This is a genomic window from Lysobacter sp. (assembly GCA_013141175.1).
Lineage (GTDB): Bacteria > Pseudomonadota > Gammaproteobacteria > Xanthomonadales > Xanthomonadaceae > Lysobacter_I.
In genome coordinates, this window is the sequence record JABFRN010000001.1 from 738,500 (window position 1) to 794,765 (window position 56,266).

Genomic DNA, 56,266 nt, shown 5'->3' on the forward strand with positions numbered 1-56,266 from the left:
CGTTCGGCCGGTTATGTCGAAGAGCCGGTCGCCGGCAGTCACCGCGCCGCTGCCTGAGTTCTTCGCAGATCGCCATGCAACATCGCGAACGGCGGGTTTTCCCGCCGTTCGCGTATCCGGAACCGACACGATGGCCAACAAGACGCTCGCCTTTTACCACCGCATGCAACGCTGGCCCGCTGGCGGCTGGCTGTTCACCCGCGCGATCTGCTTCAAGGCGCCCTATTTCGCCAGCATTTCGCCGCACATCGAGAGGTTGGAACCGAATCGCTGCGAAGTGACCCTGCGCCACCGCCGCAAGGTCACCAACCATCTCGGCACCGTGCATGCGATCGCGCTATGCAACATGGCCGAACTCGCCGGTGGCATGGTGACCGAAGTGTCCTTGCCCGATTCCATGCGCTGGATCCCGAAAGGCATGACCGTCGAGTACGTGAAAAAGGCGACCGGAACGATGCGCGCGGTCGCGATACCTTCGATCCCGGTGGTCGAAGCGAGCGAAGGCTACGCGCTGCCGGTGGAGGTGATCGTCACCGATCCGAAAGAGGAAACGGTGTTCCGCGCCACGATCTCCATGTGGTTGTCGCCGAAACGATCATCCTGAGCAGCCGGCCGCGCGCATGACCGACGACACCATCCTGTTGCTTTGCGGCTTGCACAGCCTCGGTTTCGCGGCGTTCCACATTGCGTTCTGGGCATTGTTCCGTTGGCCGAAGACGCTGGCGTCGACCAATGTGGCCAATCGCGCGATCCTGCAGATCGCCAATGTCCAATTGATCTGGATATTCCTGTGCATCGGCGGTCTGTGCCTGCGCTTTCCCTATGCGCTGATCCACACCGCGCTCGGCCGTGCCGTCATGCTGGGCATGTCCGGGTTCTGGGTCTTACGCCTGATCCAGCAGTTCGTATTCCTGCGCGTCAACCATCCGCTGGTGCACGTGCTGTCGGTTCTGTTCGCGCTGGGCGCGGTCCTGTTCGCACTGCCGATCGTGCGCTGATCGCAGCGCAACGCCGGTTCATTGCGAGAACATCACCGCCGCGATCGCCGCCAGCGCCGGCAGACCCTGCACATAAAAGATCCGCTTGCTGACGCTGTAGGCGCCGTAGAGCGCGGCGACCACCACGCAGCCGAGGAAGAACAGCGCGACATCGTGCTTGCCCGCGAACGCGGCCCAGAGCAGGCCGGCGGCGAGGAAGCCGTTGTACAAGCCCTGGTTCGCGGCAAGCACCCGGGTCATCTCGGCCTTTTCGGGCGAATTGCGGAACACCTTCATGCCCAGCGGCTTCGTCCACAGGAACATTTCGAGGACGAGGAAATAGACGTGCAACAACGCAACCAGCACGATCAGCGCAATGGCGATCATCGACATGGAGAGCTCCTTTCAGATTGGGCCAGCTTAACGCCTGACCGGTTGCGATAGTCAGGTTGCGGAAGCCGCCGGCAGCGCGGCGGGCGGGGCATCATCGCGTTCGATCCGACGGGCAAGACGCCAGCCGAGCACGCCGGAGGCGGTCGCTGCGACCACATTCAGCGCCGCAAAGCCCACCGCGACCGTGCCGACGGCGCGCAGGCCGTTCATCGCCAACGCCACGGACATGTCGCCGAAACGCCACACCGCGGTATCGACCGCATTCTTGCCCTTGTAGCGCAGGCTGCGCGGCACGTGCGCGAACAGGCTCTCGCGCGCGGGGCCGAGTGCGCCGTAAGCGAGGCCACGACTGACGATCAGCGCGACCGCAACCCACGGCATGCCGCCGATCACCAGACCGTGCGGATCCCCGGACAGGATCACCGCCAGCATCACCAGCACCGTGCAACCGGCATGCAGCAGGATCGCCGAACCCGCGCCGTAGCGCGTGAGCAGCCAGCGGGTGATGCTGACCTGGACGATGATCTGCAGCAGATTGGTGGTGAGGTCGAGATTGGCCGCGAACTTGGTGCGCGCCACCGCATCGGTGAATGTCGCACCGGAATAATCGACGACCATCGCGTAATTGACGGTCCCGATGCAGTCGCCCAGCAGCATCAGGATCGCCATGGTCCGCATGATCGGATTGGCGAAGATCTGCTTCAGGCCATCGAACATGCCGCCGCCCATCGCGGCGCCGTGCCCGGCTTCATGGCGACGCTGGCCGTGCCGGGTCGCCCAGCGCCCGAGCACCATCGCGCAGACGATCGCGAGGCCGAGCAGACTCGCCGACACCAGCAGCAACGGCGCGACGCCGATGACATCGACCAGGCTGCGTGCAGTCAACGGTCCGGCAAGGGCCCCGACCGCGCCGCCGAGGCCGATGATCGGGAACAACCGCCGTGCCTGCGCGTCGCTCCAGATATCGGCCATGAAGCTCCAGAACACCGACACCACGAACAGATTGAAGACGCTGATCCATACGAAGAACACGATGCCCAGCGCTTTCGGCGAGACCAGCCCCTGATGGTTGAACAGCGGCACGAACCCGAACAGGCAGGCAATGAAGAACAGATACACCGTGGGGATCACCACCCGGCGCGGGTAGCGCCCGACCAGCCAGGCGAAGACGGGCGTCAGCAACAGTGTCGCCACGAACACCGCCGCGTAGAACCAGAACAACTGCGTGGACCCGACCGCTGCCGACAACTGGTCGCGCACCGGACGGACGACGTAATACGCCGACAGCACGCAGAAGAAGTAGAAGAAGGACCAGGCGACTGCGGTCCACTCGCCGGCATGGATACGACGCCCCGTAACGGAGTCGGTGTGGGTCGGTCGGTCCGCGTCTGAGGCTTGCACAGGGCGCACGGTAGCGGATCGCGCTGGTCGCCGCCAGAGCGCGCGTCCGGCGCGGATCGAGAGCCGGAAACCAGCCCGCACTTTCCGCAGAGTATTTGCTCTAGGCTGCGGGCATAGTGTCGCCTGCACACGATTTCACGGGGTGCGCGCGTGTTCGACTACATCATCATCGGCGCCGGTTCGGCGGGTTGCGTATTGGCCAACCGCTTGAGCGAAGACCCTTCCGTCAAAGTGCTTCTGCTGGAAGCCGGCCCCCGCGATTGGCATCCCTTCATCCACATGCCCGCCGGGCTTGCGAAGCTGGTCAACCAGAAGGGCGTGAACTGGGACTACAACACCGCCGCCGAACCGCATCTCAACCAGCGCGCCCTGTGGTGGCCGCGCGGCAAGGTGCTCGGCGGTTCCAGTTCGATCAACGCGATGTGCTACATCCGCGGCGTTGCCGACGACTACAACGGCTGGGCCGCGCAGGGCGCCGCCGGCTGGGATTGGGACAGCGTCCTGCCGTATTTCAAGAAATCCGAAGCCAACAGCCGCGGCGCCGATGCCTTCCACGGCGCCGAAGGCCCGCTCGGGGTCTCCGATCTGCGCTATACCAACCCGCTGTCGCAGGCCTTCATCGATGCCGGCCAGCAGATCGGACTGGCCCACAACCGCGACTTCAACGGTGCCGAACAGAGCGGTGTCGGCTTCTACCAGGTCACCCAGCGCAACGGCGCACGGTGCTCGACCGCAGTCGGCTACCTCAATCCGGCCCGCCAACGCCCGAATCTGACCGTCCATACCGGCGCTGCCGTCAGCCGCATCACCTTCGACAACCTGCGCGCGAACGGCGTGGCCTACGTCATGAACGGCCAGGCCTACCACCAGCCGGCCGCGCGCGAAGTCATCGTCAGCGGCGGTGCGATCAACTCGCCGCAGTTGCTGATGCTGTCGGGCATCGGCCCTGCCGACGACCTGCGCAAACAGGGCATCGATGTGGTCGCCGACCGCGCCAGCGTCGGTGCCAATCTGCAGGATCACCTCGACGTCTGCACCTTGTTCCACTCGACCGAACGCGTGACCTACGACCGCGTCGGCGACCTCAAGATCGCCTTCGATTATTACCTGCGTGGCCACCGCGGCCCGGGCACCAGCAACGTCGCCGAAGCCGGCGGCTTCGCACGCTCGCCGCTGGCGCCGGACGACCGCGCCGACATCCAACTCCATTTCGTGCCGGCGATGCTGGACGATCACGGCCGCAACCGCCTGCCGGGCGACGGCTACACCCTGCACGCCTGCTTCCTGCGCCCGCGCAGCCGTGGCCGCGTAGCGCTGGCCAGCAACCGCGCCGGCGACAAGGCGCGGATCGAAGCGAACTACCTTGGCGATGCCGAAGGCTTCGATCTGAAGATGATGGTCGAGTGCGCGAAGATTTCGCGCGAGATCCTCGCCCAGAAGGCCTTCGACCGGTATCGCGGCGCCCCGATCTTCCCGACCCGCACCGATCTGGACGATGCCGGGCTGATCGAATTCATCCGCGCGAAGGCCGAAAGCGTGTACCACCCGATCGGCACCTGCCGGATGGGCAGCGACATCGACGCCGTGGTCGACCCTTCGCTGCGGGTCAATGGGGTCGAGGGCCTGCGCGTGATCGACGCCTCGGTCATGCCCTGCCTGATCGGCGGCAACACCAATGCACCCACGATCATGATCGCGGAGCGCGCGGCCGACCTGATCAAGGCCGCATGATCCAGGATGCCGGCGGGGCGACGCGACTCGCGGCGGCCCCTCCGAACAGATAAAATTCCGGGTTCTGGCCCACCGGTAAGATCAACGGGCCCTTCTTCCGCTCCCAGGACATTCCGAACGATGAAGATCCTCGTCGGTTACAAGCGCGTGGTGGACTACAACGTCCGCATCCAGGTCAAGCCGGACGGCTCCGGCGTGGTCACCGATGGCGTCAAGCTGTCGCCCAATCCCTTCGACGATATCGCGCTGGAAGAAGCCCTGCGTCTGCGCGACAAGGGCATCGCCACCGAAGTGGTGGTCGTGACCATCGCCCCGGCCGATGCCCAGCCGCATCTGCGCAACGGCCTGGCGATGGGCGCGAACCGCGCCGTGCACATCGTCAGCGATGCCGGCATGCAGCCGCTCACCGCCGCCCGCGCGCTGCTGAAGCTGATCGAGAAGGAGCAGCCCGACCTGGTCCTGCTCGGCAAGCAGGCGATCGATGACGACGCCAACCAGACCGGCCAGATGCTGGCCACGCTGTGGGGCCGTCCGCAGGCGACCTTCGCCGGCAAGCTCGACATCGCCGATGGCAAGGCCACGGTGGTGCGCGAAGTCGACGCAGGCCTCGAAACGCTGGAAATCGATCTGCCCGCCGTGGTCACCACCGACCTGCGCCTCAACGAGCCGCGCTTCATCAAGCTGCCGGACATCATGAAGGCCAAGAGCAAGCCGCTGGAAACCATTCCGTTCGCAGACCTGGGCGTCGAATCGGGCGACACGCTCAAGACCACCCACTACGCCCCACCGGCCAAGCGCAGCAAGGGCGTGATGGTGAAGGACGCGGCCGAACTGGTCGCGGCGCTCAAAGCGAAGGGATTGCTCTAACCGCTCGTCATCCCCGCGAACGCGGGGATCCAGCGACGTTCTCTCTTCAAATCCGCATCAAGACACTGGATTCCCGCGTTCGCGGGAATGACGGAACCAGAGGAATCACGTATGTCCAAAGTTCTCATCGTTGCCGAACATCTCGACGGCAAGCTCAATGCCTCCACCGCCAAGTGTGTCTCGGCTGCGAAAGCGCTGAATCCCGACACCATCGATGTGCTGGTGCTCGCCGCCGATCCGGCCGGCGTTGCCGCCGAAGCCGCAACACTGGCCGGCGTGTCGAAGGTGCGCACCATCGCCGACGCCGCCAACGCGAACGCCATCGCCCAGGTGCTGGCACCGCAGATCGCACACGCCGCCGCTGGCTACAGCCATGTGTTCGGCCCCAGCACCACCTTCGGCAAGGACCTGATGCCCTGCGTCGCCGCCCTGCTGGGCGTGTCGCAGGTGTCCGACATCATGGCCGTCGATGGCAGCCACACCTTCAAGCGCCCGATCTACGCCGGCAACGCCATCATCACCGTCGAAGCCGCCGCCGACCGCGTCGTGGTCGCCACCGTGCGCACCGCGTCGTGGCCGGAAACTTCGCGCGATGGCACCGCCTCCGTCGAAGCGCTGTCGGTAGAAGCGACGCTGCCAGGCCACACCCGCTACATCGGCCTCGCCGCCGGCAAATCGGACCGCCCGGATCTGCAGAGCGCCCGTCGCGTCGTCTCCGGCGGTCGCGGCGTGGGCTCGGCCGAGAACTTCAAGATCATCTACGACCTCGCCGACAAGCTCGGCGCCGGCGTGGGCGCCTCGCGCGCAGCGGTCGACGCCGGCTACGTACCCAACGAAATGCAGGTCGGCCAGACCGGCAAGATCATCGCCCCGGAACTGTACGTCGCGGTCGGCATCAGCGGCGCGATCCAGCACCTCACCGGCATCAAGGACGCCGGCACCATCGTCGCGATCAACAAGGACGGCGAAGCGCCGATCTTCGAGATCGCCGACATCGGCCTGGTCGGCGATCTGTTCAAGCTGCTGCCGGAGTTGCAGGCGGCGTTGTAATCGCGCCGGATGACGCAAGAAAAGAGCCGGGTTTACCCGGCTCTTTGCGTTTGCGCGCAAGCAAGCCGATCAGCGACCCGGCACTCGGCAGCAGTGGACCCAAGGCGTCACCATCTGCGCATTGCTGTCCAGGTTGTAGACGAAGAAATTGCCGGACGTCGGGCCCATGTAACCATCCGCCATCACCACCTTCTGCGCCGCCTGGAAGCCCGCATTGGTGGAGCCGTAGCCTACAGGACAGCTCACGCCGAATCCGTAGCCATACGTGTTGGCCGGCACGCTGGCCGCTGAGCCGCTGACCGTGATGCAATCCAGCGCGGTCGCCAGCGGCGGCGCGAAGTAGCCGACGATGTCCGCGACGTAATGCGTGGTCGATGTCGTGTAAACCGTGAAATCGAATGACGCCACCGGGTTGGGGATCTGGGCGATGATCGCGTTGTTGATCGGCTGGGTCGCCGGATAGTTGACGCTCGCTGCATTGGGCTGTGTCGTACCGAACGGGTACACCGTCGCGTGACCAGCTGCGCCAATCGGTACCGCGGTGAAGTTCAAAGCCACCGCAGTCGCGCTCAAGCCCAGTGTGCCGCAGTCCGTGGCACTGCCACCTTGGCTTGTGAAGTTGCTCGCATTCTTGGCGACGAAGCTCCGGGTCGTACCTGCCGGAATCGCTCCGGCGGCGGTGCTGCGGGTATCGAGGATCCGGCAGGGTTGGACCGGGGTATAGACCAGATCCCGGTTCAGATCGCCGAACTTGGCGGCGACGGCTTTGGCGTCGCTTCCGCCCGGAGCGAGCCGGGCCAGACGATCAATCGCCTGGCTGTCGCTCAGTCGATGCCCGGTGCCGGCCAGTTCGGCCATCGCCCCTTCGAACGTGTCGCGCTTGAGCGCGTTGCGGAAGTTGGTCGAATCGGCCGACACGAAATTGGAGACCATGCGTTGCGCCCATGTGCTGACCGGTACACGGTAGACGCGCTGCACGTAGGCACCCCACTTGAGCACGAACTGACGCGTCATCCGACCGCGCTCCTTCGGCGACAACTTCGCAGCGGAAACGGCCGTGGGAATGAGCGCCTGTTGCTTGTCCGCGCGCGCGGATGCCTGCGCACTCGCGCCAGCGGCCAAAAGGAGGCTTGCAAGCGCCAATCCGCCGCAAACGAAACGAACTTCTCTTGCCATGTCATATCCTCGGAATATGCCTCAACAGGCGGGCTTACGCTCAGAGATGCTCCGCACATGGAGAGAGCCGGGACGCCCCGGCTCTCTCACAGGCGATAGTGTCGAAGCTATCAGCGGCCCGGCACGCGGCAGCAGGTCCTCGAAGAACGGAGAGTGGCGCTCCCGCTGGAATTGTTCTGGGCTGAACAAGTACCGCTCTGGAAAAACACGAACGGCATCTGCCAGGTCGACGACTCGCAGTTGGTCGAGGTCTGGGTATAACCGGTTGCACAGGCCGGTGCGACCGCATTTCCAGTGCCGCCCGCAGGAATGGAGAGGTCCGTGTTGGCGGTTTCCACGCATTGCAGTGCGGTGGCCAGCGGCGGCGCGAAATAGCCGACGATGTCTGCGACGTAGTGCGTGGCCACGGTCGAGTAAACGGTGAAATCGAACGACGACAGCGGATTCGGGATCTGCGCGATGATCGCGTTGTTGATCGGCTGGGTCGCCGGATAGTTGACGCTCGCGGTGTTGGGACGTGCCGTACCGAACGGGTACACCGTCGCGTGACCAGCTGCGCCAATCGGTACCGCGGTGAAGTTCAAAGCCACCGCAGTCGCGCTCAAGCCCAGCGTGCCGCAATTCGTAGCACTACCGCCTTGAGCGGTGAAGCTGCTGACATTGATGGCGACGAAGCTCCGGGTCCCGCCTGCCGGAATCGTACCAGCGGCGGTAATACGGGTATCGACGATCCGGCAGGGTTGTACCGGGGTATAGACCAGATCCTGGTTCAGATCGCCAAACTTGGCCACAACGATATCGGCCCTGGAAGCGCTTGCGCCGGGTGCGATCTTGGCCAGCCGATCAATCGCCTGGCTGTCGCTCAGTCGATGTCCTATACCGGCCAGTTCGGCCATCGCTCCTTCGAACGTGTCGCGCTTGAGCGCGTTGCGGAAATTGCCTGCATCGGCGGAGACGAAATTCGGCACCATGCGTTTCGACCAGACGCCTACGGGCACATCGTAGACCCGTTGTACGTAAGCGCCCCATTTGGTCACGAATTGACGGGTCAGAATACCGCGCTCTTGGGGCGATGCCTTGCCTGTGGAAATCGTGGCGCGGCCCTGTTGCGCACCCACGGTGCCGGGAGGCTGTGCGGACGCAGTCGCAGCGAATGCAGCGAGCGCAAGCGACAGCATGCAGGCGGAATTATGGAATCGTGTTGACATCTTCAATCTCCGGAAGTCTACGCGGGCCGATAGTATTTGCCCGCAGCTATTGGTACGCGAAAGCCCAGAGGGAGAGGCCATCCGTGGCGAAGGGGTCTCGCGACCCGCAGCCTGATGCCTCCTGAACCCAAAGAGACTGGACGATCCACGCCGGTCGGCGCTTCGGGCATCCAAGGGGGAGACAACCGCCCGCCTCCACCGCCGGCAACGCACTGGAATTCATGGGGAAAGCCGGGCTAGAATCAGCGGCCATCCACTGAATTGGCGAGAGTGTGACCCCGGTCCAGTTCGGGTGCGCGCTCTCTCTCACAGCCGAATGCTGGGGATATGTCTGCAGGATGCGGCGGCCCTGCGCTTGGGCGTATGCTAGCCCCTCACGCTCCGAAGTCGGGGCACGATGCCGAGACCCTCCTCCTATGCGCAAGCTTGCCCTCACTCTCACCGTAGCGCTCATCGTCGGCGGTTGTTCGTCCGAATCGGAGGTTGCGCAGAATACCGCGCAGGCCAGCGCGAATTCGAAGAACATCACTTCCCTGGCGCAAACGCCCCGCCTCCCAACGGGTCGCAAGATCTCGTTCGCAGCCATGCCCGATCACGGCACTCTACTGGCCTACGACCGCAGTCAGCAGCCACGTCATCGCGGCGCGCAGATCTACCATGCGGTACAGCTCAGCGAAGCGCATGCAATGAACGCGGCTGCGCCCGGCAAATCGATCGAGCTGCCGATGCCCTCGGGCGGCACGGTGCATATCGACTATCTCCGGCATGAGGAAGGTCTCGATGGCAACTGGTCCTGGGTTGGCAAGACTGCGGACGGCCTGGACGCGGTCATCACCTTCGGCGAGAGCGCCGTGTTCGGCCGCATCGCACAGCGCGATACCGAAGCACTGCGCCTGACGATGTCGGCGGGCCGTTCCTGGCTGGTCGAAAGCGACCCGAGCAAAATGCTCGACGGCAACCTCCGTCGCGACTCCGATGAATCCGACGTGCTGATCCCGCATAGCGTGGTGGCTGCCGCCAGCGCCAAGAAGCGCAGCACTGCCGCCATGACCGCAGCTGGCGATGAAGCCGCCAGCCCCGCCAGCACCGTCGACGTCGTGCTCGGCTTCACCAACGGCATGGTTACCAAGTACGGCAGCGCCGCGAATGCAAACACCCGCTTGGCCAATCTCGTGGCCATCACCAATCAGGGCTATCTGAACAGCCTGGTGACCCCGCGCATTCGCCTGGTACGTACCGTGCAGGTCAGCTACACCGACACCAACAGCAACGACACTGCGCTGGAAGCCGTCACCGGTTTCACCTGTACCACCACAGGATGTACTGCCCAGACGGTTCCGGCTGAACTTGTACCGCTGCGTACGGCACGCGACACCTACGGCGGCGATCTCGTTTCGCTGGTCCGCCCATTCCAGGCACCGCAGCATCAGGGCTGCGGCATCGCGTGGCTGCTCGGGGGCAGCGGTTTCACCATCGACAACACCGACGCGCCGTTCGGCTACTCGGTCGTCAGCGACGGCACCGACATCGATGAAACCGATGGCCGCACGTACTTCTGCCGCGAAGAGACCCTTGCCCACGAGCTCGGCCACAACATGGGCCAGCAGCACAACATCGAAGATGCCGGCACGCCTCCGGATACCGGCACTCACAGCTATTCCTACGGCTACCGCGAAACGACGACCACCGGCTTTTACACCGTGATGGCCTACCGTTTGCCCAACAGCAGTCAATTCTCGATCAACTATTTCGGCAACCCGAGCGTCAATTATGCCGACACGGCTCGCCCGACAGGCACGGCTACCGCGGACAATGCGCGCAGCCTGAATCTGTCGATGCCATTGGTGGTGCAGTTCCGAAATGCGGTCGTGCCGTTCGGAACCTCAGTCGCCAACGATTTCGATGGCGATGGGTTGTCCGACATCTACTGGCGGAACATCTCGACTGGCAACAACGACCTGTGGAAGATGAATGGAACCGCCCTGTCGAGCAGCACCGCCGTCTACAGAGAAGCAAACCTGAGTTGGACCATCGTGGGTTCGGGTGATTTCAACGGCGACAGCCGCTCGGACATCCTCTGGCGCAATACCTCAACTGGTCAAATCTATATTCAACACATGCAGGGCAGCACGATACTTTCGTCCTCTGGCTATGCTCCAACAGTATCGAATGCGGCATGGCAGATCGTCGCTCTTGCCGACTTCGATGGCGACGGCAAATGCGATGTGTATTGGCGCAATACCAGCACCGGACAGAACGATCTCTGGCTGATGGGGACGGGGACGTCACCAACAACGGTAGCGACCGTTTACAACGAACCCAACCAAGCCTGGAAAGTGCGTGGCGCCGGTGATTTCAACGGTGACGGCAAAGCGGACCTTTTCTGGCGGAACGACACCACAGGGCGCAACTTCCTTCAGTTCATGAATGGCACGAGCGCACTAGCCAGTTCGGGCTATACGACGGATGTCGCAGACCAAGCATGGCAAGTCGTGGCTATTCGCGACTTTGATGCCGATGGCCGTGCGGATCTATACTGGCGAAACAGCAGCACAGGCGCCAATCACCTGTGGACAATGAACGGACTGCTGATCAAATCATTCTTCCCCGTCTATAACGAGCCCAACCAGGCTTGGCAGATCGTCAACAGCGGCGACTACAACGGGGACGGTTTCGCCGACGTGTTGTGGCGGAACAGCAGCACCGGTCAAAACCACATGCATCTGATGCAGGGCGGCACGATACTGGCTACCTCAGGGTCTCTCCTGACCGTTGCGGATTCAAACTGGCGCATGATCGGTTTGCGCGGATCGAACTGATTCATCCATGCCCAAGCGGATTAAGCAATAAGCGCCGCAAGTGGTGAACAGTGGCTTGAATGGCCCGGGGATTTCCCGGGCCATCTTCTCTTGATATGCATGCGGCAGAGTTCACTACCCTGCCACGGAAAGGGCACCACGATCCAGCTGGCCAATCCGTTAATGCGAAAGCGTTATGGAAAATGCGTTGCGTATAATGCGCGCATCATTTGCCAAAAATATGGTCTGCATTTTTTCGCCAAGATCGACGATTGAACACCTTATTTCTTTGTGGACTGCGCTCCAGACAACATGACCATCTCCGCGCTTCCAACTCTGTCCGTAGTTTCGCCTGTATACGGCTGCAAAATCTGTTTGGAAGACCTTGTAGATCGTGTATTCGACTCTGTGCGCGGCATATGCTCTTCGATTGAGGTAATCCTTGTGGACGATGGCGGGCCCGACCCGGCCTGGCCGAGGATCCTCGAACTGGCGGCCAGCCGCCCTTGGCTCAAAGGCATGAAGCTGGCGAGGAATTTCGGGCAGCATTATGCGATCTCCGCCGGGATCGAGCGTGCCACAGGCGACGTCGTAGTGGTCATGGATTGCGATCTGCAAGATGTCCCTGAGGAGATTCCGAAGCTGGTGACCGCACTCAACAGCGATGTACATGTCGCATTGGGGCAACGCATCGAACGACAGGACAGCATTCTCAAACGACTCGGGTCATGGGCGTTTTTCCGTATTCTGTCGTGGATGACTGGCGTGTCGCAGCAGCACTCCACTGCCAATTTCGGCGCGTACAGCCGCAAGGTCATCGACACCATCAACGCGATGCCCGAACGCGATCGCTGCTTTCCATTGATGGTTCGATGGGCAGGATTCCCGACCGCGCTCGTGCCGGTGGAACACACAAGCAGAGCTGAAGGGAAAAGTTCTTACACTTTCAGCAAGTTGTTCAGACTGGCGGTCAGCATCATCTTGTCCTATTCGGACAAACCCCTTCGACTGGTCGTGCGTACGGGCCTTGTCTTCTCCATCATCGCTTTTGCCATGTCGGGCTTCAGCGTCTTCCGGTATCTCTATGGAGATATCCAAGTGGCTGGCTTTACAAGCATCATCGCTTCGATCTGGCTCGTGGGCGGCATGTCGATCTTCTGCCTCGGCATCATCGGTCTCTACTTGGCACAATTGTTCAGGGAGGCCAAGGGGCGCCCTTACTATATCGTCGTGGACAATACCGGATGAGCGCAGCCATACCGTCACCTTCGCTCGTGCACTCTGATCTCGATAGCCGCAGATTCGGCATCGATATAGCGCGCGCCCGACTCGATGCCATGACACCAAAAGCACTCGCAACAGAAGTGCTGTCGTCTGGCATCGACGTAGCCATAGTCCGTTTACCGGCCGGGCAATCAAGCGGCATCAATGAACTGCGCAACTGGGCATTGCCTGTGTTGCATGCAGACACACTCGTCTACTACAAGTGTGATCTGACGCGGCACGAACCGACGGCGCTGCGGAATATCGACCTGGATTTCTCCATCGCATCCCATTCGGACATGGGAGAGCTCGAATCACTGATTCTTTCCACGTTCGAGAACTATGTCAGTCATTACCACGCCAACCCACTATTCCCGCCCGGAAGCATACTTGCCGGCTACTTGGAGTGGGCACTTGGTCATCTGCAAGGAAGCGGTCGAACATTATGGGTAGCGCGACGCGGCGGCCGAATCGCTGCGTTCGCTGCATGCCACCGCATCGACATGGACACTGCAGAAGGCATTCTCTACGGTGTGCGGCCTGAAGAAGCAGGTGGCGGACTGTATGGCGACCTGATCCGCCATACGCAAGCAGTTGCCAAGGCTGAAGGGGCGAAGACCATGATCGTATCAACCCAGGTGGACAATTTCGCCGTGCAAAAAGTATGGGCGCGCGAGGGATTCCATCTTTTCGAAGCTTGGAACACATACCATATCAGCGCACTCATGTCGTGCGGCGAGATGATAAAACACAAGGAACTACGATTCACAGCAGAGGAAATCCGCCGGTTCGCCGAAGCAACGGGAGACATGAACCCGCTGCATTTGGATGCTTTGGCAGCAGCTGCTTCAGGCCTGCCAGCGCCTATCGCGCACGGGGTGATGACACTCGGTGAAATGTCGCGCGTGCTGGGGATGGAAACGCCCGGCCATGGCACAGTCATTCTGCATATGGATGTCGCTTATCTGCGCCCAGTAATTGCAGACAGGACCTATACGATGAACATGCGTGAAGTGCGCGCAGACCATTCCACACGCCCATTCAAAGTGATCACCACCGTGCGTGATGCGGAAAATTCGGTCTGCATTGTCGCTCGCGCGGATGTGGTCGTGAAACGCTAAACCTCTCCAGTCGAGCGAAAAAATGATCCGCTTTTTCCCTTGGGCGATGGTTGCCGCCACCATCATATTGACCGCTTATGGCCAACTCATGCTCAAGTGGGAAGTTGGGCGCCAAGTGGAGCCGCTATTCCCATGGATGCGCGAATGGCCGCAAGTACTGCAATTGCTGTCGAGACCGGGAGTGATATCGGCGCTAGTCGCTGCATTCGCTGCATCGTTGTGCTGGATGCTCGCGCTTAAAAGTCTCGATTTGAGCCAGGCTTATCCGTTCATGGCCCTCACATTCCTGGTCGTATCCCTCGCGGCAGTACCACTGTTCGGCGAATCGATAACTCCATTGAAAAGTGTCGGACTCGTGATGATCGTACTTGGCATTGTCTTCATCACTCAAGGTTAACTGCATGATTCCCTTCAATCGACCATACATGACCGGACGGGAGCTTGTTCATATTCAAGAAGCGCATGCGAATGGCCATCTGTCCGGTGATGGCCCATTCACAAAACGCTGTCATGCCTGGATGGAAAAACAGACCGGCGCATCGCGCGCACTGCTCACCCACAGCTGCACTGCAGCACTGGAAATGGCTGCGCTGTTATTGGACCTGGAAGTCGGCGACGAAATCATCATGCCGTCATTCACCTTCGTTTCAACAGCAAACGCATTCGCACTGCGCGGCGCCGTGCCGGTTTTCATCGACGTACGAGCCGACACGCTGAATATGGACGAGCGTTTGATCGAGGGCGCCATCACAGCGAAGACCAGAGCAATCTGCGTGGTTCACTATGCAGGCGTTGCCTGTGAAATGGATGCCATCCTTGAAATTGCCGCCCGCCACGGTTTGAAGGTCATAGAGGATGCAGCACAAGGCATCATGTCGAATTATCGTGGCCGGCCACTGGGCACGATCGGCGATTTGGGCGCCTTCAGCTTTCACGAAACCAAGAACATCATCTCTGGCGAGGGCGGGGCGCTCTTGTGCAGAGACGAAATTTCGGCGGAGCGCGCGGAGATAATCCGTGAAAAAGGCACGAATCGCAGTAGGTTTTTCCGTGGGCAAGTCGATAAATACACTTGGGTCGATATCGGTTCGTCTTATCTGCCCGGCGAAATCACGGCAGCGTTTCTGGCGGCGCAGATGGACGAGGCCGAGGACATCACGAACCGTCGGCTCGCGATATGGGATCGTTATCACGACGCCTTTTCGGCAGTCGAGGCCAAGGGCCTCGTACGACGCCCTGTGGTTCCATCGCACTGTGCCCACAACGCGCATATGTACTACTTGCTGCTACCTTCACTTCAGTCGCGCATGCAATTCATACTGAAGATGAAGGAGCGCGGCATCCAGACCGTATTCCATTACATCCCGCTGCATACCGCCCCGGCTGGCGCCCGATATGGCAAGGTATCCGGTGAACTTGCTGTGACGGATGACATCAGCGACCGCCTTGTCCGTATGCCCCTTTGGATTGGCGTCGAAGAACACCTGGACAATATCCAAGCTGCGGCAATCGACGTGCTGGATATGCTGTGACGATGCCACCAAAACAAGCTGCCGGCTTTCTGGCGGCCCACCACTACTGAATATGCTTAATGAGCCGTCCCATCATCACGCTCACGCGGATACAACCGATGACGCATCTGGAATGAAGGGTTGAATACGTTGAGCTGATGTCGCTCCAGAATGGATACGATGCGTTTTTTGCGCACGGGGTCAATATCGCAGATCGTGATGATGTCGGCGCAGGCGGACTTCGATTGTGGATCGTCACTCAGCCGACCAATCTGCAGAGCAGTATTCCGGGTGTATTCCGAAATGTACTTGTAGCGCTCCCACGAATTGAGCGCCATCAACGGCTGCACCATGCAAAGTCCAATCGCCAGCAATGCGGCTGAAGCGCCATAGACCCAGTTCAATTTTTTCATGAAGGTGCTATCGCCGGCTTCGTTGGTTACGAACAACCAGGCACCCGACAAAAGTATCGGCAGCAATCCCAAGAGATAGCTCACGTAATACCTGGGTTGCATCAGGTATTCAAAGCCGTCGATCTGGATGCGCAACACCATCAACGCCATGATCACGCCATAAAAAGACACCACCATCCCGGCTGCGGCAATGGCGTGTGGCTGTTTTTTGCCAGCCAATGCAGGAAACGTTCTGAGCCAAAACAAAATGTGCGCAACGATCAGCAAGCCAGCAAGGACTGGCGCCGCCATTTCAAGCATGGATCCGGGCAGCTGAACCTGCTCCGATGAAACAGTCATCAACCTGGCCGGATACCAGACGAGCTTCCATGTCTCGTTCAAGCTGCCCAGGACGAATTCCAACCCACTGCGCTCGTTTCCACCCGCCATGATCTCGGGGGTCAGTATCGGCTGCAGCAGCAGATCGTAGGACGCACATCCCATTGCCGCATACAGCGCCGGGAATGCACAACGCTTCCAATCGCGGGAAAGCAATGCCGCCAACGCGCATACAAAGATGAAACCGCTGAGAAAAACCAATGCCAGATTGTCGAGGACGACCGCTGAGATGAATGCGACAAGAGAAAGAATCCAGCCCGGCCTCTTCCCGACCAGAACCCCGGCACCCACATGAAAGAAAAGCAAGGCCAGCGGCACAAGCATGTACCCCAGCGTGACAAGCGACCAGCTGAATACCTGCGATACCCCAATAGAGAGAATGGTCGCCGGCAATGCAATGACACAGCACAAGTAACCCAACGCAGGCCCGATTCGGGGTTTGTCGCCAAGCATTGCCACCCTCGGCGCATACGCAAAAGCCGCCAGAGTCGCGCATAGCGCGAAGGCAACCCCGACCAGGGCCTCAACCGTGAAATCCAAGCCGAACAAACGCAGATTCCACAAAAAGAAAAGTTTCTGCACAGGCTGCGCATGATCGCTGACCGAGCGCTTCGCGAAGAAATCCGTGATATCGAGTTGATAGGCGTAATACCTTTCAACGAAGGTCTCGAGCACATACCAGCTGTCGTTGGCCACCAGCGGCGAAGCAACTGAATATGCAAACAAGATGGCGTTCACCGCACTGACGAAAAAAACCGACCAGAAGACAGCTCGGATCACGTCTTTCGAATCATATCGCCTCATGCCCGGATCACTTCCAATTGCCATTGTGGTCATAGTATCTTAGGCCCGCCCGCGTCGATGACGCCTCCAACAAACAACATGCAAATGCAGCCCCTGCGCTTAATCGTATTGTCGACCATTCTCGTCTCGCTGATGGCGTGCACCCCGGACGGCCCTTCACCTGCAGACGCTGGCGCTCCCCATATCGCGTCCGATGGGAAGCCCATCATATCCGACAACGGAATGCTTACGATCACTCCGGGGGTCATTGACCTTTGTACAGCCGCCGAAGGACTGGTCGCATCCAAGGTCGAGTGGGATGCCACCTCTGCCGGAACAAATGGCATAGAAATCTGGCTGGAATCACCAGGTGAAGGTAGAAAGCTGTGGTCTGCGGCAGGTCCTGTCGGGAACTCAGTCACAGGCAAGTGGCTCCGGGACGGCTCTGTCGTTAGCCTGGTCAACGGCGAAACCAAAGCTGAGCTCGCAACGCTCCGATTGACAGCGGCCCCCTGTACACGGTGAGGTCGCTGCTGATTTCGTGAAAGACCATCGCGCATTCAGGATCAATACGTTTCAAGTGCCAACACGGCTCAGCGACGATCGCGGCGCACCCTGTTGGCTCCGCATGATAGCTTCGGCTTCAAATCCTATCAACAAGGTTCCCACCAGCAATAACCTGCTGGTGGAATAGTGGTGCAATCGAGTTCAAGACTACTTGATGAAACCGAGTGACTTGGACCAGAACAGTTTTCACTGGCTCAACCTGCACTGAATTTTTCGCGCGATCAAATACTGGGACCAGCCAGTCATCAGCCAGAATGCTGCTTGGCGTGGAAAACGATCAGTATTGTCCCGCTGTGTCGCCATGAGTTGCTCTTCGATCCAAGGCATGCGGATTACACCTTCCTGCTCGATCTCAAAACCGTTCTCGCGGAACGCGCTGCACATCGCAGCACGATCAGGCAACCCTGCACGATGCGTATCATCATCATCGAAACGCGAAATGATCAATTCGACACCAGCATCGATCAATGCATGTCTGGAAGGCAAATCGATCGAATTCGGCGAGGGCCATTCGACGTAAGCACGTCCTCCATCAACCAGATGCAGTTTCAACCAATCCACGATCGACTCTGGCTCGCGGATATGCTCGATGAAATGCGCTGAGACAGCAGCATCGAAGCGGACGCCATCGAACACTGGCATTTCCTTATTCCAATCGCTGAGTCGGTAGTCCTCGAACTGATCGAAATGACTGCCCTTTTCAATGGAATAAGCGTACATCTTGAGGTCTGCCCGCTTCGGACGCGGCCACGAACGGAACACCGACAGGGATCCATCGCCTGCACCGATATCCACTACTTTCGCATCCTGCGCGAGCATTTTCAGGAACGACGTTCTTGGATGATGCTGAAAGTAGATTTCAAGCACCTCACCTTCACTGGCAGCCGCGCGGCGCTTGCGGTGGAACCAGTCGACGATGGAATTCAAATCAGTCATGTTGTCCTGTCCAATTGTTGTCCAAGCCAAGAAAAGGCACTGGAGAGATCGTGCTCGGCGGCTTGGTGAGCATGGCCAATGCCAGCCGCAACAGCCGCTTCGATATCGCCCGGCTTGTCACCGATCATGAGCGAGCGCGCGGGATCGATGTCGAAATCGCGGAGGGCCGCCAGCAGCATGCCCGGCGCAGGCTTGCGGCAGGCGCATATCGTCGCATGCGGGCCGGCTTCGGGATGATGCGGGCAATGATAAGTGGCCAGCAGCGGTACGCCGTGGTCGCGGAACTCGCCGTGCATCCATTCGGTATAGGAACGAAACTGCGTTTCATCATAATAGCCTCGGGCGATACCGGCCTGATTGGTCACCACCACGCAGATCAGGCCTGCGGAAGCAGCGGCTCCGACGAGCTCGAAGATGCCCGGCACCCATTCCGTCTGTTCCTTTGAATGGACGTAGCCATGATTGACATTGATCACGCCGTCACGATCGAGGAAGAGCGCCCGGCGAGGCACCAGCGGCAGCACGGCGATGCTGGCCGGGTCGACGACGGGCGCGGCAATGGGCGGGAGCGTCACGCGAAGCCTGCGATGAAGGTCTGCGCCTTCAGGTAATCATCAGGAACCCCGATGTCGATGAAACCATCGGTTTGAGTGAAACCGAACACGTCGTCTGCAGCAACACGTTCGGACAATACGGTCTGCTCGAACGAGAAGGATCCCGACTGCGGGAACCTCGCAATCGCGTCCGCGCGAAGGAAATAGCTGCCGGCGTTGATGTGCCCGGGCCCGTGTTCACCTTTCTCGAGGAATGCCGAGACGCGACCTTCGTCCAGCACCACCGCACCGTAACGCGCCACGTCAGGGACGTGGGCCAGCGCCATGCCGATCGCGCGTCCGGAGGCGCACGTGGCCGCTTCGAGCGCCTGCGGCCGATACGCCAAGAAGGTGTCTCCATTGAGTACGTGCATCGCATCGCCCGATCGCAGTTTCAGTGCTTGGGCGATTGCCCCGCCCGTTCCCAGCGGTTCGTCCTCGATGGAATACGCGATGCTCAGGCCTTGCCACTCATCGCCAAAGGCCTGCTGCACTTTCCCGGCGAGATAGCCGGCGGCAAGGATCACGCGGCAGATCCCCTGATCGCCGAGACGGCCGAGCAACCAGGCGAGGAACGGACGACCAGCGACGGACGCAAGTGGTTTCGGCACATCGCTCACCAACGGCCGCAAGCGGGTGCCGAGCCCGCCGACCAGGACGATGGCCTCGTCGCAGCTCACGGCTTCGGGAACATCCGCGCTTCGATGAGCGCGCAGATCATATGCCCGAGGAATTCGTGCCCTTCCTGAATCCGCGGCGTTTCGCGGGACGGCACCTGCAGGCAGATGTCGCACAGCGGATCCATTTCCCCGCCGCCATCGCCGGTGAAGCCGATCACGGCGATGCCCCGCGATTTCGCCGCAGCGATCGCGCGCAGGATGTTTTTCGATCGACCGGAGGTGGAAATCGCGAAGAACACATCGCCGGTACGGCCGAGGGCTTCCAGCTGTCTGGCGAAGACATAGTCGTAGCCGTAATCGTTGCCGATGGCGGTGAGGATGCTGGTGTCGGTCGTCAACGCGACTGCAGCCAACCCTGGCCTGTCGTAATAGAACCGGCTCACAAGTTCGCCCGCCCAATGCTGGGCATCGGCCGCGCTACCGCCATTGCCGGCGAAGTAAAGCACTCGGCCGGCTTCAAGCGCGGTGACCGAGAGGTCCACCGCAGCAGCGATCTTCGCCGACAACGAATCGTCGCGCGACATCGCCTCGAAATTGTCGAGCGTCTTCCTGAATTCCGACGCGATGGCTACCTTGACCGGCATTTCCATGCAACAGCTCCGCCTGAATGAAAGTGGAAATCGAGTAACGAGCCGCCCTGTTCGACCAAAGCCCGGGACAGTCGGATCCGATCTGCAGGATCGCACATGAACATCATGAAGCCACCGCCACCGGCACCTGACACTTTCGCCGCGACCGCGCCATTGCGCATCGCCACTTCTTCGACCGCGTCTATGGCGGGGTTGGCAATACTGCGGGCCATCATTTTCTTCAGCTGCCAGCTGGACTGCATGACCTCGGCGAAACGGCCGAGATCGCAGCGCAGAAGCGCTTCTTTCATCTGTACCGCCTCTTCCTTGAGCCGCAACATCGCGTCGACCGACTGTCGATTGCCCTCGACCACATTCCGCGACTGCTCTTCGATGATGCGGGCGGAAGAGCGGGAAACACCCGTGAAATAGAGAACCAGACTCGCTTCCAGCTCGGCGCAGAGCCAATCCTTGATCCTGAGTGGGTTCACGATCACCCGGTCGCTGTCGTAGAACTCCATGAAATTGAAACCGCCGAACGCCGCTGCATACTGATCCTGTTTACCACCAGCGAGATTGAGATCGACACGCTCGATCGAATGAGCGAGATGCGCGATCTCGTATTCGCCCAGCGGCAAGCCGAAATATTCCACGAAGGCGGTGACAAGCGCGACGACCATCGTCGACGATGATCCGAGGCCCGAACCCGGTGGCGCGTCAGAGTGCGATCGTATCCGGATCGGCGCGAGAAATATCTCCGGATACTCGCGGCCCATTCGCCAATAGACACCGCTCATCAGTTGCAATGCACCGGGGCCGAGATCGACATCGCCCAGCGCTCGCGAATCCTGCGCATCGCCATCCAGCGAATGCAATTCGAGCCGGCCGGATGGCGAACGGTCGATCGTCGCGTAGGCGAATCGATCGATGGTCGCATTCATGACGAAACCGCCGTGCTGGTCGCTGAAGGGCGGTACATCGGTGCCGCCACCAGCGAAACCGAGACGCAACGGCGCCCGCGCTCGCACGATCATTGGCGTTCTCCCACGGATACTTCGGATCCGGTCATCGCACGGTCGATTTGTTCGCGGAGATTCGAGCGCGAGAAGCGCATGCGTGCATATGCGCCACCATTCGCGGATTTTTCCAACCAGACTGCGTCGTCTTCCAGTAGTCGAAGAATGTTCTCTGCCATTTCCATCGGCTCGTCATGGATGGATGCCACATCCGACAAACCCGGAAGTCCTTGCGCCCCGGTGGAGGTCGTCACCAGCGGCAAACCTTGCTGCAAAGACTCGACGACCTTGCTCTTGATGCCCGCACCATACCGCAACGGAATCACGGATACCCGACTCCTGAGATAGAATTTCTCGAGCATCTCGTCGTCGACATAGCCGGTCACGATCACACGCTCGCCCTGCAAGGCTTTGACTGCAGAGGACGGATTTGCGCCCACGAGGAAAACCATCACGCCCGGGTGGCGCTTCCACACCATCGGCATCAGTTCCTCGACCAGCAGCCGTGCAGCATCGGCATTCGGCGGGTGCGCAAAGCCCGCGACGAACAACACGCCTGCGCGGCCGGCGGGGGTCGCATCCTCACGGAACGCATCGAAGCCATAAGGAACGATCGCCTGGGCATTCGCGCCGGGCACCATCTGGTGCACATCGAAGGCTTCATCTTGCGAAGGATAGAGTACAAGATCGACCTGCAACCAGAGACGCTCTTCGAGATCGCGCATCGATCGCCAAGCGCCACCATCGGTACCAACGATCTGCGCTTCGCGCTGCATCCTGCGAAAATGCAGGTCGTGCCCGTAGTACACGATCCGTGCATGGGAATGACGGCGAACATCCTCGATATACTTGATCGCCACATCGGGGCGCGACAGCAGCACCGCATCGAATTCCGCACCATTCTCTCGGATATAACGATCGAAAGCGCCGTAGTAACGTGGCCCATGCATGACTTCGACGCCCAATGCCTGTAGCGCCGGGGTGTAATCGGGATCGTACCGGAGATTGTCCGGCCAGAATTTCACCAGCCAGCCGGCTTCGACCAGCGCCCGCAGGTACGCGAACATGGTCCGGGAGCCTGCGTCCCGATCCGGCTGCGGCACGTAATGATCGACGACGAGCGCAACTTTGCGATCCCATGCGCGATCCCGTGCACGAAACACCCGCTCGCCATTCCGATAATGCCGGGACAAGGCGGCTTGCCAGCGCTCGAAGAACTTGCGCTGATTCTGCACCTGATAGGCCTTGCCGCCTTGCGCGAGATCGGTACCGTGGGACGCGCCCTCAAGATGGGTGACGACCGAAAACGGCGTGTAGTAGACCTGCTTGCCGATGCTGCGGATCTTGAACGCGAGGTCGGAATCCTCGCAGTAGGCGGGAGCGTAATGCTCGTCGAAACCGGAAAAGGATTTGAAATCTTCCGCCGCCACGAGGATGCTGGCGCCCGAACAATAGTCGACTCGGCGGACATAATTGAATTCACCCTCGTCCGGGTTCTGCAGGCGCCCATAGTTCCATGCGGAACCATCCTGCCAGAGAATGCCGCCCGCCTCTTGCAATCGGCCATCGGGATATACCAGCTTCGAGCCCACGAGACCCGCATCCGGATGCAGCTTGAACATCTGCAGCAACGCATCCAGCCAACCGGGCGCCACCAGCGTGTCGTTGTTGAGGAACAACAGATAGCGTCCCCGCGACAACTGCGCTGCGCGATTGCAGGAACGCACGAAGCCCAGATTCCGGGGATTCTCGGAATAGCGCAGACCGGTTACCGAAGCGAAGCGGCGCATCTGGCCGTCTCCAGACTCGTCCTCGACCAGCACCACCTCATAACTCGCTTCGGGTGCGGATTGGGCAATCGACCGCAGACAGTTCGCTGTCATCACCGCTTTGCCGTACGCCGGCACGATCACCGATACCTCCGGCACTTCGAATTCCGGGAATGCGAGTCCGTCCAGGATCGACTCGAGATCTTTTTCAATACGATCTTTCCCAATACGGACATCGGCGCCGGCGGCGTCCGGAATCATTCTATTGCCGGACGCGTCACGCTCGGACGAAACTTCATCGGAAGATATCTCTGCGCGTCGCAGCGATTGCATGAAAGGTGACGCCAGCACCATCCTCCATTCACCGCGCATGATCCTGCCTAGCCCTCTCAACGGACGGGTCAGACGCCAGGACCGTGAAGTCGCGATCCTGGCGATCTCGTCGTTCAGCCGTCGCACGTCCGCCATTTCGCAATTCAACCGCAGCGTCAGCAATTCGACCTCGCTCTCGTGCAGAACCGCTTTCGCATCAGCCTCGGCAACGAACGTCGCATGCTGCCGATTCGCTTCCGAGTACGCCGCCTCGAGTTTGGCATGCGTCGCTTCGAGCGCCGCATGCCTTGCATCGAGGCCACGATAGGCAGCTTCGCTCTCGCTGACAGCACGGCCCAGAGTCTCGATCCGGGCTTCTAGATTGGCGCGATCGACTTCGAAAGAGCGATTTTTTCCAAGCAATAACTGCACGCGATCCGAGATGCCCGCATGCACGGTCATCGATGATCGAAGCGTATCGTCCAGCGACATTTCCTGCGGCGCTGTGGCCGTAGTGTCGAGATCCAATGCCGCTGCCAAGCTAGTGATTCCAGAGTGCAGCGCCGTGGACGATCGCGTCGCCGCTTCAAGCCCATTGAAGTGCTCGGACCAGATCGCCCGCTGCTTCTGCGCTTCCTCGTCCAAAGACTGCGCCCAACGCACAGCCTCCATGTGCAACGACTGCTCGCGCCGTAGCAGTCCGCCGACGCGCTCGACCTCGCTATCCAGACCTTGCGCCCACCGCGCGATTTCCCGATGGCGCTGGTACAGATCGTCATCCTCGGAACAGAAAAGCGACGGCGACATCAGCGGCAAATGGCGGTCATCCATCGCCGCGACTGCCATGAAATACATCGGCTCGGCGAATTCCGGCGTGCGCGCCGAGATATCTTTCCCGTGTTCCACGAAAAAATCGATCGCGGCGCCACGAACGCTATCCAAGGGGACAATACCGGATACGACGGAAAACCTCTGGGCGTAATAACGGACCTCAGGGAATCCTGTCGACAGCAACGACTGCAATTCGTCAAGTCGCAATTCCTTGACGTGGTATTCGTTGTGGGCGCCATTGTACTTCGCGTATACATCCTTGTTGGGCGAAGAGAGAACGAGAAAACCGTCAGGGCGCAGTACGCGTTTGATTTCCGAGAGCATCGCCTCATGCTCGAGAAGATGCTCTATGGTCTCGAATGACACGACCGCATCCACGCTCGCATCCGCCAATGGGATCGCCGCTGCGCTGCCCTGCTCGAAACGAAGATTGGACGATCGCGAATACTGCGCCGATGCGTGATTGATCGCTTCTCGAGAGATATCGACACCGACCACAGAAGCCGCATGCGCAGCGATCAACGCAGCCCCGTAGCCTTCGCCACAGGCAATGTCCAGCACTTCCTTTCCAGCAAGCACCGATGCGCACCAGACATAGCGGTGCAGGTGTTCGTATCGGATTTCACCGATCACCGAAGGCACGTAGCGTTCACCCGTGAACTTCACGCCACTTGCCCCCTGACGACCTGGATATCCAGCATGGGAATACCGATCAATCCGAACCGCATGGTCGAATCCAGCGCACGAAACTCGATCGCATCGTGGATCCAATGCTGTTGCGTGTGTTCTTGCTGCGTTCCGCTGGCGACCGCCGCGTCGACGGTGTAGGCCGCCCGGGGAAGGATCGGCATGCGGAAGCGGAAATCGGCATGGATACGCTCGCCTGCAGCCCCCTGCAGACCGTTTTCCTGGTAGACAAGATAGGTGTTGTCGCCGAACAGACGCTGGCCGAGCCGGTCCTTGACATAGAAGCCCACGATCAGATTTTCGAGCGGAGCATGCACCTGCACGGATATTCGCAGGACGACGATCTCACCACCCGCGATGAGATCAACCGGAGCGGCGTGCGCATCCAGGATGCCAACGGTAACGATGGTCGCCTGTTTTGCACCGAATTCGACTCCGGTGTCGTCTGGATTGAATTCATATACGCGGATCGGATTGCCTTGGCCGGTCAGATCGAAAGTACCTGCCCGGAAATCATTTTCCGTCGCGCGCGGACGCTGCGCGGCATCTTTGCGCACAACCTTCACCTCGCTGCCATCCACACTCGAGCGCTCCGCGGCATGTTGCTGCGCCATGTAGTTTTCGACCACCTCTTGCGCAGGGCCGGCCATCTTGATGCGCCCATTCTCGAGCCAGATCGCGCGACGGCACAGATTGACGACGGCTGCGGCATCGTGACTGACGAACAGAAGGGTGCCGCGCGACTGGAAGTCGCGCAGAAAACGCATGCATTTCTGCGAGAAAAACGTATCTCCGACCGAAAGCGCCTCATCGATGATGAGAATGTCGGCATCGACGTGCGCGATCACCGCGAACGCGAGCCTCACCACCATGCCGCTCGAATAACTCCTGACCGGCTGGTCGATGAAATCGCCGATGTCGGCAAACGCGATGATGCTGTCGAACCGGCGATCGATCTCTGCTCTGCTCAGACCGAGAATCGCCGCATTCATCAGTACGTTTTCGCGTCCGCTGAAATCCGGATTGAAGCCGCTGCCAAGTTCAAGCAGCGCAGCGACCCGCCCCCTCACCTGGATCTCGCCTTCCGTCGGCGCGAGTGTGCCGGCGATGATCTGCAGCAGAGTCGATTTTCCGGAGCCATTGCGTCCGATGACGCCGAGCGTTTCTCCACGGCCAATTTCGAAACCGATGTCTTTCAGCGCCCAGAATTCGTTCGATGCCTTGTGTTTGCCGAAACGATGCAGAAGCCGATGGATCGGTTTTTCGTACATGCGGAAACACTTGCCCAGGCCACGTCCTTCGATGACCGGCAGGCTTGCCACCGCTGGCTCTTCGGCGCCGTCCTTCGACTTGTCAAAGGACATCGGCGAACCCTCTTCGCATCTTGTTGAACGTCAGCGAGCCGAAGACGAGAAAGGCGAGGTAAAGCAGCATTTGCAACCCCAGCGAGCCCCAATCCGGTACACGTCCCCAGATCACGACTTCACGCGCCTGATTGATCACGGGGGTGAGCGGATTGGACATGAAAACCCATTTGTATTCTTCGGGAATCGATTCGACCGGAACAATCGCAGACGACAGGAACAGCATTGCCGTCGCAAGCACGCCAACGAACTGACCGACATCCCGCACGTAAACGCCGATTGCCGACACCAGCAGACTGACGCCTGCGGCAAGAACCAGTAGAGGCAGGATCACGAGCGGCAGGAAAAGCACGGTCCATGGCACCGATCCGTGCAGGACAAGCTTCAAGACCAGCAGCACGACGATATTCATCACCAAATGGAACAAGGCCGAAAAAACCATGCTCCACACCAGCGCATCGAGCGGAAACACCACTTTTTTCACATAGTTGGAGTTCGCAATGATCAGCCGTGGCGCCGTCGTCAGACACTCCGCGAAGAAACTGTGCAGGATCAATCCGCAGAAAAGGATCAAAACGAAGTCCTCGGTCGATCCGCTGCTGCCGGGCCACCGGCTCTTGAGGATGTATCCGAATGCGAGGGTGTAGATCATCAGCATCAGGATCGGACTGATCAACGACCACAGCATGCCGAAAGTCGCGCCACGATAACGACCGAGCACTTCCCTTCGCGCCAACTGCATGACGAGGGAACGATGTTGGATGAGCGCCGCGAACGGCTGCCTCAGGACGTTGGACATCCGCATACCTCAGCGCATCGGACTCAACGCCCACTCCAGATCACGGCGCAAATCCTCCAGCGACTCCACACCCACGCTCAAACGCACCAGATCATCTTGAATACCCAGAACAGCGCGACGCTCGACCGGCACCGACGCGTGGGTCATCACCGCGGGGTGATTGACCAGGCTCTCGACGCCACCGAGCGACTCGGCGAGGGTGAACAGATGGGTACGCTCGCAGAAGCGCTTCGCGCCCTCGAAGCCGCCCTTCACGCGGATCGACACGATGCCGCCGAAGCCGTCCATCTGCCGCGCTGCGAGCGCGTGCTGCGGGTGGTCCTTCAGGCCCGGATAGATCACCTGCTCGATTGCCGGATGCGTCTGCAACCATTCGGCCAATGCCAGCGCGTTCGCGCAGTGCGCCTGCATGCGCAGGTGCAGCGTCTTCAGGCCACGCAGGGCGAGGAAGCTGTCGAACGGCCCCTGCACCGCACCGACCGAGTTCTGCAGGAACGCCATCTGCTCGGCCAGTTCCGCATTGTCGCCGACCACCACCATGCCACCGACCATGTCGGAGTGGCCATTGAGGTATTTGGTGGCCGAATGCATGACGATGTCCGCACCGTGTTCCAGCGGGCGCTGCAGGATCGGCGAAGCGAAGGTGTTGTCGGCGACCATCAGCAGGCCGTGCTTTTTCGCGATCGCGCTCACTGCCTTGAGGTCGACGATCTTCAGCATCGGATTGGTCGGCGTTTCTACCCACACCATCCGCGTATTGGGTTTGATGGCTGCCTCGAAAGCGGCGGGATCGGTCAGATCGACGAAACTGAAATCGAGTCCGGCACTGCGCCGGCGCACCCGCTCGAACAGCCGGAACGTGCCGCCGTACACGTCGTCCATGCAGACCACATGGCTGCCGCTGTCGAGCAGCTCGAGGATGGTCGAGGTGGCCGCCAGGCCCGAGGCGAAGGCGAAGCCGCGACTGCCGCCTTCCAGGCCAGCGACGCAGCGCTCGTAGGCGAAGCGGGTCGGGTTGTGGGTGCGGGAGTACTCGAAGCCCTGATGCACGCCAGGACTGCTCTGCGCGTAGGTCGAGGTGGCGTAGATCGGCGTCATCACCGCCCCGGTGCTGGGGTCGGGGCTTTGCCCGGCATGGATGGCCTTGGTACCAAGACCCCAATCGCTGGCAGGGTCGGCGTGCTCGGACTGGCTCATCTCAGGCGTTTCCGAAGAAAAAGGCCGCCGATTTTAACATCGCGGCCCCGGCTTCGACCGTTCGATTACTGAACGCGTCGGCGCAGATAGTTCAGCAAATCGATCCGGGTGATCAGCCCCAGGAAGCGCTCGCCGTCCATGACGATGGCGACGTGGCCCCGGTCGAACACCGGCAGCAGCGCCTCGACCGGGGAGCGCACGTCGAGCTTGTCGAGCTTGCTGACCATGGCGGTCGAGGCCGGGTCGCGGAACCGGGCTTCGTCGCCGTAGACGTGCAGCAGCACATCGCTCTCGTCGAGGATGCCGACGATCCGCTCGCCGTCCATGACCGGCAATTGCGAAATCTCGTACAGCTTCATGCGTTGGTAGGCGGTCACCAGCAGATCGTTGGGGCCGACCACCACCGTGTCGCGGCGGGTATATGGGCGCAGGATGAGATCGCGCAGGTCGCCGTGCTGTTCGCGCTCCAGAAAACCGTTGTCGAGCATCCAGTAGTCGTTGTACTGCTTGGAAAGGTATTTGTTGCCGGTGTCGCAGACGAACACCAGCACGTTCTTCGGCGTGGTCTGTTCGCGGCAGTATTTCAATGCGGCGGTCAGCAGGGTGCCGGTCGAAGAACCACCCAGAACGCCTTCGGAACGCAGCAGTTCGCGGGCGGCGAGGAAGCTTTCCTTGTCGGTGACGGCGTAAGCCTTCTTGACCCGGCTGAAATCGGAGATATCGGGCAGGAAGTCCTCGCCGATGCCTTCGACCATCCAACTGCCTGACTTCTCGTTGAGGCGGCCGTCGTTGATGTATTCGGCCAGGATCGAGCCGACAGGATCGGCCAGGATCAACTCGGTATGCGGCGATTGCTCGGCGAAACAGCGGGACAGGCCGGTCATGGTGCCGGAGCTGCCGCAGCCGAACACGATCGCGTCCAGGCCACCGACGCCATGCATCTGCGACAGGATCTCGGGGCCGGTGACGAACTGGTGTGCCGCGGGGTTGTCCGGATTGCCGAACTGGTTGATGAAGTAGGCGCCCGGGGTTTCACCGGCGATCCGTGCCGCCATGTCCTGATAGTAGTCCGGGTGCCCCTTGGCCACGTCCGAACGGGTCAGCACGACCTCGGCGCCCATCGCCTTGAGGTTGAAGATCTTCTCGCGGCTCATCTTGTCGGGGACGACGAGAATCAGCCGATAGCCCTTCTGCTGGGCGACCAGCGCCAAACCGATCCCGGTGTTGCCGGCGGTGCCTTCGACCAGGGTGGCGCCGGGCTGGATGTCGCCGCGCTGCTCGGCGGCTTCGATCATGCGCAGGCCGATGCGGTCCTTGATCGATCCGCCGGGATTCTGGCATTCGAGCTTCAGATACAGCGTGCAGACGCCGGTGTCGAGACGTTGGGCGCGAACGATCGGCGTGTCGGCGATCAGGTCGAGAACAGAGTCGTGGACGGAAGATTCACGGACCGAGGGAAGATTCGACATGCCGGCGCCAGCTCGCTGGGGAAAGGCCGGATTATCGCATCGTCGGATGAGGGGGCGGGATGCCGGCGTGCCGGCATACGGGCGGCGGGACGGCGGCAGGCTGAAACCGCCGCCGTCCACAGGCTGGTGATACGGGCTCAGTGATGCAGTGCGTCGTACATCCGGGTGAGGCGATCCTTCGCGGCGAGCTTCTCGCGTTTCATCTGCACAAGCCGGGTGTCGTCGATCGGTAATACGCCGAGCTCGGCATCCAGCACCTGTTTGTCGAGTTCCTTGTGGCGATGATAGAGCTGACGGAATTCGGTATTCGCCTTCATCAAGGCTTCGAGCTCGGTCTGGGATTGCCCTTCGAACATGGATTCCTCCTCACAGCACGATGATCGGCCCAGCCAGAACGACCGGACCTCGGGATGGGAACGTTGGTTTGGAGCAGTGGGTTTGAAAACAGTGGGGTGTCGAGACGGGAAATGAAAACGCCCCGGCCGGACGCGGCGCAGGGCGTGATGGTAATGACCAGGGAATCGGCAGTGCGGACGCCCAGACCGGAGCGTCCGCACGGACTTCACTTCCGGCGGCATTCTCCTTGGGATCGTCGTGCATCTGCGTCATCGGCTCTGCTCGTCGTCCGGAGGCGAACCGCCCCCGTAAAACCGACCCTACTCTTCTGTCCGGCGCGGGGCAAGCCATACACGCAAGATCCCGCTGCCCGGGGCAACGGCCGCATCCCGATGCGTGGGGGAACAGGCACAGAAATGCAGCCAACATACTGATTTTGAATCGTTTTTCGAAACCACCCGATTGCAGGACATATCATTTGCCGGGTGGTTTCGGCTTGGGTTTCGGCTTCGGTTTCGGCTTGGGTTTGGGTTTGGGCTTGGCCACCGGTTCGACCGGCCCACCGGCGGTCAATTCGGCCTCGCGGCGGGCCAGCTCCGCCTCGCGCTCGCGGGCGAGACGGAGCTTTTCCGCCTCGCTGCCGGCGACGGTATCGAGCAGGCCCTCCGCTTCCTGACGCTCGCGCGCCTCCGCCTCCACCGCCTCACGCAGCCGTGAGGTTTCCTCGGCCCGGATCTGGGCTTCGACCCGCAGGCGCTCGGACTCGGCGCGGGCACGCTCGGCATCGCGGCGGCTGGCCTCGACGAGCAGTTCGCTGCGCTCGATCTCCAGCCGCTGCAGCTCGGCACGATTGGCCTCGGTGCGGGATGCGATCTCGGCGGCCTCGATCCTGAGCTTGGCGATCTGCAGGATCTGTGGCCGCAGCTTGCGCTTCGCCGCCTGCAACGCCTGCAGGGCCTGCCGGGCCTGCAGCCGTTCGTAAGCGGCGAAAGCGTTGCGCTGCGGATCGGTGTCGATGGCCTGCAGGCGCTGACCGAGCCGGACGACATCCGGGTCGGGTTCGGCGGCCGTGGTCGTGGCGAACGGCAGCAGCAATGCCAATGCGAGCGCTGCGGCAGTGCGGCGACGGGCGATCACGGCGCAGCCTCGATGCCCAGACGCTGGCGCAGTTCGACGATTTCAGCGCGACGGCGGGCCAGCTCGCTCTGTAACGATGCTTCCCGACTGCGCGCCTGGGCATAGTCTGCTTCGGCGGCGGCCAACTGGGCCAGACCGATGGCATCGGCAGGCTTGCGCGCGGTCACCGCCGCCTGCGCTTGGCTCAAGGCGTTCTTCGCGCGCAGCAGGGCCTCACCTGCATACTGATCGGCATCCGCGGCTTCAGCCCGCAGGATCGCGGCCTGGGCGGTCTCCAGATCCTGGGTCGGCACCGGAGTCCGCGCAGAGGCGACGAACGGAAACGTGAGCGCGATCACAAGCGAGATCGCCGCAGCACCGTGACGCAGCGCATGAGGGTGCTGCGGGATGCGCGACATTTGTGCGAAGCTTGGAGTCATGGGGAGCGTGCCGGTGATGGAATCGATAGCGGGTGAATCGATCGATCCGCGCGCGCCATTGTCATCAGCATTCGCGGCGGTTGCAACGCCGCAGCCACAGCGCAGCCAACGGCTGTATGGGGAGGTTCAACAATGGACATCGGCTATTTCCTGAAGCTGATGACGGATAAAAACGCCTCCGACATGTTCCTGACCACCGGCGCGCCGGTGCACATCAAGGTCGAAGGCAAGCTGTATCCGCTCGGCAATACCGGCCTGCCGCCGGGCATGGTCAAGAAGATCGCCTATTCGCTGATGGACGAAGGCCAGGTGCCGGATTTCGAACGCGATCTGGAGCTGAACATGGCGCTGTCGCTGGCCGATGCCGGTCGGTTCCGCGTCAATGTATTCAAACAGCGCGGCGAAGTGGGCATGGTGATCCGCGCGATCCGCAGCGTGATCCCCAGCATCGAGGAGCTGCAACTGCCGCAGGTGCTGAAGAACATCATCATGGCGCCGCGCGGACTGGTGCTGATCGTCGGCTCTACCGGTTCGGGCAAGTCGACCACGCTGGCATCGATGATCGACTACCGCAACACCACTGCCGCCGGCCACATCCTCACCATCGAGGATCCTATCGAATACCTGCACCGGCACAAGAAGTCGCTGGTCAACCAGCGCGAAGTCGGCTTGGACACCCATGCCTTCCACAACGCGCTGAAGAACGCGATGCGCGAGGCGCCGGATGTGATCCTGATCGGCGAAATCCTCGACGCCACCACGATGGAAGCCGCGATCGCCTTCGCCGAAACCGGACATCTCTGTCTCGCGACGTTGCACTCCAACAACGCCGACCAGACCATCGAACGCATCCTGAACTTCTTCCCGGAAAGCGCGCACAAGAACGTGCTGATGAACCTGGCCCTGAACCTCAAGGCCGTGGTCAGCCAACGCCTGGTCGTAGGTGCGGACGGGCGCCGCCTGCCTGCGGCCGAAGTGCTGATCAACACGCCGATGGTCCGCGACCTGCTGCGTCGCGGGCAGATACACGAGATCAAATCCGCGATGGAGGAGTCGCTCGAACAAGGCATGGAATCGTTCGACCAGTGCCTGTTCCGGCTGCACAAGGATGGCCGCATCAGCATGGAGGAAGCGCTGCGCGCCGCCGACTCCCGCGATGGCCTCGCGCTGAAATTCCGCCTGTCCGAAGGCAGCGGCGGCAGCGAGCACGACCCGTATGCGGTGGCGTTCGAAGGCGGCGACACCGGCTCTTCGTTCTCGCACTGACCACGCAGGTCGTGCGGACGAACGCCCCGATCCAGGTCGGGGCGTTCTTGTTTCAGATCGCCGGGGCGTCCGCCTGTCGTTCCGGTCTTGCGGCGTCGAACGCCGGCAGCGCCAGGCAGGCCTCCTCGATCCGCCGGATCGTCGGGTACGGCGCCAGATCCACGGCGAAGCGTCGGGCGTTGTAGGCCTGCGGGATCAGGCAGCAGTCGGCGATGGTCGGCTGATCGCCTTCGCAGAACGTACCGGTGGCCGGATCGTCTGCAAGCAGCGCCTCGAACGCATCGAAACCCTCACGGATCCAGTGCCGCACCCATTCGTCGCGCTCGGGCTGTGGTGCATGCCATTCGCGTTCGAGGTACTGCAGCACGCGCAGATTGTTCAACGGGTGGATATCGCAGGCCACCATCAGCGACAACGAGCGCACGCGGGCGCGCCCGCGCGCGGGCGCGGGCAGCAGCAACGGCGCATCCGACCAGACTTCGTCGATGTATTCGAGGATCGCCAGCGACTGGCGGATCAATCGCTCGCCATGCTGAAACACCGGGATCAGTTTCTGCGGATTGGTCTGCGCGAAGGGCGGCAGATGCTGCTCGCCGCCGTCGCGGATCAGATGCACCGGCACCGATTCGTAAGCCAGCCCTTTCAGATTCAGGCCGATCCGCACCCGATAAGCGGCACTCGAGCGCCAGTAGCCGTACAACCGCAAACCTTCGGTCATGCCCGTTCTCCAAGCGCGTCGCGGACCGCCATCAGCGCGAATCCGAGCAGGTTGAGTCCCTGCCAATGCATCGGATCTTGCGCGCGGGAGTCCCCGGCGACAAGCCCGATGCCCCAGACCGGGTCGACCGGGCTGGCTTCGACCAGAATCCGATCGCCGGTGGCGAGCAGAAAGTCGCGCAACGGCGGATGCTGCTCGAACTTGGCGCGATTGCCGCGCACCACGATGTCGAAGCGGTGACGAAGCCAAGTCGCCTCGTCGAAGCTGCGGACGGCGCGACCGGCCGCCTTCGCCGCAGCGGGGTCGGCGTTCGCAAGCACCTGCGCCAGCGCCCGATCATCGTCGAACAGGCGCGCCTTCTCCGCCATCATCCAGTGCTCGGCGGTGGCGTAACGGACAGCGTCGATCGTGAAGGCGGCGGGGAACCACTGACTGAAGCACGCGGCCGATGGCGCGTCATCGGCACGCGGGCGATGGCCCCAGAAACAGAGATAGGCGAAGCGTTCGCCAGCGGCGATCCGCCCGCGTAGCGCTGCCACATCCATCATCACGCTGCCGGGCGTTCGATCCGTTGTTCGATCGCGCCGAAGATGTCGTCGCCATCGCGGCTGCGCATCTCGATCCGAACCGTGTCTCCGTATTGCATGAAGGGCGTGATCGGCTTGCCGGTTTCCAGGGTCTCGACCGTGCGCTTCTCGGCGAAGCAGGACGCCCCCAGCGAGGTGTCCTCGTTGGCGACCGTGCCCGAACCGACGATGGTGCCGGCGGACAGCGGACGGGTCTTGGCGGCATGCGCTACGAGCTGCGCGAAGTCGAACTGCATGTCGACGCCCGCTTCCGGGGCACCGAACCAGATGCCATTGATGTGGGTCAGCAGCGGCAGATGCACCTTGCTGCCCTGCCAGGCGTCGCCCAGTTCGTCGGGCGTGACGAATACCGGCGACAGCGCGGAGCGCGGCTTGGACTGCAGGAAGCCGAAACCCTTCGCCAATTCGTTCGGAATCAGATTGCGCAGCGACACATCGTTGACCAGACCGATCAGCTGGATGTGGCCGGCCGCCTGCTCCGGCGTCACCGCCATCGGCACGTCGTCGGTGACGATCACGACCTCGGCTTCCAGATCGATGCCGTAGTCCTCGCTCGGCACCCGCACCGGGTCGCGCGGGCCATAGAAGCCGGCGCTGACCGCCTGATACATCAGCGGGTCGGCATAGAAGCTTTCCGGCACCTCGGCACCGCGCGCACGGCGCACGCGCACGACGTGCGGCAGGTAGGCGCTGCCATCGACGAATTCGTAGGCGCGCGGCAGCGGCGATGCCAGCAATGCCATGTCCAGATCGAATGCGCCTTCGGCGCCGCCCATGTTCAATGCTTCTGACAGCGCATTCAGACGCGGTGCGATGTTCGACCAGTCTTCCAGGGCGCGCTGCAACGTCGGAGCGATGCCATCGGCGCGCACGGCGCGCCCGAGATCGCGCGAAACCACGATCAACGTACCGTCCCGCCCACCTTCTTTCAGACTGCCAAGCTTCATCGGAACCTCGAACGACCTGCGTGAATGAACTGGATGCGTCTAATTGGTTTCAATTGTAACTGATAGCCCGGACGGGCCGCTCAGGCTTCCGACTGGAAGCCTCCGGCCCGATAGGTCAGCACAAGGGTGTCGCGATAGCCGCCGGTCGCACCGGACTGCGGCTGGATCGGCGTGGTCTCGTGGATCATCCGGGTATCATCGAGCAACAGCAGACTCCACGGCTCGGTCAGCGTGAAGCGCTGTCCATCCGGGCCATCGGCATCGAACACCCGGGTCTCGCCACCGCGAATCGCATGCCTGCCGACGAGAAACACCGCAACGAAATCGACGCCGTCGCGATGCGCGCCCTCGGGCGTCGGCCGGCCGATGCCGTCGGTGGTGTCGATCCGGAACTGATGCGCTTCCACATACCAGGGATCGATCCGGCGCAGCTGGCGCAGACACCCGCCCAGCGCCTGCAGCAACTGCGGCCAGGCGGGCGAGGCGATGGTCCCGGGCGCCATCGGCGCGAACCAGCGTTGAATGCCGCCATGCAACGCGTTGTAGTCAAGCGGCTGATAGTGGGCACGATGCGGCGCCTGCACGCAGCCATCGGCACCGACCACGAAGCAGGCATGTCGCCGTTGGCGGTAACGCCCGCCGTCGCGCAGATAGTCGTCGGGCGGCAGGTCGTTCCAGCTCGGCGCCAGCGCCTGCAACGCATCGAGAGGCACGCCGCAGAGCCTCGCGACATCGCCCGCGCCGAGTGCCGCGTAGCCGCTGCGGCGCAGCGCATCGACGACCATGTCGGGTGAAGTGAACGGCGCGGGGAAGGTGACGACCATGTGGCGATCTCGCCTGTAATCCAAGGACGACCGGGCCATGCGCCCGGCGATGGTTTCAAGTGTAACTTCCATGTCCGCGATCGTCATTGCACGATCGCTGGATCGCAACTCACACTCTTCGTGACAAGCCTGTTACTTTATTCGCTTGGACCGAGCATGACGGGGACACGCTCGCAGACTTGATACGCCTATGCCGCCTCCTCGTCGCGGCTCGCCGATGGACACCATCGTCTCGACTACAGGCGGCATTACAGGGACAGCCATGTCAAGCAGGATGCGAATCGATCTCGACCGGTTGCGTGCGTTCGAAGAGGCGCCGAGCACCGAGGCGTTGACCGTAGAGATCGATCGCGTGGTCAAGCCGCTCGGCATCGATTACTGGTTCTATGCGGTGGATCTGCCGCTGGTCAACGACCATCCGAATCAATTGCGCATCGGCACGTACCCGGAAGCTTGGGTGACCCACTACTTCGCGGTGGATTACATCAGCATCGACCCGATCATCAGCCACTGCCACGACCATGCCATCCCGCTCGCATGGGACGAGGCGCAGTTCCATCACCGCAGGATCGTCGACCCGCATCTGCAGAAGATCCGCCACATGTTCGGCGAAGCGCGCGAATTCGGACTCCGCAGCGGCGTCAGCGTGCCGCTGCATGGCCCCGGAGTCTCATGGGGACTCATGTCCTACGCATCCCGCCACCTGCCCGCCGCCGAATACGAAGCGATCCTGCCCGAATTGCACCTGCTTGCGCATTTCGTGCATGAAGCCGCGCGTCAATTCGTGCGCTCCAAGACCCCGTCGCGGTTGCCGGCACTGACCAAACGCGAGCGCGAGTGCCTCTCCTGGGCGGCCGAAGGCAAGACCAGTTGGGAGATCGGCCAACTGCTCAATATCAGTGAGCGCACATCGATCTTCCATCTCCAGAACGCCACCCACAAATTGGGTGTCAGTGGCCGCCAGGCCGCCATCGCCCGCGCAGTGTCGCTGGGCTTGATCATTTCGCTGCGGAATTGAACCCATCCAGATCGGAGAGCGCCGGGCGATTTCGCGCACGCATCCTCTCCACTTTATGCGTTGCTGATCATCAATCAGTATTTGATTGGCGCTGACAATCAATTTTCGCATCGATACATGCGCTCGCGGCCATCCCTACGACGGTCCTGCTGTCGATCCGTGGCGGACTGAACACCTGAAACGGACCTGCATCAACCTGTAAGGTCGATCAGCTGCAAGTTCTTACAGCGGTTCCGCTCACTTGTGTCTCCTTCCACGATACGAGGAGACACCATGGCATCGATCATCATCGCGCGCGCTGGCGAAAATGGACTCGGCGCACCGCTTCTGGACAGTATGTACAGGCTGCGTTCGGATGTTTTTCACCGCAGGCTCGGCTGGGAGGTGCGTGTCGATAACGGGCGCGAACACGATTGGTTCGATTTGATAGGCCCACACTATCTTGTCGCGCACGACGGTGCGTCGAATGCGCTCGGCTGCAGCTGACTGCTGCCGACGGCCGGGCCGAACATGCTGCGCGATATCTTTCCGTTCCTGCTCGATGGCGTCCCGGCACCTTCATCGCCTGCGGTCTGGGAAGTCAGCCGGTTCGCGATCAGCAGCGCATGCGCGGGCGAAGGTTTCGGTTTCGGTGACGTACCGGCGGCGATGCTCGCCGAAATGTTCCGCTTCGCCGGTGCGCACGGCATCGAGGATCTGGTCGGCGTGACCAGCGCGCCGGTCGAAAGGATGTTGCGGCATTTGGGGCTGCGGGTCGAACGCCTGGGCCTGGCCCGCAGAATCGGCAAGGTCATGAGCCTGGCCTTCCGCATGCCGGTCGAAGAAAACCTGCAGACCGTCGGCGCGTCTCCATCCGTTGCGGTCGCACGCGCGGCATAGTGAACGCACGAACCGTGCGTCGTCCAGAAGCAGGCCTGCACGTCGTGCGGAAACCCCATCGTCAGGAAGGGAGCGTGCCCCGATGACATCCGTCGCGCACGCCGTTGTAAAGGCGTGCGCGACATTGGACCGGCTGATCGACGGGCGCGGCCCGCAGTTCAGGCCGCGACGACGAGAGACGGCTTTCTGGCAGGCGCCGCCCGTTCCGGGGCGAAGCGTTCGCGCAGTTGCGCCGCAGTTCCGTCCCACAGCGCACGCCGGGCCAGCAACGCCTGCCGCGCCGCTTCCCGCGTGTTCGACAACCCGTCGGCGTTACGCTCGAGCTCGGCATTGATCAACCGGCACGCGGCCGGGCCGTGGGTGTCGCCATCCAGCTCGATATGACGCTGCAGGTAGTACACGAAGCCAGGCGCTTGCGCCTCGCTCAACCCCCAATGGTCGAGGAGGCTCTGGAACATGTCCGGGATGACGTTCTCGCGACCGTAGAAGAAACTCGCCATCACCTCCAGGAGACTGCCGCGCATGCAGGTGCCGATCGTGTGCTGGACGAAATCACGTACGAATTGCGGGACCTCGGCTGCGGCAAGCGCATCGGCCAGCGACGCACCTCCGCGAAGTTCGCGCATGAAATGATCGAACTGCGCGGTCGAGGCGCCGACATCGTGCATCGCGGTCAGATACAGATCGAGATGGCTGGCGGGGTTGCCCTGGGCGTCGACATCGCTTTCTTCGGCAAGCACGATATCGTTGATGAGCCGAGCCGCAACCGGATCGCTCGGCGGCACCCATGGCAGTTCCACGCAGGTCAGGTCACGCTGCAGTCGCTTGGCCAGCGACATGAAATCCCATACGGCGAACACATGCACCTGCATGAAGCTCTGAAGCGCTTCGGCATGCGCGATTTCAGCGAATACCGGATGCGTTTCCAACTCGTGGCGGAGTCGGCGCATGGCCGGCGTCAGCACGACATCATCCCCTTTTGCAGCGCCCTCTTTTGCAGCACCCTCTTTCGCAGTCACTTCCTTTTTCATAAAGCCTCCTGGTTCCATCGCTTGGTTTTTGGGGTGAAGCGGGAACGTCCGAACGAACCGTCCGTGATCTGTTCGGACTTTCGGGCCAGCTTGCGCCGGACCCAGTCCCTTCGGCACGACTGCCGAAACAGTCGCCCGAAAGCGATACATCCTTGTGTCGCCGAAACCTGTGCGTGTGGCCTTTGGAGAGCCTGTGGAAGTGTGTCCCCCGGACCTTATGTCGGCATGCGTCAAGTCAGCGAGTAGAGCGGGTAGAGGCTGGCCTCTTCACGCTCGATACGCTGCGCCAACAGTCCATAGACCGTCTTGTAATCCGCCATGAATTCCTCGCGGGCCTGCTGATCGAAAGTGCTGAGCTGATATTTCTTCACGAAATCGACGACACCGCGCGCGATCGCATTCATCTCGCGACGAAAGCTGCGCACCAGTGCGGTGCTTTCGGAATCGCCCTGCATCGCGTTTTCCACGTAATTGTAGAAACGGACATTCTCTGCGATCAGGTGCCCCTCAAGGTGCACCTTGAACGCCATGAGCATTTGCGGAACCTGCTGGAAATCGCCCTGCTGCGCGTGTTCTCCGATCGCGCCGTAAAGTTTGACCAGATCGGCGTGATCGCGTTTCAGCGCGGGCACCAATCCGGCGTCGTATGCAATGCCGAAACCGGCACGGCGCTGTTCCACGGGCGGGACGCCTTGCGGCAATGCCTGCGATCTCGGTCCCTGCCCACCCCCAAACAACTTCCTGAAAAAATCGAGCACAACATCCCCTGTTGAATAACCAGTCGGCAGACGCCGACCGGGTGACCATATCCGGAGCTGGTCGATATCGTGTACCTGTAAGAAGTGACAGGTATGACCAATGTCCGTTTCAAACTGATTAGACGGTCAAAGAAGCTTGCGTATTCCATCCGGATTCGAATGTTCGCTTGCCGCCAATGGTGTCGATACTCGCACAGTCGGCCACAAAAAAACCCGCCTTGCGGCGGGTTTTCCGTAGTGGCAGCCCCGGATGGATTCGAACCACCGAATGCCTGAGTCAGAGTCAGGTGCCTTACCGCTTGGCGACGGGGCTATAGAACTGCAGCACAGCGATTGTAACGCCAGAACTTGGTCGCCGGAACCGGGGAGAATCCCAAGTCCCGGCGAAAAGTCGATCGGTCCGGGCTCAGCGCTTCGAGAACTGGCTTGCGCGACGGGCTTTGTGCAGGCCGACCTTTTTGCGCTCGACCTCACGGGCGTCGCGGGTCATGAAGCCGGCTTTGCGCAGCTCCGACTTCAAGGTCTCGTCGTACTCGACCAGCGCGCGGGCGATGCCGAGACGGATCGCGCCGGCCTGGCCGGTGGTGCCGCCCCCGGTCGTGGTGGCGACGATATCGAACTGCTCGTTGGTCTTGGTCAGCACAAGCGGCTGACGCACGATCATGCGCGCGGTTTCACGGCCGAAGAACTCGTCGATGGGACGGTCATTGACCGTGATGGTGCCGGTACCCTTGCGCAGGAACACGCGGGCGATAGAGGATTTGCGACGGCCGGTGCCGTAATTCTGCTGAGTAGCCATCGTTTAGATATCCAGGACTTGCGGCTGCTGGGCGGCGTGCGGGTGTTCGGCACCCTTGTACACCTTGAGCTTCTTGTACATGGCGCGGCCGAGGGGATTCTTCGGCAGCATGCCTTTCACGGCGATCTCGATCACGCGCTCCGGATGACGTTCCAGCGCCTGGGCGAGGGTTTCGGTCTTCAGGTTGCCGATGTAGCCGGTGAAGCGGTGATAGAGCTTGTCGTTCAATTTGTTGCCGGTCACCGCGATCTTTTCGGCATTGATCACGACCAGGTAATCACCTGTATCGACATGCGGGGTGTAGACGGGCTTGTGCTTGCCGCGGAGGCGGCTGGCGAGCTCGGCGGCCAAGCGGCCGAGCGTCTTGCCGGAAGCGTCGACGAGATACCAGTCGCGCTGGACGGTCTCGGACTTGGCAGTGAAAGTCTTCATGGAGGAGCTCTTGTGAGTGGTACCTGGTCGGACTGATTCAATCGGGGCGTCCCGATGAAGGGCGTCCCCGGCGAATTTCGCCTCGCGTTGTCGTCATGGAACCGCACGGGCGGGCCCACAAAGAAGCGGGATGATAGCCGGCCGGGCGAGGCGCCGCAAGTCGCCCGGCCGGGAAAACCCGCCAGGGTGGCCGGTTCGTTGGTGTGTCCTCGCGAAATCCAGCGTCTTCCCGGAAGATATCGCTGTGACCATCGCCCCACCCTGCGCTGCCGTCTCCACCGTCTCCCTGCAAGCGCTGGCCGACCAATGCGTGCAGTGCGGACTGTGCCTGCCGTCCTGCCCAACTTATGCGCTCGACCCGATCGAAGCCGAATCGCCTCGAGGACGTATCGCACTGGCCAAGGCTTGGGAAGCGGGCCTATCGGCTCCGACCGAGACTGGCGACCTTCATCTGGACCACTGCCTGGGTTGCCGCCGCTGCGAAGCGGTCTGTCCGGCCGGGGTGCGCTATGGGGCGCTGCTGACCGCTGTGCGCTCTCGACAGCATGCGCGCAGGCCTGCCGGGTTACGGCAACGAACGTCCGAATGGCTCACCGCACGCCCACGGGCGCTGTCGGTGCTGATGGCCGCCTACCGCGGGGCTTGGCCGCTGCTGCCACGTGCCGCCCGGCCTTTGCCGCGACCGCCGGTCTCGCCCATCCGCCCCCAGGATCCATATTCCGAGTCCGCAAGCGATGCCGCTCTATTCCTCGGCTGCCTGGCCCGCAGCTACGAAACGCCGCTCTATGCAGCGGTCCACCGGTTGGGCGGCGCCATCGGGTTGACCTTCACGGCTCCGACCGGGCAAACCTGCTGCGGTAGCCTGCACGCCCATGCCGGCGCAACAGAACAGGCGACATCGCTCGCCGCGACGAATCGCAAGGCGTTCGCAGGAGCTTCGACGGTGCTGAGCCTTGCCAGCGGTTGTCACGACACCCTCGCCGACAGCCTGCGCGGGCAGGCCGTCGTACGCGATGCCATCGACGTGATCGCCGAGGGCGCCGACCGGCTGCGATTCGCGGCGCGGCCGGAACGCGTCGCACTGCACCTGCCCTGCACCCAGCGCAACGTGGTCCGCAGCGATGCCGCCCTGCGCACGCTGCTGGCGCGTGTGCCGGCGCTCGAGGTCGTCGTACTCGACGCCGGCTTCGGCTGTTGCGGTGCGGCCGGGACCCGGATGCTGACCGACCCCGTACGCGCAGCGCGCTTCCGCCAACCGCTGCTGGACCAACTCGCCGCCAGCAGCGCGACCCGGCTGCTGAGCGCCAATATCGGCTGCCGGCTGCATCTGGCGAACGGCACTTCGCTGCCGGTGCAACACCCGCTCGAATTCCTATCAGAATGCCTCGCATGAGAATGCTTCCATGAACACGAACCGCACCCTTTCGCCCCTCGACCGCTTGTTCGCCGATGCGCAGAACGCGCTGGAGACCGTCGCCGGCGCGCCGCGCGCCGCGCGCACCAACCCGGGCGCTGGCGAGGCCGAGGTGGTGCTCGATGAAACCGAGCGCCGGCATGCGGCCGGGCTGATGCGGATCAACCACGTCGGCGAGGTTTGCGCACAGGCCTTGTACGTCGGCCAGGCGGCGGTCGCGCGCGACCCGCTGACACGGGCGCAGTTGCAGGCCGCGGCACAGGAGGAGACCGACCATCTCGCTTGGTGCGCAGACCGCTTGCGCGAACTCGACAGCCGCCCCAGCCTGCTCAACCCGATCTGGTATGCGGGGAGTTACGCCATCGGCGTGCTCGCCGGCCTGCGCGGCGATGGCTGGAACCTCGGCTTCGTGGTCGAGACCGAACGCCAGGTCGAAGCGCACCTCGAAGAACACCTGCAGACGCTGCCGCCCGCCGACGCCCGCAGCCGCGCGATCCTGACGGTGATGAAGGACGACGAGATCCGCCACGCCGACCATGCCGAGGCCGCAGGCGCACGACGCCTGCCGCAGCCGGTGCCGACGCTGATGGCGGCGGCATCGAAGCTGATGAAGACGGTGGCGTACCGGATATAAGCGCCATCGCCGCATCCACGCCATTCCGCCGACATGCAAATCCGCGATTACAACGGCAAAGGGGATTGGACCGCCGCCGCCGTGCAGGCGCGCTATGCGGAGCTTGCCGCGCGCCATGGCGTCGAAACGCCTCGCCGATTGGCGCCAACCGTGTACGAGCGCGGCGATGTCCGTTGGGTCTACCCGATCATGGACGCGATCATCGAAGGCATCCTCGCTGGCGATCCGGCCTGCGCCGCCATCGGTGTCGAATTCATCGAAGAGGATCGGAAATTTCCGTTCGGCGCGAACCTCAAGGCGCGTACCGCGCGCGCACTCCGCCAGACCGTGCTGCCGGACGCGCTTTCGTCGCGCATCCGACGACGCATCGTCGACATGCTGATCGCGGGCAATACCCCTCGGGAATACCGCGAATACGCCAAACTGCTGCGCAAGACGGGTTTTCGCGAACTGTGGCCAAGACTCGAGGCGGGCGTACCGCGCACGAACCGGCATGCGATGCGCTACTACCGGTATTTCGAGGCCATCCATCGGCGGGCGCCGGCCGTTTGCCCGGTCGTCACATCGCAGACCCGCTAGCACGACAAAAAAGACCGGCTTCACACCGGTCTTTTCGATACCGCGCTTCCAGACGGATCACTCGACCAGGTTTCGGCCCTGGTACAACTCTTCGATCTCGCGGCGGAGACGGGCTTCGATCTTCATGCGTTCCTTGAACGAGAGATTCTTGGCCTTCTCCTCGAACAGGTAATTGTCGAGGTCGAATTCCTTCATGTGCATCTTCGTGTGGAACAGGTTTTCCTGATACACGTTGACGTCCAGCATCTCGTAACGGGACTTGATGTTCTTCGCCAGGTAATCCTGGATCGAATTGATCTTGTGGTCGATGTAGTGCTTGCGTCCCTTGATGTCGCGGGTGAAGCCGCGCACCCGGTAATCCATGATGACGATGTCGGATTCCAGGCTTTCGATCAGGTAGTTCAGCGCCTTCAACGGCGAGATCACGCCGCAGGTGGCGACATCGATGTCGGCGCGGAACGTCGCGATGCCGTTGTCCGGATGCGTCTCCGGATAGGTGTGCACCGTGATGTGCGACTTGTCCATGTGCGCGACCACGGCGTCGGAGATGATCTCCTTGCCGGCGTCCTTCTTGTCGATCACCGGCTCCTCGGAAATGAGGATGGTCACCGACGCACCCTGCGGGTCGTAGTCCTGGCGGGCGATGTTGAGGATGTTCGCGCCGATGATCTCCGCCACGTCGGTGAGGATCTGGGTCAGCCGGTCGGCGTTGTACTCCTCGTCGATGTAGGCGATATAACGCTGGCGCTCCTCTTCGGATACCGCATAGCACACGTCGTAGATGTTGAATGACAGCGCTTTGGTCAGGTTGTTGAAGCCTTGCAGCTTCAGACGCGGCAGTGGCTTGACCACGGCATCGATTCCTTTGGGGCGGGAGGTTGGGGGCGCGATTATGCGGCATTGCGGCCCCCCGGGGGGAACCTGCGCTGCAGCGCAGCATCGGCGTGGCGATCACACGCAGTCTACGGCCGCCGTTTGCCCGAAACGTGACAAAGGCCTACTCTTGGCTATCCCCATGTTATGGCTCGCATGAACACTCCTCCCGTGGCCACGCTGACACCTCTTCGCCGCAATGCGAACCCGCTCGCCCCGACGGTGGCGACGATCGAGCGGTTCCTTTCGCACTGCCATCGCCGCCGCTATCCGCCCCGGACCGAAGTCTTCCGCCCGGGCGACCCTGCTGGCACCCTCTACTACGTGATCTCCGGCTCGGTCAGCATCATCACCGAGGAGGACGATGGCCGCGAGCTGGTCCTGGGCTATTTCGGCCCTGGCGAGTTCGTCGGCGAAATGGGCCTGTTCGTCGAAAGCGACCGCCGCGAAGTGATCCTGCGCACCCGCACCCAGTGCGAGCTGGCCGAAATCGGCTACGACCGTCTGTACCAGTTGCTCGAAGGCCCGATGGGCGGCGACGCGGCACAGTTGATCTACGCCATCGGCGCCCAGCTTTCGCGTCGCCTGCTCGACACCAGCCGCAAGGCCGGCCGCCTGGCGTTCCTGGACGTGACCGATCGCATCATCCGCGCCCTGCACGACCTGACCCGCGAACCGGAGGCCATGAGCCATCCGCAAGGCACCCAGTTGCGCGTGTCGCGGCAGGAGCTGGCGCGTCTGGTCGGCTGTTCGCGCGAAATGGCCGGCCGGGTCCTCAAGAAGCTGCAGGTGGACGGCAAGCTGCATGCGCGCGGCAAGACGGTGGTCATCTACGGCACCCGCTGAATCGTGAGCAGCGCAACGCACGATCACGCAACCGAAGGTTTCGACCTGCGCGGTGCTGTACCCGCCGATGCCGACGATGTCGCCGCGCTGCTGACCCAGTTGGGCTACCCCTGCGAGGCGGCCGACGCCGCCGAGCGGATCGCCACCGTTCTGCACAACGACCGTCAGGCCCTGATCCTCGCCCGCCATCGCGGCGCGGTCTGCGGGCTGCTGGCGCTGGACTTCATGTACTACCTGCCGCTGGGCACCACGACCTGCCGGGTCACCGCGCTGGTGGTGTCGACGGCCGCCCAGGGCCACGGCCTGGGGCGCCTGCTGCTGCGCGATGCCGAGCATCGCGCCCGCATCGGCGGCGCCGCGCGACTGGAAGTCACCAGCGCCAGCCATCGCACCGAAGCGCACGCTTTCTACCGCGCCTGCGGTTTTTCGGACGGCGCGGCACGGTTCGTGAAACTGCTGGGCGACTGAACGGCCGGGAGACGGCATCGCCGCGCTCCGGCAAAATGGCGGCTCTCTCCACCGACTCCGGCCGCCGCCCATGCAATGCCCCAAATGCCACGCCCCGATGCATCTTCTCGACGGGCTCGACGAGCCCGTCCACCGCTGCGAAGGCTGCAAGGGCATGTGGTTCGAGCTCATGGCGCATGAGCAACTGCGCGACGAAGCCGAACGGATCGACCTGACCGAACCCGCGCCGCCGGCCCTGGACGAATTCTTCGACCCGACCGCACCCGCGCCGGTCACCCTGCTCTGCCCGGCCTGCGATCACTATCCGCTGATCCACATGGTCGACCCGCACCAGCCGCACATCCGCTTCGAGAGCTGCAAGTTCTGCTACGGCCGGTTCTACGATGCCGGCGAATTCCGCGGCTTCGCCGAAGACGAGGACGATACTGGCCTCAGCGGGTTCCTGAAGCGCATCGTGCCCTCCGCGCTGAACTGAGCCTCAACCCCTCCGCTCTTCGCGTTCGCGCGCGCTCAGCGCGGCAATGGCGCTGTCATGATCGCCTCGCGCAGCAAGCGCGGGGCGGGCTCATCCGAAAAGACCAGCCCTTCGCCCTCGCGCTTGATACCGAGCGTGCGATAGGTTTCGGCTAGTGACAAAACGCCTTCGAGCCGGTGTAGCCGCGATAGCGCGGCGACGAAATCTTCCCAGCGCTGTGTGTACGGCGCCGCCAAGACAGCACCGCGCAAACGATCGAGCACGTCCTTCAGCGCCATGCCGTTGTCGTGGGCTCGCTTGACCCTCGCTCAGAAAGAATGCAAACGCAACGCGGCGCCCTGCATACCAGCATTAGGCATGAAAATCAATTAGTTACAACCGAACGGGTGGCATTTAAAGTTTTTATTCGCACACCCTATTGACATTCGGTGTACATTTAATGTAAACAAAGAGTAAGCAGCAATCTGGATATACCTTTAATTCGCTGATTAAAGTAAGAGCAAAGATTTGCTGATTAGTTAGAAATTAAGAGCAAAGTCAAACAATAAAGCCCATGGACGGTAAGAGACGGTACTTAACCTATGTAACGAAAAACGAGAGTTAGTTACATTTCGGAGGGAAAGTATATGGGCGATGTTCATCCCTTGCAGTTCGGCAACAATATTTTCAGAGCACTTGAAGGCCGGGTGATTGAGCAGATGTTAGAGATTGAAATGGAAATCATTGATGTAGACCCTACAGCCATAGATGGCGCCGATGCTGCTTGAAGAAATCACTCCACTATGCCGACTGCAAATCACTGCTAACCACACGAGCGCGCACCGCGTACGGCGGTGTGCGCTTTTATTGTGTCGCCCAATTGAAGTTTTCTCATAGATAAACTTGTGTCACAAACACTGACTGGGAGTCGTGACTAATGAACGTAATAGCGAAATTGACCGGAGATCGAGCGGAATCAAACAAATCCACATCGCCACGAATCGTATTAGAGTATTCTGAGAACAGAATCAAAGAACTTGAGAATTTACAAAAAAAACTCGATCTTTCCACACGAAAAGAGCTATTTAACTATGCACTTGGAATGTTGGAATGGGCTGTAAAACAGCGTGAACAAGGGTATGTTGTGATGGTTGGGAACCATGAAATACCTAGATATATTGAGATATCCATGCCAGCTCTTGATCGAATTAAACCCATACAACACCGTCAGCTAGAAGCCGTTGACTGAATCTGGAGTGACGGAAAAGACCCAAAATGGGTCTTTTCCGGAAAATTTGAAGGCGTTAGGGGCAGGGGGCAAGGATGAAAGTTAGCGCAAACTGGATGAAAGTTATTGTCGTTTGTTTTTCTTTGTTATGTGTTTTCGCGGGAGTCAACGGGAATGCAATAACAGATTGGCTAATCAAATCTATCCCTGAGTTGCAAGAGCGAGATTCACTTATTAGATCTCTGTTCGACAAAATTTTGCTGGTCGGATTGATGGTCGTTCTCGTTGATTTCTGGCTTCATATGGCCGGTGAAAAATCTTTTAAGGAAGATGTTGGAGCCGCTGTACGCAAAGAAATAGAAAAAATAACCGGCTTGATTCATGCCGTAATGAGCAAAAACCTTGTAGAAGCGATCGACGCGACGCATGGTGCGGAAAAAATTGAGGTCGAACACAAAATTAATCTCACCTTGCGAAACATACTTGACAAGATATTTCTTGATGTCGATGAGACAATCACGATTCTCAACCACTCGGGAAAAATTCTTAAATTATCGTACTTCATACCAACGCAAGGCTGCATGCTCAAGCTCGCTAATGATTTATCACCCGAAACTGGGCAAATATCAGCCAACTTGAATCAGAAAGAAAAAATTAATATAGGTCTTGAAGAAAAAACAAGAATCCTACTTACATATCCTGAGGCTCAGTTAGAGCTTCCATCCGTCGAATCACTGTCTTCACAGTTCACACTCGGCGCAGAAAAACTCGAAATTTCAATCACAATGCCGCTCGGGGTGAATGCGCAGTGTTTTTTTATTGGCCACCCGATGGAAGACTGCCCATTCAATAACCACCCTGCTAACGGAAGTGGTCAAAATAAGCGCACGTACAGAAATAAAGTTTCTTTATTGCCTCACAGCAGAATAGCTGTACGCTTTTATGCCGATTTTGGAGAACGAGTATCCCAACATCGAACTACAGAGCAGGTTCCGGTACATCCTTCCATTGATCATATGGAATCAACGTCTCGAAATTCTGACAACGCACCGGAACCAGCTGGCGGCAATTCGGCTTGATTTGCGTTCACCCTCAACAGATAATTTTCATAGAGATTCAACCCGCTCCAACATCGGCGGCAACGGGCAGTGCATCACGCCGCAGACGGTGCGCAGCAGTTCGGCTTCGCTGACGCTGACGCGGCCGTCGTGGCCGACGGCGGCGGTGACGGCTTCGACCATCGCCTGCTTCGCGGCGGGATTCAGGCGGTTGAGCACCGGCCACACCGCTTCCAGCGCGAGCACGCCTTCCGGCGGTGGCGCGTAATCGAGATGTTCGCGCGGAAACACGCGCTGCAGACCGGCGAGGTAGGCTCGCAATGCGTCGTGGGTATTGTCGTGGCCAGCTTGGGCGACCAATGCCAGCAGGATCGCCGCTTCGTGCTTGGCGCTGGCGATGTTGCGACTGCCGAACTGCGCATGCCGCGACGGATCGAGCGATTCGCGCAACTGGTGCTGCAACAACGTCCCGAGGCAATACTCGAACACCGACACATGACCGTCGGTATTGACCACCGCGTGCAGCGTATCGAGCACCACGTTCAGTTCGGGGCGCGGGCGCAGGCGCAGCACCGGGAACGCCAACGCCGCCAGTGGCAGACGCTGCATCGGATGCAGGGCGCCGAGTTGTTCGCTGCGCAATGCGCCGGTCAGCACCGCGATCTCGCGACCGAGCCGTGCGGCGATCTCGGTGTGCTGCTTGCCGCGCACCGAGGCATTGTCGTCGAGCAGCAGGGCCAGCATCAGCGGCACCACGTCGTCGCGGCTCGATGCCAGCGTACGCAGCGGTTCCGGGATCGTCGAAACGATCACATCGGCGCGGCGATAGTCGTCCGCCGCCGGATGCGCGACCTGGGCGACCACCATCGGCGGACTGACGATGAATTCGGCTTCCGATCCCGGCAGGCGCGCGTTCTCGCCGCCGACCAGCCCCAGCCGCGCGTCTTCTTCCAGGCCGTTCGGTGGTTGACCGAGCCAACGCTGATGCAGCGTCGCGAGCTGGTCTTTGCGGAAGCTGGGTTCCAATGCCTGGATACGAGCCAACAACGGCGGATGGGTGGCGAACAAGCCGCTCAGGCCGACACCGTCGCCGAACAGCATGTGGCTGACCTCCTCGGCATCGCCGGCATGCTCGAGCTTGGCACCATCGCCAACGCCACCGATCTTCTTCAGTGCGCCCGCAAGCCCGACGGTCTGGCGCGTGAACTGCACCGCAGACGCGTCGGCAAGCATCTCGCGCGAGCGGCTGACCCCGGCCTTGATCATGCGCCCGAAGAACAGACCGAGATAACCGATGGCCATCGCCACCAGCGCCGCGACCAGCACCGCCCCGGCACCTTTGTCGCGACCGCCGAAGCGTCCGTGTTCGAGGATCTTGCGGCCGATGATCGCCATCATCAGGATGCCGAACAACACGCCGATCAGGCGGATGTTCAGACGCATGTCGCCGTTGAGGATATGGCTGAATTCGTGTGCGATCACGCCCTGCAGCTCGTCGCGATTGAGCCTTTCCAGCGCGCCGCGGGTAACCGCGACCACCGCATCGGACGTCGAATAGCCGGCGGCGAACGCGTTGATGCCGGCCTCGTGTTCCAAGACATAGAGTTTCGGCATCGGCACACCGGATGCGATCGCGATCTCTTCGACCACGTTGCGCAGCCGTCGCAGTTGCGGGTCGCGCGTCTGCTCGGGCACCGGCATCCCGCCCAACTGCTGCGCCACCGTCTCGCCGCCACCGCGCAGGCTGGCGATGCGGTACATCGAGCCCAAGCCGATGATCGCGATCGTGACCACCGAAGCGAAGATCAACATCGCCGCAGTCTGTGCCGGCGTGCTTTCGTCCCGCGAGGCGATGGCGATCAGGACCGCGACATCGACCGCGCACACGATTCCGATCACCGCCAGGACGAACAGCAGCACCAGTCGGGTCGAGGCCTTGCGTGCGGCGGCCTGATGTTCGAAGAAATTCATGTCCGGGACGAGCTCGGGAATCCGGGAGTAAGGGAATGCGCGGGCGGCGAACGCCGGATGCGCGGACAGCTCGACGCTATCCGCGTACCGGGAACCGTGTCGGCCGTCCCGCTGCGCTCAGAACTGCACCTTCGGCGCATCGCGCATTTCGGGCTTGTCGGCCGGAATCGCGAGCTGCGCAGCGGCGGCGAAATTGAACATGCCGGCGATCATGCTGGACGGAAACACTTCGCGCCGGTTGTTGAAGGCCATCACCGCATCGTTGAACGCCTGCCGCGCGAACGCGACCTTGTTCTCGGTGCTGGTCAGCTCTTCGGTGAGCTGCATCATGTTCTGGTTGGCCTTCAGGTCCGGGTAGGCTTCCGCGATGGCAAGCAGGCGCCCCAGGCCGGCGTTGAGCTGGCCCTGCGCGGCGGCGAGCGTCGCCATCGCCTCGGGATCACCCGGGTTGGCTTTGGCCGCTGCCAGTCCCGACTGCGCGGCGGAGCGCGCCGAAATCACCGCATCGAGCGTCTCGCGCTCGTGCTTGAGGTAGCCCTTGGCGGTTTCGACGAGGTTGGGGATCAGGTCGAATCGACGCTGCAGCTGAACGTCGATCTGGGCGAATGCGTTCTTGTAGCCGTTCCTGGACGTGACCAGACCGTTGTAGACCGCGATGGCCCAGAACCCGACGGCCGCGAGAATTGCGAGCAGGATCAACAAAATAAGCATCGAATCTCCCCTTGTTCATGCAAAAGACGGAACAGGCGCTATGATCGGCCCGAAGACCCGGAAGCGATATCCACCGACACGTTGTTGCCGACATGTGGTTGGCGACAGGCAGGCGGATCGGACACTTCCTCACCAACTGACCCGCAAGCGAAGCATACGCAGGGGTGGCTCGCGATGAAAGACAAGACTCGGCATAGCGGATCGCGTCGTTCCGCCCGGACCCGCGCCATCATCTTGGCGTGTCAGACCGGTCTGGTGACGATGCTGTTGCCGCTGGCGGCCGGTCTTTCGGCACAGACGCCGCTGCGCTGGAACACCGCTGGCGCCAACGGACCGCTGCCGGGCGATTTCGGCAGCGTGTATTCGCCGAAAGCGACGATGGCGCGCGTGTATCCCGGCGCGGGTCTGCAGATCCAGCCGATCGCCACCAGCTTCGATGTCCATGAATTCGAAACGCTGGCCGAGAGTCTCGTCGCCGGGCAGAAAGTGCCGGGCCTGGCGATGGCGATCGTGCAGGGCGGGCGTGTCGTGAGCGCGCGCGGCTACGGCATCACCGATGTCGACCAGCCGGAAACCGTCGACGCGCACACCGTGTTCCGGCTCGCATCGTTGTCCAAGTCTTTCGCCTCCACCACCACCGCGATGCTCATCGCCGACGGCAAGCTGCGCTGGGACAGCCGCATCGTCGACTACTACCCGACGCTGCAACTCTCCGAACCGCAGGCCACCCTGCAACTCAACGTGGCCGAAGTGCTGAGCCATCGCGTCGGCATCGGCAGCAATGCCTTCGATCGCGATCTCGAGGGCTACGCCGAATATCCCGCACTGGTGCGGAAGATCGCGTACGCGCCGATGAAGTGCGCGCCCGGCGAGTGCTACGCCTACCAGAACATCGCCTACAGCCTGATCGGCGACGTCGTCCAGGGCGCCAGCGGCCAACCGTTCGATCAGGTCGTCGCGCGTCGGCTGTTCAAACCGCTGGGCATGACCGATGCCAGCTACGGTCTGGAAGGCATCGCCGCCAGCACGCGCTGGGCGAAACCGCACATCCGCGGCAAACGCGGCTGGACCGCGGTGATGCCCAAGCCCACCTACTATCGGGTCGCGCCGGCCGCAGGCGTCAACGCCAGCATCAGCGACATGGCGCAGTGGCTGCTCGCGCAGGGCGGCTACCGCCCCGATGTGTTGTCGGGCTCGCTGCTGGCGACGCTGCATGCGCCCTTGATCGACACGCCCAGCGAGACGCGCGGTTCGCAATGGCGCCGCGACCGGCTGAACTCGGCAGGCTACGGCCTTGGCTGGCGCGTTTTCGATTACGTCGGTCATCGCGTGGTCTTCCACGGCGGCGCCGTACAGGGATATCGCGGTGTCATCGCACTGATGCCCGAGCGCGATCTCGGCGTGGCGATCCTCTGGAATGCCAACAGCTCGGCACCATCGGGCCTGCTGCCGACGATTCTCGACCGCGCCATCGGCGTGACGCCGCAGCGTTGGCTCGACACCGAACCGGAGCCGCTGGAGGAAGGCCTGTACGCACAGGGCCTGCCGGCGTTGCCGGAACCGCCAGCGTCGAGCGGCGGCGTGGAAGCATCGATGTCGAACGCACAGCCCGAGTAATCGCGGCGGCGGGACGCGCCCGGATTTGATCCAGGCGTGGGATCCATGCGTCGATGCCGTCGTCGATCCTGATGCTGCGGCAACGCGCCCCCAGTCGCTGCCGCTTCCTGAAGCGCTGCTTTCCAGCGCAGTCCCGAGCTTCGCCAATCCGCGCGTGAAATCGCCACCGACCCCGCGATCGAGCATCAGACCGACCCGCGCGACATTCGACTGCTCGCTGGACCAGCGCATCGCGGCTCCGACGCCTTCGGCGGGACCTTCGCAGGTGCAGGCCATCCTGGAGCCGAGACCATGCCACGACGACCACTCGTTGAAACGGCGACAGGCATCGAGCAGCGCGTACAGCTCCCCACGACGGGCGATGCCGACGGAACGGTACTGGTGGGCAGCACGAAGCCATCCGGGATCATCTCGCCCGCAAGCAGCAGCCTCGCGTCGAGCAACCCGTTTCGGGATCGACATGACGGGCAGGGGCCGCGACATCCTGGACCAGGCACGGGCGATCGAAGCGCCGATCCCTGTGCAGGGCTTGGCGTTCGCCCATAAAAAAACTCCCTCTCCGCCTGGGCATGCGGAGAGGGAGTTTCGGATACCGCTAATCGGGGTGTTGCGGATTACATCATCGGCGCGGGTGCTGCCGGCACTGCGGCCGGCGCAGCCTTCTTGGTGCGCTTCACAGCTTTCTTAGCCTTTTTTTTTGCGACTTTCTTGGCAGCCTTCTTGGCCGGCTTCTTGGCGGCTTTTTTGGCGGCCTTCTTCGCGGTCTTCTTGGCAGCTTTCTTGGCCGGCTTCTTGGCTACTTTCTTGGCAGCCTTCTTCGCGGTCTTCTTGGCGGCCTTCTTGGCAGCCTTCTTCACGGTCTTCTTGGCAGCCTTCTTGGCGACCTTCTTGGTGGCTTTCTTGGCAGCCTTCTTGGCGGTCTTGCGGACGGCCTTCTTGGCGGCTTTCTTCACGGTTTTCTTCGCCGCTTTCTTCGCGGTTTTCTTTGCAGCTTTTTTAACAGCCATGGGATGGCTCCTCGTCAGTGAACTTGCATTGGATATTACGGCCCAGTCAACAACCGGATTGCGGGAGTCGGACCCGCCTTCCACCGCCGGCGCACAAGGCAAGCCGGTACGGATTCCTGCCGGGCTCGCGACTGCGAGACCCGGATATTCGTTACACCCGCAACCATCGCCGGCCTGCTCCATCGCGACGCGCATCCACGCGGGGCAACAGAAAACCCGTGACCGGCAAGGTCGCGGGTTCGGCGATTCGGGCGGGCGCGTTGCGCTGCGTCGCTGTTTTTCGCGGAGGAGACGAAGCCTGCTTCCGCCGGAATGGAGGTCCGGGAGGAAGATCTGTTTGCGCTTCGCGTTTTCGTCTTGATCCGACTCACTCACTTCTGCTATGGCGACACTTGGGGCGAAACCTAATCACGCTTTTTTCCACTGTCAACACCCCACGCGAAAAAAAATCCCGCGACGCACCGCCACGCAGCACCGCGCGAGCCGTCGATCGTCGCATGCGCACCGCTCGGCCACGCGCGCCCGGCACGCCCACCGATCGACACGCGCGAAAAAAAACATCTTTTTTCCAGCGGTTTTATTTGCGGAATGCGGCGCGCGCCGCGTGTCCGCACCGATCGGATGAGGCGACGGCGACGTCCATCCGGTGCGCGTACCGGCAAGTGAACGCAGCGCTTTCGTCAATTCGTCGAATGGTCGTTTTTCCGTGTCGCGCAAGCCCGATTGCGCGAAAGTGCGCGAACTTTTCGACGCGTTTCGCGGTGCCGAAGCGATGTCTCGCAGGTGTCGAGAGGTGGATCGCGACGCGTTCGGCCACGCGAACGGCGCCAGCGCCGACGCACGCCACGTTCCCGATTCGCGTCGCGAGCGCATCCGAAACCGCGGCGCGGAGGACGCGCGATGCATGCGCGCCCTCGACGGGCGCGCAAAGAAAAAGCCGCTCGCGGACAACGCGAGCGGCTTCGGGTGGGCCGGACGCGCACCGGACGGCACCGGCGCGCGGGGAGTGCGGGCTCAGTGGCCGTCGTCTTCCAGCAGTTCGGCGTAGTCGTCCGGCGCGAGCAGATCGTTGAGCTGGTCGTTGTCTTCGGCCTCGACCACGAACAGCCAACCTTCGCCGTAGGCGTCCTCGTTGATCGTTTCCGGCTTGTCGGCCAGCGCTGCGTTGACCGCAGTGATCGTGCCGCTGATCGGCGCATACACGTCCGATGCGGCTTTCACCGACTCGACCACGGCGCAGGCATTGCCCACTTCGATGCGGTCGCCGACGTTCGGCAGTTCGACATAGACCAGATCGCCGAGCAGGCCCTGGGCATGATCGGAAATGCCCACGGTGATCTTGCCGTCGCCTTCGACGCGGGCCCACTCGTGGGACTTCAGGAATTTCAGGTCACCGGGGATCTCGCTCATCGTGGGCTCCGCAGGGGTTGGCGGTGGAAAGGAACAGACAGGGCTAGTGTAGAAGCGCGGCGGCGAGGATCAAATACTTTCCTGCGCTTTACCGTCGCGCACGAACGGAAACTTGACGACGCGCACGGGCACCGCCTTGCCGCGGATGTCGACGCGTACTTCTCCGAGGTCGCCGGCCGGCACGCGCGCGAATGCGATCGCCTTGCCCAGCGTCGGCGAGAAGGTGCCGGAGAGGATCTCGCCGCCGCCAGCGGCGGTGAGGACCGTCTGGCCGTGACGCAGCACGCCTTTGTCGTCCATCACCAGACCGACCATTTGCCGCGGCACGCCGACGGCCTTCTGCGCTTCGAGCGCGGCGCGACCGATGAAGGGCCTGTCCGCGTCGAGCGAAACCGTCCATGCCAACGCCGCTTCGTACGGGCTGACGGTGTCGTCCATGTCCTGGCCGTAGAGATTCATGCCGGCCTCCAGGCGCAGCGTGTCGCGGGCGCCGAGACCGGCCGGCTTCACGCCGACGGCGAGCAGCGCGTCCCATAGCGCGACCGCCTTGTCTTCGGGAACGACGATCTCGAAACCATCCTCACCGGTGTAGCCGGTGCGCGCCACGAACAGCGGCGTGCCGTCCTTCGTCACCGCCTCGGTGGCGACGAACTTGCCGATCTTGCCGGCGGCGGGCGCGGTGTCGGCGGAGAGCAGCCCGAGGACGCGTTCGCGCGCATGGGGGCCCTGCACCGCGATCATCGCAAGCTCCGGGCGCTCGGTGACGCTGACGTCGAACGCGGCGGCCTGCTGGCCGATCCACGCCAGATCCTTGTCGCGGGTGGCGGCGTTGACGACGAGACGGAAGAAATCCTCGGACAGGAAGTAGACGATGAGATCGTCGATCACCCCGCCCTGCGGATTGAGCATGCAGGTGTAGAGGGCTTTGCCCGACTTCTGGAGTTTGTCGACCGAATTGGCGACGAGATGGCGCAGGAACTCGCGGG

58 protein-coding genes, 1 tRNA gene and 1 pseudogene (2 of these 60 cut by a window edge) are annotated in these 56,266 nt (G+C 61.7%); 26 read left to right on the forward strand and 34 right to left on the reverse strand.

The genetic code is table 11. The features are described from left to right. The 3 genes from HOP03_03440 to HOP03_03450 all read left to right on the forward strand — a co-directional run. Nucleotides 1–57 carry the 3' portion of an acyl-CoA dehydrogenase gene (locus HOP03_03440; protein NOT87218.1) on the forward strand. It extends 2,418 nt beyond the left edge of the window, so 57 of the gene's 2,475 nt are visible here — the last part of the coding sequence; its start codon lies beyond the left edge, outside the window; its stop codon occupies nucleotides 55–57. 73 nt (nucleotides 58–130) lie between these two features. Then, the gene (locus HOP03_03445; GenBank protein NOT87219.1) at nucleotides 131–604 is read left to right on the forward strand and encodes a DUF4442 domain-containing protein; all 474 of its coding nucleotides are present in this window, start codon (nucleotides 131–133) and stop codon (nucleotides 602–604) included. 16 nt (nucleotides 605–620) lie between these two features. Continuing rightward, nucleotides 621–998: a hypothetical protein gene (locus HOP03_03450; protein NOT87220.1), complete on the forward strand. Its 378-nt coding sequence runs from the start codon at nucleotides 621–623 to the stop codon at nucleotides 996–998. A gap of 18 nt (nucleotides 999–1,016) precedes the next feature. Here the strand turns inward: HOP03_03450 and HOP03_03455 are convergent, their stop codons facing one another. Together HOP03_03455 and HOP03_03460 are read right to left on the reverse strand one after the other, a co-directional pair. After that, entirely contained in the window at nucleotides 1,017–1,370 is a 354-nt protein-coding gene (locus tag HOP03_03455; GenBank protein NOT87221.1) for a DUF1304 domain-containing protein, read from the reverse strand. Nucleotides 1,371–1,421: 51 nt separating this feature from the next. Further along, complete coding sequence (locus tag HOP03_03460) at nucleotides 1,422–2,714, reverse strand: MFS transporter (protein NOT87222.1); 1,293 nt, start codon at nucleotides 2,712–2,714, stop codon at nucleotides 1,422–1,424. 207 nt (nucleotides 2,715–2,921) lie between these two features. On the opposite strand from HOP03_03460, the gene HOP03_03465 reads away from it, so the two are divergent. The 3 genes from HOP03_03465 to HOP03_03475 all read left to right on the forward strand — a co-directional run bounded on the left by HOP03_03465 (nucleotide 2,922) and on the right by HOP03_03475 (nucleotide 6,419). Beyond that, the gene (locus tag HOP03_03465) at nucleotides 2,922–4,502 is read left to right on the forward strand and encodes a choline dehydrogenase (GenBank protein NOT87223.1); all 1,581 of its coding nucleotides are present in this window, start codon (nucleotides 2,922–2,924) and stop codon (nucleotides 4,500–4,502) included. A 120-nt stretch (nucleotides 4,503–4,622) separates the two neighbouring features. Beyond that, entirely contained in the window at nucleotides 4,623–5,369 is a 747-nt protein-coding gene (locus tag HOP03_03470; GenBank protein NOT87224.1) for an electron transfer flavoprotein subunit beta/FixA family protein, read from the forward strand. Nucleotides 5,370–5,480: 111 nt separating this feature from the next. Beyond that, complete coding sequence (locus HOP03_03475) at nucleotides 5,481–6,419, forward strand: electron transfer flavoprotein subunit alpha/FixB family protein (protein ID NOT87225.1); 939 nt, start codon at nucleotides 5,481–5,483, stop codon at nucleotides 6,417–6,419. A 69-nt stretch (nucleotides 6,420–6,488) separates the two neighbouring features. Here HOP03_03475 and HOP03_03480 read toward each other — a convergent pair whose 3' ends face one another. Further along, nucleotides 6,489–7,433: a hypothetical protein gene (locus HOP03_03480; protein ID NOT87226.1), complete on the reverse strand. Its 945-nt coding sequence runs from the start codon at nucleotides 7,431–7,433 to the stop codon at nucleotides 6,489–6,491. Nucleotides 7,434–7,705: 272 nt separating this feature from the next. After that, the gene (locus tag HOP03_03485) at nucleotides 7,706–8,713 is read right to left on the reverse strand and encodes a hypothetical protein (GenBank protein ID NOT87227.1); all 1,008 of its coding nucleotides are present in this window, start codon (nucleotides 8,711–8,713) and stop codon (nucleotides 7,706–7,708) included. Between the two features lie 506 nt (nucleotides 8,714–9,219). Between HOP03_03485 and HOP03_03490 the strand changes: the two genes are divergently transcribed. The 5 genes from HOP03_03490 to rffA all read left to right on the forward strand — a co-directional run bounded on the left by HOP03_03490 (nucleotide 9,220) and on the right by rffA (nucleotide 15,517). Continuing rightward, a complete protein-coding gene (locus HOP03_03490) occupies nucleotides 9,220–11,622 on the forward strand; it encodes a hypothetical protein (protein ID NOT87228.1) in 2,403 nt (800 codons plus the stop codon). 291 nt (nucleotides 11,623–11,913) lie between these two features. After that, nucleotides 11,914–12,849 (forward strand): glycosyltransferase family 2 protein, encoded by a 936-nt coding sequence (locus HOP03_03495; protein ID NOT87229.1) that lies wholly within the window; start codon nucleotides 11,914–11,916, stop codon nucleotides 12,847–12,849. Then, nucleotides 12,846–13,985, forward strand: coding sequence for a GNAT family N-acetyltransferase (locus HOP03_03500; protein NOT87230.1), 1,140 nt, complete (start codon nucleotides 12,846–12,848; stop codon nucleotides 13,983–13,985). Before HOP03_03495 ends, HOP03_03500 begins: the two co-directional genes overlap by 4 nt. 22 nt (nucleotides 13,986–14,007) lie before the next feature. Continuing rightward, a complete protein-coding gene (locus HOP03_03505; GenBank protein NOT87231.1) occupies nucleotides 14,008–14,382 on the forward strand; it encodes an EamA family transporter in 375 nt (124 codons plus the stop codon). Nucleotides 14,383–14,386: 4 nt separating this feature from the next. Further along, entirely contained in the window at nucleotides 14,387–15,517 is a 1,131-nt protein-coding gene (gene rffA, locus HOP03_03510; protein ID NOT87232.1) for a dTDP-4-amino-4,6-dideoxygalactose transaminase, read from the forward strand. Between the two features lie 56 nt (nucleotides 15,518–15,573). On the opposite strand, the gene HOP03_03515 is transcribed toward rffA, so the two are convergent. The 14 genes from HOP03_03515 to HOP03_03580 all read right to left on the reverse strand — a co-directional run bounded on the left by HOP03_03515 (nucleotide 15,574) and on the right by HOP03_03580 (nucleotide 31,751). Further along, nucleotides 15,574–17,067, reverse strand: a complete 1,494-nt coding sequence (locus tag HOP03_03515; protein ID NOT87233.1) for a hypothetical protein — start codon at nucleotides 17,065–17,067, stop codon at nucleotides 15,574–15,576. Between the two features lie 756 nt (nucleotides 17,068–17,823). Further along, a complete protein-coding gene (locus HOP03_03520; GenBank protein ID NOT87234.1) occupies nucleotides 17,824–18,573 on the reverse strand; it encodes a methyltransferase domain-containing protein in 750 nt (249 codons plus the stop codon). Continuing rightward, entirely contained in the window at nucleotides 18,570–19,148 is a 579-nt protein-coding gene (locus HOP03_03525; protein NOT87235.1) for an HAD family hydrolase, read from the reverse strand. The genes HOP03_03520 and HOP03_03525 overlap by 4 nt, the downstream gene beginning before the upstream one ends. Then, nucleotides 19,145–19,846, reverse strand: a complete 702-nt coding sequence (locus HOP03_03530; protein NOT87236.1) for an NTP transferase domain-containing protein — start codon at nucleotides 19,844–19,846, stop codon at nucleotides 19,145–19,147. The genes HOP03_03525 and HOP03_03530 overlap by 4 nt, the downstream gene beginning before the upstream one ends. Beyond that, nucleotides 19,843–20,436, reverse strand: a complete 594-nt coding sequence (locus HOP03_03535; protein ID NOT87237.1) for a D-sedoheptulose 7-phosphate isomerase — start codon at nucleotides 20,434–20,436, stop codon at nucleotides 19,843–19,845. Before HOP03_03535 ends, HOP03_03530 begins: the two co-directional genes overlap by 4 nt. Further along, on the reverse strand, nucleotides 20,415–21,449 hold the full coding sequence (locus HOP03_03540) for a dehydrogenase (protein ID NOT87238.1): 1,035 nt from the start codon (nucleotides 21,447–21,449) through the stop codon (nucleotides 20,415–20,417). Before HOP03_03540 ends, HOP03_03535 begins: the two co-directional genes overlap by 22 nt. After that, nucleotides 21,446–25,009 (reverse strand): methyltransferase domain-containing protein, encoded by a 3,564-nt coding sequence (locus HOP03_03545; GenBank protein ID NOT87239.1) that lies wholly within the window; start codon nucleotides 25,007–25,009, stop codon nucleotides 21,446–21,448. Before HOP03_03545 ends, HOP03_03540 begins: the two co-directional genes overlap by 4 nt. Then, a complete protein-coding gene (locus HOP03_03550) occupies nucleotides 25,006–26,394 on the reverse strand; it encodes an ABC transporter ATP-binding protein (GenBank protein ID NOT87240.1) in 1,389 nt (462 codons plus the stop codon). The genes HOP03_03545 and HOP03_03550 overlap by 4 nt, the downstream gene beginning before the upstream one ends. Beyond that, entirely contained in the window at nucleotides 26,384–27,193 is an 810-nt protein-coding gene (locus HOP03_03555) for an ABC transporter permease (protein ID NOT87241.1), read from the reverse strand. Before HOP03_03555 ends, HOP03_03550 begins: the two co-directional genes overlap by 11 nt. Before the next feature lie 9 nt (nucleotides 27,194–27,202). After that, nucleotides 27,203–28,390, reverse strand: coding sequence for a cystathionine gamma-synthase (locus tag HOP03_03560; GenBank protein NOT87242.1), 1,188 nt, complete (start codon nucleotides 28,388–28,390; stop codon nucleotides 27,203–27,205). Nucleotides 28,391–28,455: 65 nt separating this feature from the next. Next, nucleotides 28,456–29,859, reverse strand: a complete 1,404-nt coding sequence (locus tag HOP03_03565) for a pyridoxal-phosphate dependent enzyme (protein NOT87243.1) — start codon at nucleotides 29,857–29,859, stop codon at nucleotides 28,456–28,458. A gap of 137 nt (nucleotides 29,860–29,996) precedes the next feature. Continuing rightward, nucleotides 29,997–30,215 carry a YdcH family protein gene (locus HOP03_03570; protein NOT87244.1) on the reverse strand — a complete coding sequence of 73 codons (219 nt, stop codon included), beginning with the start codon at nucleotides 30,213–30,215 and terminating at the stop codon, nucleotides 29,997–29,999. Nucleotides 30,216–30,669: 454 nt separating this feature from the next. After that, on the reverse strand, nucleotides 30,670–31,332 hold the full coding sequence (locus HOP03_03575; protein ID NOT87245.1) for a hypothetical protein: 663 nt from the start codon (nucleotides 31,330–31,332) through the stop codon (nucleotides 30,670–30,672). Continuing rightward, entirely contained in the window at nucleotides 31,329–31,751 is a 423-nt protein-coding gene (locus HOP03_03580) for a DUF4398 domain-containing protein (protein ID NOT87246.1), read from the reverse strand. Before HOP03_03580 ends, HOP03_03575 begins: the two co-directional genes overlap by 4 nt. A 132-nt stretch (nucleotides 31,752–31,883) precedes the next feature. On the opposite strand from HOP03_03580, the gene HOP03_03585 reads away from it, so the two are divergent. Further along, nucleotides 31,884–33,017 carry a PilT/PilU family type 4a pilus ATPase gene (locus HOP03_03585; protein NOT87247.1) on the forward strand — a complete coding sequence of 378 codons (1,134 nt, stop codon included), beginning with the start codon at nucleotides 31,884–31,886 and terminating at the stop codon, nucleotides 33,015–33,017. A 52-nt stretch (nucleotides 33,018–33,069) separates the two neighbouring features. Here the strand turns inward: HOP03_03585 and maiA are convergent, their stop codons facing one another. The 4 genes from maiA to HOP03_03605 all read right to left on the reverse strand — a co-directional run bounded on the left by maiA (nucleotide 33,070) and on the right by HOP03_03605 (nucleotide 36,093). Next, nucleotides 33,070–33,735, reverse strand: coding sequence for a maleylacetoacetate isomerase (maiA, locus tag HOP03_03590; protein NOT87248.1), 666 nt, complete (start codon nucleotides 33,733–33,735; stop codon nucleotides 33,070–33,072). After that, a complete protein-coding gene (locus tag HOP03_03595) occupies nucleotides 33,732–34,280 on the reverse strand; it encodes an NADAR family protein (GenBank protein ID NOT87249.1) in 549 nt (182 codons plus the stop codon). Before HOP03_03595 ends, maiA begins: the two co-directional genes overlap by 4 nt. Nucleotides 34,281–34,282: 2 nt before the next feature. Further along, the gene (locus tag HOP03_03600) at nucleotides 34,283–35,269 is read right to left on the reverse strand and encodes an FAA hydrolase family protein (protein ID NOT87250.1); all 987 of its coding nucleotides are present in this window, start codon (nucleotides 35,267–35,269) and stop codon (nucleotides 34,283–34,285) included. Between the two features lie 80 nt (nucleotides 35,270–35,349). Beyond that, entirely contained in the window at nucleotides 35,350–36,093 is a 744-nt protein-coding gene (locus HOP03_03605) for a 2OG-Fe dioxygenase family protein (protein ID NOT87251.1), read from the reverse strand. 262 nt (nucleotides 36,094–36,355) lie between these two features. On the opposite strand from HOP03_03605, the gene HOP03_03610 reads away from it, so the two are divergent. The 3 genes from HOP03_03610 to HOP03_03620 all read left to right on the forward strand — a co-directional run bounded on the left by HOP03_03610 (nucleotide 36,356) and on the right by HOP03_03620 (nucleotide 37,990). After that, nucleotides 36,356–37,111 carry a LuxR family transcriptional regulator gene (locus HOP03_03610; protein NOT87252.1) on the forward strand — a complete coding sequence of 252 codons (756 nt, stop codon included), beginning with the start codon at nucleotides 36,356–36,358 and terminating at the stop codon, nucleotides 37,109–37,111. A gap of 273 nt (nucleotides 37,112–37,384) precedes the next feature. Beyond that, entirely contained in the window at nucleotides 37,385–37,597 is a 213-nt protein-coding gene (locus tag HOP03_03615; GenBank protein ID NOT87253.1) for a hypothetical protein, read from the forward strand. 24 nt (nucleotides 37,598–37,621) lie between these two features. Further along, nucleotides 37,622–37,990 (forward strand): hypothetical protein, encoded by a 369-nt coding sequence (locus HOP03_03620; protein NOT87254.1) that lies wholly within the window; start codon nucleotides 37,622–37,624, stop codon nucleotides 37,988–37,990. Between the two features lie 158 nt (nucleotides 37,991–38,148). On the opposite strand, the gene HOP03_03625 is transcribed toward HOP03_03620, so the two are convergent. The 5 genes from HOP03_03625 to rplM form a co-directional block, all read right to left on the reverse strand. After that, nucleotides 38,149–38,940, reverse strand: coding sequence for a DUF3050 domain-containing protein (locus HOP03_03625; GenBank protein ID NOT87255.1), 792 nt, complete (start codon nucleotides 38,938–38,940; stop codon nucleotides 38,149–38,151). A 311-nt stretch (nucleotides 38,941–39,251) separates the two neighbouring features. After that, complete coding sequence (locus HOP03_03630) at nucleotides 39,252–39,779, reverse strand: hemerythrin domain-containing protein (GenBank protein NOT87256.1); 528 nt, start codon at nucleotides 39,777–39,779, stop codon at nucleotides 39,252–39,254. 238 nt (nucleotides 39,780–40,017) lie between these two features. Further along, a tRNA-Gln gene (locus HOP03_03635) sits at nucleotides 40,018–40,092 on the reverse strand. Between the two features lie 93 nt (nucleotides 40,093–40,185). Next, nucleotides 40,186–40,578: a 30S ribosomal protein S9 gene (rpsI, locus tag HOP03_03640; GenBank protein ID NOT87257.1), complete on the reverse strand. Its 393-nt coding sequence runs from the start codon at nucleotides 40,576–40,578 to the stop codon at nucleotides 40,186–40,188. Between the two features lie 3 nt (nucleotides 40,579–40,581). Then, entirely contained in the window at nucleotides 40,582–41,010 is a 429-nt protein-coding gene (gene rplM, locus HOP03_03645; protein ID NOT87258.1) for a 50S ribosomal protein L13, read from the reverse strand. Nucleotides 41,011–41,254: 244 nt separating this feature from the next. Between rplM and HOP03_03650 the strand changes: the two genes are divergently transcribed. From HOP03_03650 to HOP03_03660, 3 genes and pseudogenes are all read left to right on the forward strand, one after another. Beyond that, the gene (locus HOP03_03650; protein ID NOT87259.1) at nucleotides 41,255–42,403 is read left to right on the forward strand and encodes a 4Fe-4S dicluster domain-containing protein; all 1,149 of its coding nucleotides are present in this window, start codon (nucleotides 41,255–41,257) and stop codon (nucleotides 42,401–42,403) included. 10 nt (nucleotides 42,404–42,413) lie between these two features. Then, on the forward strand, nucleotides 42,414–43,058 hold the full coding sequence (gene coq7, locus HOP03_03655; protein ID NOT87260.1) for a 2-polyprenyl-3-methyl-6-methoxy-1,4-benzoquinone monooxygenase: 645 nt from the start codon (nucleotides 42,414–42,416) through the stop codon (nucleotides 43,056–43,058). A 189-nt stretch (nucleotides 43,059–43,247) separates the two neighbouring features. Continuing rightward, nucleotides 43,248–43,571 (forward strand): annotated as a pseudogene (locus HOP03_03660) (hypothetical protein). Nucleotides 43,572–43,694: 123 nt separating this feature from the next. On the opposite strand, the gene speD reads toward HOP03_03660, so the two are convergent. Next, nucleotides 43,695–44,489, reverse strand: coding sequence for an adenosylmethionine decarboxylase (gene speD / locus HOP03_03665; protein ID NOT87261.1), 795 nt, complete (start codon nucleotides 44,487–44,489; stop codon nucleotides 43,695–43,697). Between the two features lie 168 nt (nucleotides 44,490–44,657). Here speD and crp point away from each other — a divergent pair, with 168 nt between their 5' ends. From crp to HOP03_03680, 3 genes are all read left to right on the forward strand, one after another. Beyond that, nucleotides 44,658–45,356, forward strand: a complete 699-nt coding sequence (gene crp / locus HOP03_03670; GenBank protein ID NOT87262.1) for a cAMP-activated global transcriptional regulator CRP — start codon at nucleotides 44,658–44,660, stop codon at nucleotides 45,354–45,356. A gap of 45 nt (nucleotides 45,357–45,401) precedes the next feature. Then, a complete protein-coding gene (locus HOP03_03675) occupies nucleotides 45,402–45,824 on the forward strand; it encodes a GNAT family N-acetyltransferase (GenBank protein NOT87263.1) in 423 nt (140 codons plus the stop codon). A gap of 97 nt (nucleotides 45,825–45,921) precedes the next feature. Beyond that, nucleotides 45,922–46,299: a hypothetical protein gene (locus HOP03_03680; GenBank protein NOT87264.1), complete on the forward strand. Its 378-nt coding sequence runs from the start codon at nucleotides 45,922–45,924 to the stop codon at nucleotides 46,297–46,299. Nucleotides 46,300–46,334: 35 nt separating this feature from the next. Here HOP03_03680 and HOP03_03685 read toward each other — a convergent pair whose 3' ends face one another. Beyond that, entirely contained in the window at nucleotides 46,335–46,577 is a 243-nt protein-coding gene (locus HOP03_03685) for a hypothetical protein (protein ID NOT87265.1), read from the reverse strand. Nucleotides 46,578–46,925: 348 nt separating this feature from the next. Between HOP03_03685 and HOP03_03690 the strand changes: the two genes are divergently transcribed. From HOP03_03690 to HOP03_03700, 3 genes are all read left to right on the forward strand, one after another. Continuing rightward, nucleotides 46,926–47,066 (forward strand): hypothetical protein, encoded by a 141-nt coding sequence (locus HOP03_03690; protein NOT87266.1) that lies wholly within the window; start codon nucleotides 46,926–46,928, stop codon nucleotides 47,064–47,066. Between the two features lie 149 nt (nucleotides 47,067–47,215). Beyond that, the gene (locus HOP03_03695; GenBank protein NOT87267.1) at nucleotides 47,216–47,527 is read left to right on the forward strand and encodes a hypothetical protein; all 312 of its coding nucleotides are present in this window, start codon (nucleotides 47,216–47,218) and stop codon (nucleotides 47,525–47,527) included. 74 nt (nucleotides 47,528–47,601) lie between these two features. Continuing rightward, nucleotides 47,602–48,585, forward strand: coding sequence for a hypothetical protein (locus HOP03_03700; GenBank protein NOT87268.1), 984 nt, complete (start codon nucleotides 47,602–47,604; stop codon nucleotides 48,583–48,585). Nucleotides 48,586–48,612: 27 nt separating this feature from the next. On the opposite strand, the gene HOP03_03705 is transcribed toward HOP03_03700, so the two are convergent. Both HOP03_03705 and HOP03_03710 read right to left on the reverse strand, forming a co-directional pair. Next, nucleotides 48,613–50,535, reverse strand: coding sequence for a M48 family metallopeptidase (locus HOP03_03705; GenBank protein NOT87269.1), 1,923 nt, complete (start codon nucleotides 50,533–50,535; stop codon nucleotides 48,613–48,615). Between the two features lie 117 nt (nucleotides 50,536–50,652). Continuing rightward, a complete protein-coding gene (locus HOP03_03710; GenBank protein ID NOT87270.1) occupies nucleotides 50,653–51,246 on the reverse strand; it encodes a LemA family protein in 594 nt (197 codons plus the stop codon). Between the two features lie 174 nt (nucleotides 51,247–51,420). On the opposite strand from HOP03_03710, the gene HOP03_03715 reads away from it, so the two are divergent. Further along, nucleotides 51,421–52,863: a beta-lactamase family protein gene (locus HOP03_03715; protein NOT87271.1), complete on the forward strand. Its 1,443-nt coding sequence runs from the start codon at nucleotides 51,421–51,423 to the stop codon at nucleotides 52,861–52,863. A gap of 614 nt (nucleotides 52,864–53,477) precedes the next feature. Here HOP03_03715 and HOP03_03720 read toward each other — a convergent pair. Continuing rightward, nucleotides 53,478–53,870 (reverse strand): histidine biosynthesis protein HisIE, encoded by a 393-nt coding sequence (locus HOP03_03720; GenBank protein NOT87272.1) that lies wholly within the window; start codon nucleotides 53,868–53,870, stop codon nucleotides 53,478–53,480. Between the two features lie 646 nt (nucleotides 53,871–54,516). On the opposite strand from HOP03_03720, the gene HOP03_03725 reads away from it, so the two are divergent. Next, nucleotides 54,517–54,918, forward strand: a complete 402-nt coding sequence (locus HOP03_03725) for a hypothetical protein (protein ID NOT87273.1) — start codon at nucleotides 54,517–54,519, stop codon at nucleotides 54,916–54,918. Here the strand turns inward: HOP03_03725 and gcvH are convergent. Continuing rightward, the gene (gene gcvH / locus HOP03_03730; GenBank protein NOT87274.1) at nucleotides 54,885–55,280 is read right to left on the reverse strand and encodes a glycine cleavage system protein GcvH; all 396 of its coding nucleotides are present in this window, start codon (nucleotides 55,278–55,280) and stop codon (nucleotides 54,885–54,887) included. The genes HOP03_03725 and gcvH overlap by 34 nt on opposite strands. Before the next feature lie 69 nt (nucleotides 55,281–55,349). Beyond that, nucleotides 55,350–56,266, reverse strand: the 3' portion of a protein-coding gene (gene gcvT / locus HOP03_03735) for a glycine cleavage system aminomethyltransferase GcvT (GenBank protein NOT87275.1). It continues 184 nt past the right edge of the window; 917 of the gene's 1,101 nt are visible here — the last part of the coding sequence; the start codon falls outside the window, past its right edge; its stop codon occupies nucleotides 55,350–55,352.

What these genes read in the sequence shown, in the direction of transcription:
- HOP03_03445 (NOT87219.1), top strand. Translation starts at nt 131, where the DNA reads ATGGCCAACAAGACGCTCGCCTTTTACCACCGCATGCAACGCTGGCCC.
- HOP03_03450 (NOT87220.1), top strand. Translation starts at nt 621, where the DNA reads ATGACCGACGACACCATCCTGTTGCTTTGCGGCTTGCACAGCCTCGGT.
- HOP03_03455 (NOT87221.1), bottom strand. Translation starts at nt 1,370, where the DNA reads ATGTCGATGATCGCCATTGCGCTGATCGTGCTGGTTGCGTTGTTGCAC.
- HOP03_03470 (NOT87224.1), top strand. Translation starts at nt 4,623, where the DNA reads ATGAAGATCCTCGTCGGTTACAAGCGCGTGGTGGACTACAACGTCCGC.
- HOP03_03475 (NOT87225.1), top strand. Translation starts at nt 5,481, where the DNA reads ATGTCCAAAGTTCTCATCGTTGCCGAACATCTCGACGGCAAGCTCAAT.
- HOP03_03480 (NOT87226.1), bottom strand. Translation starts at nt 7,433, where the DNA reads ATGACGCGTCAGTTCGTGCTCAAGTGGGGTGCCTACGTGCAGCGCGTC.
- HOP03_03490 (NOT87228.1), top strand. Translation starts at nt 9,220, where the DNA reads ATGCGCAAGCTTGCCCTCACTCTCACCGTAGCGCTCATCGTCGGCGGT.
- HOP03_03495 (NOT87229.1), top strand. Translation starts at nt 11,914, where the DNA reads ATGACCATCTCCGCGCTTCCAACTCTGTCCGTAGTTTCGCCTGTATAC.
- HOP03_03500 (NOT87230.1), top strand. Translation starts at nt 12,846, where the DNA reads ATGAGCGCAGCCATACCGTCACCTTCGCTCGTGCACTCTGATCTCGAT.
- HOP03_03505 (NOT87231.1), top strand. Translation starts at nt 14,008, where the DNA reads ATGATCCGCTTTTTCCCTTGGGCGATGGTTGCCGCCACCATCATATTG.
- rffA (NOT87232.1), top strand. Translation starts at nt 14,387, where the DNA reads ATGATTCCCTTCAATCGACCATACATGACCGGACGGGAGCTTGTTCAT.
- HOP03_03520 (NOT87234.1), bottom strand. Translation starts at nt 18,573, where the DNA reads ATGACTGATTTGAATTCCATCGTCGACTGGTTCCACCGCAAGCGCCGC.
- HOP03_03535 (NOT87237.1), bottom strand. Translation starts at nt 20,436, where the DNA reads ATGGAAATGCCGGTCAAGGTAGCCATCGCGTCGGAATTCAGGAAGACG.
- HOP03_03540 (NOT87238.1), bottom strand. Translation starts at nt 21,449, where the DNA reads ATGATCGTGCGAGCGCGGGCGCCGTTGCGTCTCGGTTTCGCTGGTGGC.
- HOP03_03550 (NOT87240.1), bottom strand. Translation starts at nt 26,394, where the DNA reads ATGTCCTTTGACAAGTCGAAGGACGGCGCCGAAGAGCCAGCGGTGGCA.
- HOP03_03555 (NOT87241.1), bottom strand. Translation starts at nt 27,193, where the DNA reads ATGTCCAACGTCCTGAGGCAGCCGTTCGCGGCGCTCATCCAACATCGT.
- HOP03_03560 (NOT87242.1), bottom strand. Translation starts at nt 28,390, where the DNA reads ATGAGCCAGTCCGAGCACGCCGACCCTGCCAGCGATTGGGGTCTTGGT.
- HOP03_03565 (NOT87243.1), bottom strand. Translation starts at nt 29,859, where the DNA reads ATGTCGAATCTTCCCTCGGTCCGTGAATCTTCCGTCCACGACTCTGTT.
- HOP03_03570 (NOT87244.1), bottom strand. Translation starts at nt 30,215, where the DNA reads ATGTTCGAAGGGCAATCCCAGACCGAGCTCGAAGCCTTGATGAAGGCG.
- HOP03_03580 (NOT87246.1), bottom strand. Translation starts at nt 31,751, where the DNA reads ATGACTCCAAGCTTCGCACAAATGTCGCGCATCCCGCAGCACCCTCAT.
- HOP03_03585 (NOT87247.1), top strand. Translation starts at nt 31,884, where the DNA reads ATGGACATCGGCTATTTCCTGAAGCTGATGACGGATAAAAACGCCTCC.
- maiA (NOT87248.1), bottom strand. Translation starts at nt 33,735, where the DNA reads ATGACCGAAGGTTTGCGGTTGTACGGCTACTGGCGCTCGAGTGCCGCT.
- HOP03_03595 (NOT87249.1), bottom strand. Translation starts at nt 34,280, where the DNA reads ATGGATGTGGCAGCGCTACGCGGGCGGATCGCCGCTGGCGAACGCTTC.
- HOP03_03600 (NOT87250.1), bottom strand. Translation starts at nt 35,269, where the DNA reads ATGAAGCTTGGCAGTCTGAAAGAAGGTGGGCGGGACGGTACGTTGATC.
- HOP03_03605 (NOT87251.1), bottom strand. Translation starts at nt 36,093, where the DNA reads ATGGTCGTCACCTTCCCCGCGCCGTTCACTTCACCCGACATGGTCGTC.
- HOP03_03610 (NOT87252.1), top strand. Translation starts at nt 36,356, where the DNA reads ATGTCAAGCAGGATGCGAATCGATCTCGACCGGTTGCGTGCGTTCGAA.
- HOP03_03615 (NOT87253.1), top strand. Translation starts at nt 37,385, where the DNA reads ATGGCATCGATCATCATCGCGCGCGCTGGCGAAAATGGACTCGGCGCA.
- HOP03_03620 (NOT87254.1), top strand. Translation starts at nt 37,622, where the DNA reads ATGCTGCGCGATATCTTTCCGTTCCTGCTCGATGGCGTCCCGGCACCT.
- HOP03_03625 (NOT87255.1), bottom strand. Translation starts at nt 38,940, where the DNA reads ATGCGCCGACTCCGCCACGAGTTGGAAACGCATCCGGTATTCGCTGAA.
- rpsI (NOT87257.1), bottom strand. Translation starts at nt 40,578, where the DNA reads ATGGCTACTCAGCAGAATTACGGCACCGGCCGTCGCAAATCCTCTATC.
- rplM (NOT87258.1), bottom strand. Translation starts at nt 41,010, where the DNA reads ATGAAGACTTTCACTGCCAAGTCCGAGACCGTCCAGCGCGACTGGTAT.
- coq7 (NOT87260.1), top strand. Translation starts at nt 42,414, where the DNA reads ATGAACACGAACCGCACCCTTTCGCCCCTCGACCGCTTGTTCGCCGAT.
- crp (NOT87262.1), top strand. Translation starts at nt 44,658, where the DNA reads ATGGCTCGCATGAACACTCCTCCCGTGGCCACGCTGACACCTCTTCGC.
- HOP03_03680 (NOT87264.1), top strand. Translation starts at nt 45,922, where the DNA reads ATGCATCTTCTCGACGGGCTCGACGAGCCCGTCCACCGCTGCGAAGGC.
- HOP03_03685 (NOT87265.1), bottom strand. Translation starts at nt 46,577, where the DNA reads ATGGCGCTGAAGGACGTGCTCGATCGTTTGCGCGGTGCTGTCTTGGCG.
- HOP03_03690 (NOT87266.1), top strand. Translation starts at nt 46,926, where the DNA reads ATGGGCGATGTTCATCCCTTGCAGTTCGGCAACAATATTTTCAGAGCA.
- HOP03_03695 (NOT87267.1), top strand. Translation starts at nt 47,216, where the DNA reads ATGAACGTAATAGCGAAATTGACCGGAGATCGAGCGGAATCAAACAAA.
- HOP03_03700 (NOT87268.1), top strand. Translation starts at nt 47,602, where the DNA reads ATGAAAGTTAGCGCAAACTGGATGAAAGTTATTGTCGTTTGTTTTTCT.
- HOP03_03705 (NOT87269.1), bottom strand. Translation starts at nt 50,535, where the DNA reads ATGAATTTCTTCGAACATCAGGCCGCCGCACGCAAGGCCTCGACCCGA.
- HOP03_03710 (NOT87270.1), bottom strand. Translation starts at nt 51,246, where the DNA reads ATGCTTATTTTGTTGATCCTGCTCGCAATTCTCGCGGCCGTCGGGTTC.
- HOP03_03715 (NOT87271.1), top strand. Translation starts at nt 51,421, where the DNA reads ATGAAAGACAAGACTCGGCATAGCGGATCGCGTCGTTCCGCCCGGACC.
- HOP03_03720 (NOT87272.1), bottom strand. Translation starts at nt 53,870, where the DNA reads ATGGCTGTTAAAAAAGCTGCAAAGAAAACCGCGAAGAAAGCGGCGAAG.
- gcvH (NOT87274.1), bottom strand. Translation starts at nt 55,280, where the DNA reads ATGAGCGAGATCCCCGGTGACCTGAAATTCCTGAAGTCCCACGAGTGG.